The organism is Elioraea rosea, assembly GCF_007644105.1.
In the GTDB taxonomy this organism is placed as follows: domain Bacteria; phylum Pseudomonadota; class Alphaproteobacteria; order Acetobacterales; family Acetobacteraceae; genus Elioraea_A; species Elioraea_A rosea.
Genome location: NZ_VFAC01000016.1, coordinates 1 through 56,294, shown reverse-complemented (window position 1 = coordinate 56,294; position 56,294 = coordinate 1). Strand labels below are relative to the sequence as shown.

52 protein-coding genes (1 of these 52 running past the window's edge) are annotated in these 56,294 nt (G+C 71.0%); 18 read left to right on the top strand and 34 right to left on the bottom strand.

Annotated elements, in window-relative coordinates:
- The 11 genes from FIF60_RS11705 to FIF60_RS11660 form a co-directional block, all read left to right on the top strand.
- Positions 1-1,308, top strand: the 3' portion of a protein-coding gene (locus FIF60_RS11705) for a hypothetical protein (protein ID WP_144186264.1). 225 nt of this gene lie to the left of the window's left edge; the window shows 1,308 of its 1,533 coding nt (coding positions 226-1,533); the start codon falls outside the window, past its left edge; the stop codon is at positions 1,306-1,308.
- A 12-nt stretch (positions 1,309-1,320) separates the two neighbouring features.
- The gene (locus tag FIF60_RS11700) at positions 1,321-2,880 is read left to right on the top strand and encodes a hypothetical protein (RefSeq protein WP_144186263.1); all 1,560 of its coding nucleotides are present in this window, start codon (positions 1,321-1,323) and stop codon (positions 2,878-2,880) included.
- A 69-nt stretch (positions 2,881-2,949) separates the two neighbouring features.
- On the top strand, positions 2,950-3,834 hold the full coding sequence (locus FIF60_RS11695; protein WP_144186262.1) for an ion transporter: 885 nt from the start codon (positions 2,950-2,952) through the stop codon (positions 3,832-3,834).
- A 97-nt stretch (positions 3,835-3,931) separates the two neighbouring features.
- On the top strand, positions 3,932-4,105 hold the full coding sequence (locus tag FIF60_RS21585) for a hypothetical protein (protein WP_158639182.1): 174 nt from the start codon (positions 3,932-3,934) through the stop codon (positions 4,103-4,105).
- A 9-nt stretch (positions 4,106-4,114) separates the two neighbouring features.
- Positions 4,115-4,546 (top strand): type II toxin-antitoxin system VapC family toxin, encoded by a 432-nt coding sequence (locus FIF60_RS11690; protein WP_144186261.1) that lies wholly within the window; start codon positions 4,115-4,117, stop codon positions 4,544-4,546.
- Between the two features lie 58 nt (positions 4,547-4,604).
- Complete coding sequence (gene gpmI, locus FIF60_RS11685) at positions 4,605-6,188, top strand: 2,3-bisphosphoglycerate-independent phosphoglycerate mutase (RefSeq protein WP_239451599.1); 1,584 nt, start codon at positions 4,605-4,607, stop codon at positions 6,186-6,188.
- Positions 6,189-6,325: 137 nt separating this feature from the next.
- On the top strand, positions 6,326-7,738 hold the full coding sequence (locus FIF60_RS11680; protein ID WP_144186260.1) for a S41 family peptidase: 1,413 nt from the start codon (positions 6,326-6,328) through the stop codon (positions 7,736-7,738).
- Between the two features lie 26 nt (positions 7,739-7,764).
- Entirely contained in the window at positions 7,765-8,838 is a 1,074-nt protein-coding gene (locus FIF60_RS11675; RefSeq protein ID WP_144186259.1) for a divergent polysaccharide deacetylase family protein, read from the top strand.
- The gene (locus tag FIF60_RS11670; protein WP_239451598.1) at positions 8,835-9,338 is read left to right on the top strand and encodes an RNA pyrophosphohydrolase; all 504 of its coding nucleotides are present in this window, start codon (positions 8,835-8,837) and stop codon (positions 9,336-9,338) included. Before FIF60_RS11675 ends, FIF60_RS11670 begins: the two co-directional genes overlap by 4 nt.
- Before the next feature lie 73 nt (positions 9,339-9,411).
- On the top strand, positions 9,412-11,457 hold the full coding sequence (locus tag FIF60_RS11665) for a putative bifunctional diguanylate cyclase/phosphodiesterase (protein ID WP_204251174.1): 2,046 nt from the start codon (positions 9,412-9,414) through the stop codon (positions 11,455-11,457).
- Positions 11,458-11,528: 71 nt separating this feature from the next.
- Positions 11,529-11,951 (top strand): carboxymuconolactone decarboxylase family protein, encoded by a 423-nt coding sequence (locus FIF60_RS11660; RefSeq protein ID WP_144186257.1) that lies wholly within the window; start codon positions 11,529-11,531, stop codon positions 11,949-11,951.
- 70 nt (positions 11,952-12,021) lie between these two features.
- Here FIF60_RS11660 and FIF60_RS21580 read toward each other — a convergent pair whose 3' ends face one another.
- The 7 genes from FIF60_RS21580 to FIF60_RS11630 form a co-directional block, all read right to left on the bottom strand.
- Positions 12,022-12,180, bottom strand: a complete 159-nt coding sequence (locus FIF60_RS21580; RefSeq protein ID WP_158639181.1) for a hypothetical protein — start codon at positions 12,178-12,180, stop codon at positions 12,022-12,024.
- Positions 12,181-12,365: 185 nt separating this feature from the next.
- Positions 12,366-13,229: a ferritin-like domain-containing protein gene (locus tag FIF60_RS11655; protein WP_144186256.1), complete on the bottom strand. Its 864-nt coding sequence runs from the start codon at positions 13,227-13,229 to the stop codon at positions 12,366-12,368.
- 273 nt (positions 13,230-13,502) lie between these two features.
- Positions 13,503-13,913, bottom strand: a complete 411-nt coding sequence (gene atpC / locus FIF60_RS11650; RefSeq protein ID WP_144186255.1) for an ATP synthase F1 subunit epsilon — start codon at positions 13,911-13,913, stop codon at positions 13,503-13,505.
- A 22-nt stretch (positions 13,914-13,935) separates the two neighbouring features.
- Complete coding sequence (gene atpD, locus FIF60_RS11645; RefSeq protein WP_144186254.1) at positions 13,936-15,360, bottom strand: F0F1 ATP synthase subunit beta; 1,425 nt, start codon at positions 15,358-15,360, stop codon at positions 13,936-13,938.
- A 43-nt stretch (positions 15,361-15,403) separates the two neighbouring features.
- Complete coding sequence (locus tag FIF60_RS11640; protein WP_144186253.1) at positions 15,404-16,291, bottom strand: F0F1 ATP synthase subunit gamma; 888 nt, start codon at positions 16,289-16,291, stop codon at positions 15,404-15,406.
- 29 nt (positions 16,292-16,320) lie between these two features.
- Positions 16,321-17,853, bottom strand: a complete 1,533-nt coding sequence (gene atpA / locus FIF60_RS11635; protein ID WP_144186252.1) for a F0F1 ATP synthase subunit alpha — start codon at positions 17,851-17,853, stop codon at positions 16,321-16,323.
- A gap of 1 nt (position 17,854) precedes the next feature.
- Positions 17,855-18,487: a F0F1 ATP synthase subunit delta gene (locus FIF60_RS11630; RefSeq protein ID WP_144186251.1), complete on the bottom strand. Its 633-nt coding sequence runs from the start codon at positions 18,485-18,487 to the stop codon at positions 17,855-17,857.
- A 216-nt stretch (positions 18,488-18,703) separates the two neighbouring features.
- Here FIF60_RS11630 and FIF60_RS11625 point away from each other — a divergent pair, with 216 nt between their 5' ends.
- The gene (locus FIF60_RS11625; RefSeq protein ID WP_144186250.1) at positions 18,704-20,155 is read left to right on the top strand and encodes an amidase; all 1,452 of its coding nucleotides are present in this window, start codon (positions 18,704-18,706) and stop codon (positions 20,153-20,155) included.
- A 6-nt stretch (positions 20,156-20,161) separates the two neighbouring features.
- Here FIF60_RS11625 and FIF60_RS11620 read toward each other — a convergent pair whose 3' ends face one another.
- The 4 genes from FIF60_RS11620 to FIF60_RS11605 all read right to left on the bottom strand — a co-directional run bounded on the left by FIF60_RS11620 (position 20,162) and on the right by FIF60_RS11605 (position 25,882).
- On the bottom strand, positions 20,162-21,082 hold the full coding sequence (locus FIF60_RS11620; RefSeq protein ID WP_144186249.1) for a hypothetical protein: 921 nt from the start codon (positions 21,080-21,082) through the stop codon (positions 20,162-20,164).
- A complete protein-coding gene (locus FIF60_RS11615) occupies positions 21,079-22,623 on the bottom strand; it encodes a hypothetical protein (RefSeq protein ID WP_144186248.1) in 1,545 nt (514 codons plus the stop codon). The genes FIF60_RS11620 and FIF60_RS11615 overlap by 4 nt, the downstream gene beginning before the upstream one ends.
- An 81-nt stretch (positions 22,624-22,704) precedes the next feature.
- Positions 22,705-23,577, bottom strand: a complete 873-nt coding sequence (locus FIF60_RS11610) for an arginase family protein (RefSeq protein ID WP_158639180.1) — start codon at positions 23,575-23,577, stop codon at positions 22,705-22,707.
- Between the two features lie 31 nt (positions 23,578-23,608).
- On the bottom strand, positions 23,609-25,882 hold the full coding sequence (locus FIF60_RS11605; protein WP_239451597.1) for a primosomal protein N': 2,274 nt from the start codon (positions 25,880-25,882) through the stop codon (positions 23,609-23,611).
- On the opposite strand from FIF60_RS11605, the gene fsa reads away from it, so the two are divergent.
- Genes fsa through FIF60_RS11590 form a run of 3 tightly spaced genes read left to right on the top strand, consistent with a single transcriptional unit; the run spans position 25,881 to position 28,145 of the window.
- A complete protein-coding gene (gene fsa / locus FIF60_RS11600) occupies positions 25,881-26,537 on the top strand; it encodes a fructose-6-phosphate aldolase (RefSeq protein ID WP_144186246.1) in 657 nt (218 codons plus the stop codon). The genes FIF60_RS11605 and fsa overlap by 2 nt on opposite strands.
- Positions 26,534-27,232, top strand: coding sequence for a DUF484 family protein (locus FIF60_RS11595; RefSeq protein WP_158639179.1), 699 nt, complete (start codon positions 26,534-26,536; stop codon positions 27,230-27,232). Before fsa ends, FIF60_RS11595 begins: the two co-directional genes overlap by 4 nt.
- Before the next feature lies 1 nt (position 27,233).
- Positions 27,234-28,145 (top strand): tyrosine recombinase XerC, encoded by a 912-nt coding sequence (locus FIF60_RS11590; RefSeq protein WP_144186244.1) that lies wholly within the window; start codon positions 27,234-27,236, stop codon positions 28,143-28,145.
- 184 nt (positions 28,146-28,329) lie between these two features.
- Here FIF60_RS11590 and FIF60_RS11585 read toward each other — a convergent pair whose 3' ends face one another.
- Together FIF60_RS11585 and FIF60_RS11580 are read right to left on the bottom strand one after the other, a co-directional pair.
- Positions 28,330-29,115, bottom strand: coding sequence for a hypothetical protein (locus FIF60_RS11585; RefSeq protein ID WP_144186243.1), 786 nt, complete (start codon positions 29,113-29,115; stop codon positions 28,330-28,332).
- Positions 29,116-29,117: 2 nt separating this feature from the next.
- The gene (locus FIF60_RS11580) at positions 29,118-29,420 is read right to left on the bottom strand and encodes a PGPGW domain-containing protein (RefSeq protein ID WP_158639178.1); all 303 of its coding nucleotides are present in this window, start codon (positions 29,418-29,420) and stop codon (positions 29,118-29,120) included.
- A gap of 116 nt (positions 29,421-29,536) precedes the next feature.
- Here FIF60_RS11580 and FIF60_RS11575 point away from each other — a divergent pair, with 116 nt between their 5' ends.
- Positions 29,537-30,730 carry an MFS transporter gene (locus FIF60_RS11575; protein WP_144186241.1) on the top strand — a complete coding sequence of 398 codons (1,194 nt, stop codon included), beginning with the start codon at positions 29,537-29,539 and terminating at the stop codon, positions 30,728-30,730.
- A gap of 2 nt (positions 30,731-30,732) precedes the next feature.
- Here the strand turns inward: FIF60_RS11575 and FIF60_RS11570 are convergent, their stop codons facing one another.
- From FIF60_RS11570 to FIF60_RS11480, 19 genes are all read right to left on the bottom strand, one after another.
- Positions 30,733-31,548: a bestrophin-like domain gene (locus tag FIF60_RS11570; RefSeq protein WP_144186240.1), complete on the bottom strand. Its 816-nt coding sequence runs from the start codon at positions 31,546-31,548 to the stop codon at positions 30,733-30,735.
- A 31-nt stretch (positions 31,549-31,579) separates the two neighbouring features.
- Positions 31,580-32,974 carry a dihydrolipoyl dehydrogenase gene (gene lpdA, locus FIF60_RS11565; RefSeq protein ID WP_144186239.1) on the bottom strand — a complete coding sequence of 465 codons (1,395 nt, stop codon included), beginning with the start codon at positions 32,972-32,974 and terminating at the stop codon, positions 31,580-31,582.
- A gap of 11 nt (positions 32,975-32,985) precedes the next feature.
- On the bottom strand, positions 32,986-33,708 hold the full coding sequence (locus tag FIF60_RS11560) for an HAD-IA family hydrolase (RefSeq protein WP_144186238.1): 723 nt from the start codon (positions 33,706-33,708) through the stop codon (positions 32,986-32,988).
- A 2-nt stretch (positions 33,709-33,710) separates the two neighbouring features.
- Complete coding sequence (locus tag FIF60_RS11555) at positions 33,711-35,060, bottom strand: TldD/PmbA family protein (protein WP_144186237.1); 1,350 nt, start codon at positions 35,058-35,060, stop codon at positions 33,711-33,713.
- Complete coding sequence (locus FIF60_RS11550) at positions 35,057-36,322, bottom strand: M16 family metallopeptidase (protein WP_144186236.1); 1,266 nt, start codon at positions 36,320-36,322, stop codon at positions 35,057-35,059. Before FIF60_RS11550 ends, FIF60_RS11555 begins: the two co-directional genes overlap by 4 nt.
- On the bottom strand, positions 36,319-37,734 hold the full coding sequence (gene thrC / locus FIF60_RS11545; RefSeq protein WP_144186235.1) for a threonine synthase: 1,416 nt from the start codon (positions 37,732-37,734) through the stop codon (positions 36,319-36,321). Before thrC ends, FIF60_RS11550 begins: the two co-directional genes overlap by 4 nt.
- A 374-nt stretch (positions 37,735-38,108) precedes the next feature.
- Positions 38,109-39,623, bottom strand: a complete 1,515-nt coding sequence (locus FIF60_RS11540) for a carboxypeptidase M32 (protein WP_204251173.1) — start codon at positions 39,621-39,623, stop codon at positions 38,109-38,111.
- A complete protein-coding gene (locus tag FIF60_RS11535) occupies positions 39,620-40,348 on the bottom strand; it encodes an SURF1 family protein (RefSeq protein ID WP_144186234.1) in 729 nt (242 codons plus the stop codon). Before FIF60_RS11535 ends, FIF60_RS11540 begins: the two co-directional genes overlap by 4 nt.
- A 105-nt stretch (positions 40,349-40,453) precedes the next feature.
- Positions 40,454-41,305 carry a cytochrome c oxidase subunit 3 gene (locus FIF60_RS11530; protein WP_144186233.1) on the bottom strand — a complete coding sequence of 284 codons (852 nt, stop codon included), beginning with the start codon at positions 41,303-41,305 and terminating at the stop codon, positions 40,454-40,456.
- A gap of 113 nt (positions 41,306-41,418) precedes the next feature.
- Entirely contained in the window at positions 41,419-41,964 is a 546-nt protein-coding gene (locus tag FIF60_RS11525; protein ID WP_158639177.1) for a GNAT family N-acetyltransferase, read from the bottom strand.
- A gap of 206 nt (positions 41,965-42,170) precedes the next feature.
- Positions 42,171-42,656 carry a DUF6644 family protein gene (locus FIF60_RS11520; protein WP_144186231.1) on the bottom strand — a complete coding sequence of 162 codons (486 nt, stop codon included), beginning with the start codon at positions 42,654-42,656 and terminating at the stop codon, positions 42,171-42,173.
- A 10-nt stretch (positions 42,657-42,666) separates the two neighbouring features.
- Positions 42,667-43,032: a DUF6152 family protein gene (locus FIF60_RS11515; protein ID WP_144186230.1), complete on the bottom strand. Its 366-nt coding sequence runs from the start codon at positions 43,030-43,032 to the stop codon at positions 42,667-42,669.
- Positions 43,033-43,138: 106 nt separating this feature from the next.
- Positions 43,139-44,023 carry a TrmH family RNA methyltransferase gene (locus FIF60_RS11510; protein ID WP_144186229.1) on the bottom strand — a complete coding sequence of 295 codons (885 nt, stop codon included), beginning with the start codon at positions 44,021-44,023 and terminating at the stop codon, positions 43,139-43,141.
- Positions 44,024-44,081: 58 nt separating this feature from the next.
- A complete protein-coding gene (locus tag FIF60_RS11505) occupies positions 44,082-46,928 on the bottom strand; it encodes a hypothetical protein (RefSeq protein WP_144186228.1) in 2,847 nt (948 codons plus the stop codon).
- Complete coding sequence (gene grrM, locus FIF60_RS11500) at positions 46,912-48,051, bottom strand: cyclophane-forming radical SAM/SPASM peptide maturase GrrM/OscB (RefSeq protein WP_144186227.1); 1,140 nt, start codon at positions 48,049-48,051, stop codon at positions 46,912-46,914. Before grrM ends, FIF60_RS11505 begins: the two co-directional genes overlap by 17 nt.
- A gap of 5 nt (positions 48,052-48,056) precedes the next feature.
- Positions 48,057-48,389: a hypothetical protein gene (locus FIF60_RS11495; protein ID WP_144186226.1), complete on the bottom strand. Its 333-nt coding sequence runs from the start codon at positions 48,387-48,389 to the stop codon at positions 48,057-48,059.
- Between the two features lie 91 nt (positions 48,390-48,480).
- Positions 48,481-49,308 carry an exodeoxyribonuclease III gene (locus FIF60_RS11490; RefSeq protein WP_144186225.1) on the bottom strand — a complete coding sequence of 276 codons (828 nt, stop codon included), beginning with the start codon at positions 49,306-49,308 and terminating at the stop codon, positions 48,481-48,483.
- Positions 49,309-49,739: 431 nt separating this feature from the next.
- Positions 49,740-50,528: a gamma-glutamyl-gamma-aminobutyrate hydrolase family protein gene (locus tag FIF60_RS11485; RefSeq protein WP_144186224.1), complete on the bottom strand. Its 789-nt coding sequence runs from the start codon at positions 50,526-50,528 to the stop codon at positions 49,740-49,742.
- A gap of 145 nt (positions 50,529-50,673) precedes the next feature.
- Positions 50,674-51,339: a LolA family protein gene (locus FIF60_RS11480; protein WP_158639176.1), complete on the bottom strand. Its 666-nt coding sequence runs from the start codon at positions 51,337-51,339 to the stop codon at positions 50,674-50,676.
- A 213-nt stretch (positions 51,340-51,552) separates the two neighbouring features.
- On the opposite strand from FIF60_RS11480, the gene FIF60_RS11475 reads away from it, so the two are divergent.
- Entirely contained in the window at positions 51,553-53,049 is a 1,497-nt protein-coding gene (locus FIF60_RS11475) for a hypothetical protein (protein WP_144186222.1), read from the top strand.
- Here FIF60_RS11475 and FIF60_RS11470 read toward each other — a convergent pair.
- Positions 53,034-54,260 carry a multidrug effflux MFS transporter gene (locus FIF60_RS11470; protein WP_239451596.1) on the bottom strand — a complete coding sequence of 409 codons (1,227 nt, stop codon included), beginning with the start codon at positions 54,258-54,260 and terminating at the stop codon, positions 53,034-53,036. The two genes, FIF60_RS11475 and FIF60_RS11470, sit on opposite strands and share 16 nt — an antisense overlap.
- A 142-nt stretch (positions 54,261-54,402) precedes the next feature.
- Here FIF60_RS11470 and FIF60_RS11465 point away from each other — a divergent pair, with 142 nt between their 5' ends.
- Complete coding sequence (locus FIF60_RS11465) at positions 54,403-54,609, top strand: hypothetical protein (RefSeq protein WP_144186221.1); 207 nt, start codon at positions 54,403-54,405, stop codon at positions 54,607-54,609.
- A gap of 24 nt (positions 54,610-54,633) precedes the next feature.
- Here the strand turns inward: FIF60_RS11465 and FIF60_RS11460 are convergent.
- Positions 54,634-56,294: DNA translocase FtsK (locus FIF60_RS11460; RefSeq protein WP_408869866.1), on the bottom strand; the 1,661-nt coding region annotated here is incomplete at its 5' end.

Here is a 56,294-nt window from a genome sequence, read left to right as displayed (position 1 = left end):
ACGGCGCCCGATGCACCTCTGACCGGCGCGATCGACGCCTCTGCCGTCACGTCGGACGGCCGCGTCTTCGCCGGACCAGCCGGGCCGCGGAACCCCGACGGGGCGTTCGATACCGACCCGGCCGGCGGGGTCTCCATCGTGCTCGCCGACCGCGACTGGAACGGCATCAAGAATGTCGAGGTCGTGCTGACCAACGCCGAGCTCGGCGGCAGCGGATCGGTGCCGGACGTGTTCATCCGCAACATCGTGGACGTACGCGTAAAGCTCGGCGACAGCCTGGCGACGCAAGGCGGCCCGCCGCCTTCCGCCACGCTCGTGATCGAGAACGCCAAGCGCGGCGAGATCGACGCCTCGGAACTCGGTCAGTTGTGGGCGACGGTGTCGTTGGCCTCCAACGAAGAAGGCTGGGGCAACACCTTCGTCATCAAGGCGAACTGGAGCAGCATCACGCTTCTCCCGGGAGACTGGGCCGGCGGCCCCACCGCGCTTGACGGGTTCGGCAGCCTCGTGAACGACGGCAGCCTCACGCACGTCGTCGTCACGATGAGCGGCGATGCCCTGTTCGACGCACGCGCGGTCAACGCGACGACCGATGTCAGGGCGGGGCCCGATGCGGGCTTCCTGTACGAGAACTGGCAACACGTCGGCTACCAGCTGGACGCGGCGGCCAGCGCGCTGTTCGTGCGCTTCGACGCACCCGCGGCGATGGTCGATCTCGGTCTCCGCTTCGCCGTGACGGGGCCACTGCCGCCGATAGGGGCGGTCACGCTCTGGCGCGACGGCGTGGCGATCGAGACCGTCGCCGACGCGTTCAGTACGCTCAGGCCCGAGAGGGATCCTGTGACGGGCGAGCGGTTCGCCACGCTCTCCATCGGCTGGTTGGCGACGCGCAGCTTCGATACGCTGACGGTCGAAGGCCTCGGCGCGCTTGGGGCGCCGATCGCGCAGTCCGGCACCGGCTACCGACCCGGTTGGACGACGTACACGACCGGCATTCCCGACGCATTCGGCGGCGTCGAGCATCATGGCACCGGAAGCCTGCTGGTCGCCGGCGGCGGCAGGGATGTTTTCCGCTACGCCCCTGGCGACAACGTCGACTCCATCTGGCTGTTCGCGAAAGGGCAGGACGTTCTCGCCCTCGAGACACCGGACGCGCGCATCTTCGACTCCGATGCCGGCACCACCGTGATGTTCGGAGGCCAGGACGCCGAACCTTGGGGATGGGTCCCGATCATCGACGAGCGCAGCGGCATCACGCTCGTCGGCGTGCGCGACCTCGCCGTCGGCACCGACATCGTCTTCGTGTGAGGGAGGCCGGCCGTGGCGTCGTCATCGAGCTACATGCTGTTCAGCCAGACCTCGCTGCCTTTCGGCACGCGCGATCTCTGGAGACCCGCGGAGTTGCCTGGCGGCACTGCCGGCACGGTGCCGGGGCTCATCGAAGGCGCCATCGCCGACTTCCCCCTCTCCGCCTTCGACGGCTTCGCCGGAACCGAGTTCGTCCGAACCGACTGGGCGTTGCTCGATTTCGTCGCCGGCGGCCAGACGGCGCCCGACGCGCCGCTCACCGGCGCGATCGACGCCGCGGCCGTGCTGGCCGACGGCCATGCCTTCGCCGGACCGCCAGGCCCGCGGAACCCGGCCATCGACGCCTTCTCGCCCGGCGCGGCCGTGTCCGTCGTACTCGCCGACCGGGACTGGAACGGCATCAAGAACCTCGAGGTGCTACTGACGACCAGAGACCTCATCGCGGCGCCGGCCGGCCCCGCCCCGAACGTGTTCGTGCGCAACGTCGTCGATGTGCGGCTGAAGCTCGGCGACACGCTGTTCTCGGAAGGCGGCGCGCCGGCCGCGGCGGCTGTCGTGATCGAGAACGCCAAGCGCGGGGAGATCGACGCGGTAGAGCTCGGCTTCCTGGACGCATCCGTTTCCTTCGCCTCGAACGGCGCGGCTTGGGGCAACACCTTCGCGATCCAGGGTGCGACGGGGCAGAACCGGATCATCCTCCGCGACGGCGACTGGGCGGGCGGGCCGACGGCGCTCGACGGGTTCCCGGACCTCGTGACCGATGGCGGCCTCACGCGCCTCGTCGCGACCCTCGGCGGCGACGACCTGTTCGATGCAAGCCGCGTCATGGCCGCGATCGACCTTCGCCCCGGCGAGGACGCGGGCGAGATCACCGCGCCATGGGAGGGCGTGCCCTACGAGGTCTTCGACTTTCCTGGCGAGTTCGCCGGCCGGTTCGACGCGCCGACCGCGCTGCTCGACATCGGCGTGTGGTTCGCCGCCCCCACGACGACGCCGGTTGCCGGCGCGGCGACGCTCTGGCGCGATGGCGTGGCGCTCGGGACAATCGATCCCGGCGCAATCGAGGTCTCGCGCTTCGAGGACAACGGGACCGAGATGCTGCTTGTCGCCGTGCGCTGGCTCGCGACGGAGAGCTTCGACACGGTGACGATCGAGGGGCTTGGCGGCCTCGGCGATCCGCTCCGGCAGGTCGGCGGCGGCCACCGGCCGGGCTGGACGGGCTTCGGCGGAACCGACGAGCCGCCTCCCGCCTCGGGCGACGGCACGGGCGACCTGATCGTGGCGAGCGGCGGGGCGGATCTCTTCCGCTACGCCATCGGCACCGCGTCCGCGCAGGGCGGGGTGGCCGGAGATGGGCATGACACGATCTGGGGGTTCGAGAGGGGAACCGACCGCATCGTCATCGAGAACCCAGACGACGTCGCGGTGCGCGTGTTCGACAGCGCCGACGGCACGGTGGTGATGTTCGGCGACGTGGTCGACCCAGGCAGCGGCACGCCCGTCCAGCGGAACGCGATCAGCCTCGTCGGCGCACGCGACCTCGCACTGGGCACCGACATCGTCATCGCCTGACGTCGCCGCCTTCCTTTCGCCCTCCCGCGCCCCCATCTGCCGCGCCGCAGCACGGATGGGAGCCAGGGGATGCAGGAAGTTCTGACGGCGGCAGACGCGCATGGGGAAGACCTGCGCGCAAGGGTGGCTCGGTTCATTCTCCACCCCTGGGCGCAAAGGACGATCATCGCGCTCATCCTCGCCAACGCCGTCACGCTCGGGCTCGAGACCTCGGCCTCGATCATGGCGCGGTTCGGGAGCCTGCTCACCACGCTCGATGCGCTGTTCCTCTGGATCTTCACCGCGGAGATCGCGCTGCGGATCTACGCCCTCCGCGGCCGCTTCTTCCGCGACCCCTGGGGGCTGTTCGACCTCGCGGTGGTGGGGATCGCCTGGGCGCCGGCGACGGGGCCGCTGTCGGTGCTTCGCGCTCTGCGCGTGCTGCGCGTGCTCAGGCTGATCTCGATGATGCCGCGCCTGCGCATCGTGGTCGAAGCGATGCTGCATGCCATTCCCGGCATCGGCGCCGTGGGGCTCCTGCTCGTCATCGTCTATTATGTGTGCGCGGTGATCGCGACGAAGCTGTTCGGGCCGAGCCACCCCGAGTTCTTCGGCACGATCGGCGAGAGCATGTACTCGCTGTTCCAGATCATGACGCTCGAGAGCTGGTCGATGGGCATCGTGCGGCCGGTGATGGAGGCCTCACCCTATGCCTGGGCGTTCTTCGTTCCGTTCATCCTGCTCACCACCTTTGTTGTGCTGAACCTGTTCATCGGCATCGTCGTCGAGAGCATCCAGACGATGCGCAAGGCCTACGATGCGGAGGAGGAGGCGAACGTGACGGCCGAGCTTGCCGCCGAGACCTCCGCCGCGCGGGCCGAGAGCCACCACGACGCGCAGGCGGTGCTGCGGGAGCTGCGCGCGCTGAGGGAGGAGGTGTCGGGGCTGAGGGCGACTTTGGCCAGGGGCGGGTAGAGTCCGAGACGTCTGCCGATCGCAGGATTCCGTCGCAAATCGTCGGTCGTGCGATTACCTTATATGTATGAAGAATGCTTCCTCCTCATCGGTCGTCGTGAAGGACACCAAGACCGGTCGGTTCGTGACCGTGAAGGGCGTCGGCGCACTTGCTGGCAGCGGCTTCAAGGTGCGCTCCGGCGTTGATCTGACCAAGCCCATCGCAAAGCAGGCGTTCAAGGACCCTGCACCGAGGAGCACGGTCGGTCGCGGCACGCCGAAGCGGGCCTGACGCCGGTCAGTGCCGGGGCTACTTCTCGATTCCCACGCTCTGTATTGGCTTGTCAGCGGTGAAGGCACGCTCTCCGAGGGAGCGCTCGTCGCGATCGGCGAGAGCCAGGAAGCCGGCAGGCTGTTCGTCTCGCCGATCACGGCATGGGAATTGACGATCGCTTCCAGGAAGCCCACGCACCGCAATCCACCCCAGCTGGGCGAGGGAACGCCAGAGGCATGGTTCCGGGCGGCCATGAAGGCGACGGGGGCGAGGATTATCGCCGTTCATCACCGGATCGCCTGTGAGGCGGCAGCGGTCGCGCACGAGACCGGGCACAGGGATCCGGGCGACTGCTACCTGATCGCCACGGCAAGGATCCGCAGGATCCCGATCCTGTCGCGCGACCCCGTCATGCATGAGCTTGCTGCGGCGGGCTTCCTGCACGTGATCGGCTGTTGAGCAGCCGCTTCCCACCCCACCCCCCACCACGCTAAAGCCTCCGGCGAGGAGAACCCCCATGGCCCCGAACACCCCCTCGCGCCCCAGACCCGTGATGCTCGTGGTGCTCGATGGCTGGGGCTGGCGCGACGCCTCCGCAGACAACGCCGTCGCGGCCGCGGCCACGCCCGCCTTCGATGCCCTCTGGGCAACCTGCCCCCACGCCTTCCTGCACACCGCGGGGCGTGACGTCGGCCTGCCAGAGGGGCAGATGGGCAATTCCGAGGTCGGGCACCTGAACCTCGGCGCCGGCCGCGTCGTAATGCAGGATCTGCCGCGCATCGATGCCGCGATCGAGGACGGCTCGCTCGCCACCATGCCCCCGCTCGTCGCCTTCGTCGCGGCGATGAAACGGTCGGGCGGCACGTGCCACCTGATGGGGCTTCTCTCGGAGGGGGGCGTGCACAGCCACCAGGCCCATGCGGTGGCGCTCGCCCGCGTTCTCACGGAAGTGGGAATTCCCGTCGCCATCCATGCCTGGACCGATGGGCGCGACACCGCCCCACGCTCCGCCCCCGCGTACCTGCGCCGCTTCGAGGCCGCGCTGCCCGCGGGCGCGCGCATCGCCACCGTCTCCGGCCGCTACTTCGCGATGGACCGTGACCACCGCTGGGAACGCGTGGAGAAGGCCTGGCGCGCCATGGTGCTCGGCGAGGGTGACCGCGCCGCGAGCCCCGAGGCCGCAATCGTCGCCGCGCACGCGAAGGACATCACGGACGAGTTCGTCCCCCCGGCCGCGATCGGCGCCTATGCCGGAATGCGGGACGGCGACGGCATCCTCTCCTTCAACTTCCGGGCAGACAGGGTGCGCCAGATCCTCGCCGCCCTGCTCGACCCCGCCTTCGCGGGCTTCGTCCGCCCGCGCACGCCGCGCATCGCCGCCGCGCTGGGGATGACGGAATACTCCCAGGCGCTGAACAAGCTGATGGGCACGCTGTTCCCGCCGCAGTCGATGGAAGACATCCTCGGCGCCGTCGTCTCGCGTGCGGGGTTGCGCCAGCTTCGGATGGCCGAGACGGAGAAGTACCCGCACGTCACCTACTTCCTGAACGGGGGGCAGGAGACGCCCTATCCGGGCGAGGAGCGGGTGATGATCCCCTCGCCCAGGGTCCCGACCTACGACCTCCAGCCGGAAATGAGCGCGCCGGAGTTGACGGAGAAGGCCGTCGCCGCGATCCGCTTCGGGGCGTTCGACCTGATCGTGCTGAACTTCGCCAATGCGGACATGGTGGGACATACCGGCTCGCTCGCCGCCGCCACGAAGGCGGTCGAGGCGGTGGACCGTGGCCTGGGCGCGATCGCGTCCGCCATCCGCGAGGTGGGCGGCGCGCTGCTCGTCACGGCCGATCACGGCAATGCCGAGATGATGCGCGACCCCGTGACGGGCGGGCCGCACACCGCGCACACGCTGAACCCGGTTCCCGTCCTGCTTCTCGGCGGCCCCGATCGCATGCAGTTGCGTGGTGGGCGGCTCGCCGACGTGGCGCCGACCCTGCTTTCGCTTCTCGGCCTGCCCAAGCCCGCGGCGATGACGGGCGAAACCTTGCTGATCGGTGAGGGTTCTGGCGTGCTCGTGTCCGCCCCGGCCGCGTCCGCTCCTTGATCCTGCGTACCGCGACACTCTAAGGTTCCGGTTCGCTTGACCACGGGAAGCCTGGGCTGGGCGGGGCGGGTGCGATGGCCGTGGGGGCCGCGCCGCGCCGGGCTGGCGGACGACACCGCACAACAACGGAACAGAGCATGAAGGTCTCGCTTCGATCGGCTCTTCTCGGTGCAGGCCTCGCCTTCGCCGTCGGCGCGGTGGCGACAGGGCCGCTCGAGCGGGTGCTCGATCGTCATCTCGGCCTCGCAGCCTTCGCGCAGGAGGGAAGCCGGGCGGAGACCTACCGGCTCCTGTCCCTGTTCGGCGACGTGTTCGAGCGGATCCGCGCCGAGTATGTCGAGCCGGTGGTCGACCGCGACGTGATCGAGGCCGCGATCAACGGCATGCTCACGAGCCTCGACCCGCATTCTGGCTACATGAACCCGCGCACCTTCCGCGACATGCAGGTGCAGACGCGTGGCGAGTTCGGGGGCCTCGGCATCGAGGTCACGCAGGAAGGCGGCTACATCAAGGTCATCTCGCCGATCGACGACACGCCCGCGGCCCGCGCCGGCGTCCGCGCAGGCGACCTGATCACGCACATCGACGGCCAGTCCACCCAGGGCCTGACGCTGAACGAGGCGGTGGAGAAGATGCGCGGGCCGCCGCGCACCGAGATCAAGCTCGGCATCCGCCGCGAGGGCGCGCCGCGCCCGCTCGAGCTCGCCATCACCCGCGACGTCATCCGCATCCAGTCGGTGCGCTCGCGCCTGGAGGGCGACGTCGCCTATATCCGCATCACCAGCTTCAACGAGCAGACCGATGCCGGGCTCCGCCGGGCGATGCAGCAGCTTCGGCAGCAGGCGGGCGGCAACCTCAAGGGCGTGCTGCTCGACCTGCGCAACAATCCGGGCGGGCTGCTCGACCAGGCCGTCGCGGTGTCGGACGATTTCCTCGACCAGGGGGAGATCGTCTCCACCCGCGCACGGCGCACCGAGGACGCCCAGCGCTACAACGCCAAGGCGGGCGACATCGCAGGCGGCCTCCCGGTCGTGGTGCTGATCAATGGCGGCTCGGCCTCCGCGTCCGAGATCGTCGCCGGCGCGATCCAGGACCATCGCCGCGGCGTGGTCATCGGCACGCGCAGCTTCGGCAAGGGCTCCGTGCAGACCGTCATGCCGCTTCCCGGCAACGGCGCCATCCGGCTGACGACGGCGCGCTACTACACGCCGTCCGGCCGCTCGATCCAGGCCACCGGCATCGAGCCCGACGTGGTGGTCGAGGCCCTGAAGGGTGAAGCGCGGGCCGAGGCGCGCGACCGCGAGGCGCAGCTCAACCGTGCGCTGCGCAACGATGGCGGCAACGGCTCGGCCGCCCGCGCGGCCGTGCCCTCCGCCCCGCCGCCACAACTTCCGCCCGGCTTCGCCGAAGGCATCGCGCCCCCCGACGCACCCGCGGCGGACGCACAGGGCCCCGCCGTGGTGTTCGGCGACGTGGCGAAGGACTACCAGATGCGCAAGGGCCTCGAGCTCGTGCGTGGCCTCGCGACGATGCGGCGCGCCTCGAACTGACGGCGCGCTGCGCCGGGACTGAGGGAATGTACCGTCCGCCGCCGCGCGTCTCGGCTGGGATGAAGGCGCTCGCCGTCTTCTGGGCGGTGCTGCTTCTGCTCGGCAGCGCCGGTGCGGCCTGGCTGCAACTTCTTGGCCCTCCGGGCGAACGGGTCGCGGCGGCGCCTGAGCCCGAGCCCGCCCCTCCCCCGCCCGTCGCCTCGCCCGAACCGCCGCGCCTGCCGCCGATGCCCTCCGTCGTCTCGCGCGAAGCCCCGCCCGGCCCCGCCCAGCCGACGCCCGAGACGCCGCTCGCCGTCGCCGAGCCCGACCCGGCGCTGATCGAACGCCTGCGCGAGGGTTCGCTTCCCCGCGTCGCCGATGACGGCCGCGCCGCCTGGCGCACCTATGCACGGCCCTTCGACCAGGCCGACCGGCGGCCGAGGATCGGGCTTCTCGTCGCAGGCCTCGGCATCAGCCAGTCCGCCACCGAGCAGGCGATCGAGCGGCTGCCCGGTGCGGTGACGCTCGCCTTCTCGCCCTATGGGCTTCGCCTTGCCGAGTTCGCGGCCCAGGCGCGGGCGGACGGGCATGAGGTTCTCGTCGGCATCCCGATGGAGCCCGTCGGCTTCCCGCTGAACGACCCCGGGCCCTACGCGCTTCTCACCGGCCTGCCCTGGGGCGAGAACAACCAGCGCCTTCTCTGGGTGCTGTCGCGCTTCCCCGGCTATGTCGGGGCGACCAACGTGCTCGGGCCGACGCTGCGCGGCGAGCGTTTCTCCGCGAGCCCAGAGGCGATGCGCCCGATGCTCGAGGTGCTCGCCACACGCGGGCTGCTCTTCGTCGAGGCGCGGCCCGGCGAGGCGCCGCCGCAGGGGATTCCGGGGCGGGCGGTGGACGTCCTCGTCGACGAACGGCCCGTGCGGGCAGAGATCGAACAGCGGCTGGCCGATCTCGAAAAGCTCGCGCGCGAGCGCGGCGCCGCCCTCGGCCTCTCCGGCTCCAGCCCGCTCGCGCTTGACCGCATCAGCGCATGGGCATCGGGGGTGGAGGCGAGGGGCTTCGTTCTAGCCCCCGTCTCTGCGCTCGCGGGCGAGGGCGGGAGGCAGGCGCAGCGGTGAGCACGCGCCTGGAGCCGCATCTCCTGCCCTACCGGCGCAACGTCGGCGCGGTGCTGTTCAGCCCCGCCGGCCTTGTTCTCGTCTGCCGCCGGGCAGACCTGCCGAACGCGGAGGGTGCGCCCGGCGGCTGGCAGCTTCCCCAGGGCGGCATCGACGAGGAGGAGGACCCCGCACGCGCCGTGCTGCGCGAGCTCGCCGAGGAGATCGGCACCGACAGGGCCGAGGTGATCGAGGAGCACCCCGAGTGGCTGTCCTACGACCTTCCGCCCGAGCTTCTCGGCAGGGCCCTGGGCGGCCGGTACCGGGGGCAGACGCAGAAATGGTTCGCGCTCCGCTTCACAGGCGAGGACCGCGACATCCGCCTCGACGCCGACCCGCACCCCGAGTTCGATGCTTGGCGCTGGACGAGGCTCGCCGAGCTTCCGGGTCTCGCCGTGGGCTTCAAGCGGGCGATCTACGACCGGCTCGCCGCCGACTTCGCGCATCTCGCCAGGCCCTGACCGCAGGCTTCAGACCGCATTAACCGCCGGGCCCCATCCTCGCTCCTTGCCCCATGGGCCGGGATGGTTCCTGATGATCGACGCCGTGACGTGTCTGGCCGCCTCGCACAACCCGGGGCTGGTGCTGCTCGCCGGGCTGATGTGCGTGCTCGGCGCCTTCTCGACCATCCAGCTGCATGCGCGCGGCCTCATCTCGGCGGGGGTGAGCCGCTTCGGGTGGCAGCTCCTCGGCGCCGTCACGCTCGGGGCAACCGTCTGGTGCACGCATTTCATCGCGATCCTCGCCTATGAGCCCGGCGTGGGGGTGAGCTTCGATCCCGTGCTGACCATCGTGTCGCTTCTCGTGCCGATCCTCGGCGCCCTTCCCGGCCTCGCGGTTGCCGGCGCGCGCGGCGCGGACGGGCCGATCATCCTTCCGGCCGTCGGTGGCGGCATCGTCGGGGGCGCGATCGCGGCGATGCACTTCACCGGCATGGTCGCCTACCGGGCCGAAGGCATCGCGACGTGGTGGACGCCCGGCATCGTGCTTGCCACCCTCTCCGCCATGCTGCTTGGCGCCGTCGCCTTCGCGCTCGCCGCGCAGCGGGGGGACGGCAAGCCGAGCCTCCGTGCCGTGGCGGTGTTCGTGCTCGCCGTGCTGTCGCTCCACTTCACCGGCATGGCCGCGCTGACGATCACGCCGCTGCCGCTCTCCGAAGGCAGGATGGGGCACGACACCTTCGTGGCGATGGCCATCGCGATCGCGATCGCCGGGCTGCTCGTCCTCGCCTCCGGCCTCTTCGCCCACCTAATCGACGACCGGGCGCGGCAGGAATCGGTCGAGCGGCTGACCCAGATGGCTTTGACCGACCTGCTCACCGGCCTGCCGAACCGCGCCGCCGCGGGTGAAGCAATGCATGCGGCGATCGACGCGGCCAGGCGCCACGGCACGCGGCTTGCCGTCATCGCGATCGACCTCGACCGCTTCAAGGACGTCAACGACACGCACGGCCACGCCGCGGGAGACGAGGCGATGCGCGTGCTCGCGCGCCGCTTCGCCGTCGCGGCCGGCGAGCACGCGACGCTCGCGCGTATCGGCGGAGACGAGTTCTGCGCGGTGCTGCCCTTCTCCACGCGCGGCGAGCTCGACCGCGCGATAACGCGGCTCGAGGATGCCGCCCGCGAGCCGGTGCCCTGGCAGGAGATCGCCCTCGGCCTCGGCGCGCGCTTCGGCATCGCCTGCTTCCCCGAGGACGGGACGACCGTCGACCAGCTCGCGAGCAACTCCGACCTCGCGCTCTACCGGGCGAAGGCGCAGCCGCTCGTGACGCACTGCTTCTTCGATGCCTCTATGGATGCGGCCGCGCGCGAGCGCCGCGCGCTCGCCTCCGCCCTGCGCGAGGCGCTCGGACAGAATGCGCTCACGCTCCACTACCAGATGCAGGCCTCGGTGCGTGACGGCGAGATCACCGGCTACGAGGCGCTGCTGCGCTGGACACACCCCGAGATCGGCCCCGTTTCTCCGGCCGTGTTCATCCCGATCGCGGAGGAGACGGGGCTGATCCCGCAGCTCGGCGCGTGGGTGCTTCGGCGCGCCTGCTCCGAGGCGGCGGCGTGGAACCACCCCTGGCGCGTGGCGGTGAACATCTCGCCGCTGCAGCTCGCCGACCCGAACCTTCCGGCGATGATCCGCAATGCGCTCGCCGAGAGCGGCCTCGCGCCCGAGCGGCTCGAGATCGAGCTGACGGAAACCGCCATCGTCGAGGACCAGGAGCGCGCGCTCGCCATCCTCCGCGCCATCAAGGCGCTCGGCGTCGGCGTCGCGCTCGACGATTTCGGCACCGGCTACTCCTCGCTGAAGACGCTCAGGAGCTTCCCCTTCGACAAGATCAAGCTCGACCGCTTCTTCGTCTCGGAGATCGAGAGCTCCGCCGAGGCGAAGGCGGTGGTGCGCTCGGTCGTCGCGCTCGGCAAGAGCCTCGACATCGCCGTGCTCGCCGAAGGGGTGGAGCGTCCGGCCCAGCTTGCCATCCTCGTGCAGGAAGGCTGCGACGAGGCACAGGGCTTCCTGCTCGGCCGCCCCTCGCCGCACGTCGCCGAGCCGCCGCGCGACGGCGCGAGCGCCTCGCGAGCCGCCTGACCCTGCCCGTGGCGCGCCACGCCGCGGCGTGATCTGCTCCCCGCTCCGATGCAGAGGCGAGGGAGCGGGCGATGGAGCGGGACGAGGCGGCGGCGCTGGTCGAGGCGGCGGTCGCCGCGGGGAAGGCGAGCTTCCTCGCAACAAGCGGGCGGATCTCGCCGAACATCGGCCTTCTCGCCGAGACGGCGCCGGCGACGTTCGGCGGCTACGGGCTGATGCGCGCCGCAGTGATGCGGGACAAGGCCGAGGGCGCCGCGCTCGATCTCCGCACCAAGGAGCTGATCTTCGTCCTGCTCGACGTGCTCGTGCTGAACGAGGGCGGCGCGGTGGCGCATCTCGAGAACGCGATGCGGCTCGGGCTCACGGTGGAGGAGCTGTCGGAGGGGCTGACGCAGGTGCTGATGGTGGGGGGGATCACGACATGGAACCGCGCCGGCGCTGCGGTGATGCGCCGCGCGGTGGAGATCGCCGCGTCGAAGCCGGCCGCCCCGTGACCGGGCCGGCCGTAACCGGCGGCCTTGCCCCGATCGCCTGAACCGGCCATCGGGCGAACCCTCAGCCGTGTCAGCCGCGCGTGTTCGCGTTCAGCTTGGCTTCCACGGGCGCGGCATTGTCCTGCCGTTCCGCGCGCTGGTCGTTCACATGCCCAACGGCGAGGGCGAGGCCGAGGGCGACGAGACCGAAGACGAGACTGATCGACCTTCTCTGATCGAAAGTGTCCATACAACCATCCTCCCCGCATCATCTGAGCACAGGAAAGGAACCATGGCGCGCATTAATTGCGCATGAATGTGCGCCATGCGGTCATATGAGATCTGCGCGCCAGCGCACAGACGGCGCACGCCGGCGCACGCGAGAGCGTGCCCGGGGCGGGCGGCCCGGGGAGGAAGACGGGAGAGGAAAGCCGGTCAGGCGGCCTGCGCGGTGACGCCGGACGGGGCGGTTCCCCACTCGCGCGCCGCGATCGCCGCGTTGCGCTTCTGCTTGTACTGCACGAAGCGGTAGGCGGCGCGGGCGGAGATGTCCGACAGCCGCCCGCGCGGTGGCAGGCCGACGGCCTTGAAGATCATGCCGACGCCGCGGTCGAAATGCTTCTGGCGGTAGTAGCCCATCGCCTTCGCCATGTAGGCGGCGATGGCGGCGCGCCGGTCATAGGGCGCGCCCTCGGGCTTGTTGGCGCAGTGGAAGGCGAGCGCGAGCTCGTCGTCCTCCGTCTCGCCGATGCGGCCGAGGCCGATCTTCAGCCGCTCGATCACCGAGAGCTTCTCGCGCGCGAGGTAGCGCCGCATGTGGTCATAGAACAGCTTGAAGTGGCGATACTCGTCGGCAGCGATCAGCCGGCAGATCTCGACGAGCACCGGCTCGGTGCTGCCCTCGCCGAGCGCCGTGTAGTAGCTCGACGTACCGGTCTCGACCATGCAGCGGGCGATCAGCTCGCCCGTGCGCGAGCCGCGGACGGAACGGTCCACCTCCGTCTCGATCTTGAAGTCCTTGCGGAAGCGCGCGAAGGCCGCCTGGTAGTCCCAGCCCGGGTCGGCGAGCGTGGCCCAGCGGCCGAGCGCCTCGCCGTGCTGCACCTCCTCGACGGCCCAGTAGCGCGCGGCCCGGCTGAAATCGGGGTCATCGTGGAAGACGTTGCAGAGGTAGTCGGCATAGTCGTCGCCGTTGCGCTCGACCATCGCGGCCGCCTTCACCAGCGGGACGATTTCGGGGTCCACCTTCGAGGGGTCGAACCGGTCCCAGGCGACCTCGTCGATATGCCAGTGCTTCATCTCAGGCCTCCGGCGCGGGCGGTGACGGGGAAGGCCGGAAGAGACGCGCGGATCTTGGCCTCGACATGGCGGTTGCACTTCCCCGGGTACGATGGCCGACGCGGCACGAACCACGGCCGGCCCCGCCGGCCTTGCACCGGCGGACTGCAGTCTCCCCTATGCAATGGGGATTGCGAAAGCCGCGAACAACCCCCCGTGGCAGGAAGGGAACAGCACCGAATCAATCGCTTGCCGGAGCGGGCGGCGCCGCGGAGTGGCGCGGCCGGGAAGCTGTCAGGCCGAGGCCGCCTCGAGCCGCGCGCGGGCGGCGAGCAGCCGCGCCATCGCCGCCTCGCGTGCCTCGACGCTCTCGCCCTTCGCCGCCTCGGCGTAGGCCGCCTCGGCCTCCGCGATGCGCGTGGCCGCGGAGTCGCGCGAGAGGTCGGCAACGGGAACCGCCTCCTCGGCGAGGACGGTGCAGCGCTCGGCGGTGATCTCCGCGAAACCGCCGGCGACGAAGAGCCGGTGCGTGATCGCCCCGCCCTTGTGGATGCGAATCACGCCGCCCTTGAGCGCGACGATCATCGGTGCGTGGCCCGGCAGCACGCCGATATAGCCCTCGGCGGCCGGAATCTCCGCCATCTCCACCTCGTCGGAGAACAGGAGCTGCTCCGGCGAGACGAGCTCGAGCGTGAAGGTCGCCATGGCGTTCTCCCCCTCTCCTGGCTCAGGCCGCCTCGGCCGCGAGCTTCTCGGCCTTGGCCACCGCCTCCTCGATCGTGCCGACCATGTAGAAGGCGCTCTCGGGCAGGTGGTCATACTCGCCGGCACAGATCGCCTTGAAGCTGCGGATCGTGTCCTGGATCTCGACGAAGGCGCCGGGCTGGCCGGTGAACACCTCGGCGACGAAGAAGGGCTGGGAGAGGAAGCGCTGGATCTTGCGCGCGCGCGCGACGATCAGCTTGTCCTCTTCCGAGAGCTCGTCCATTCCAAGGATGGCGATGATGTCCTGCAGCGACTTGTAGCTCTGCAGGATGCGCTGCACCTCGCGCGCGGTGTTGTAGTGATCCTCGCCGACGATCCGCGGGTCGAGCGCGCGCGACGTCGAGTCGAGCGGGTCGACCGCCGGATAGATGCCGATCTCGGTCAGCGCACGCGAGAGCACCGTCGTAGCGTCAAGGTGGGCGAAGCTGGTGGCGGGCGCGGGGTCGGTCAGATCGTCGGCGGGCACGTAGATCGCCTGCACCGAGGTGATCGAGCCCTTCTTGGTCGAGGTGATGCGCTCCTGCAGCGCGCCCATGTCGGTCGAAAGCGTCGGCTGGTAGCCCACCGCGGAGGGGATGCGCCCGAGCAGCGCCGACACCTCGGAGCCCGCCTGGGTGAAGCGGAAGATGTTGTCGACAAAGAAGAGAACGTCCTGGCCCTCCTCGTCGCGGAAGTACTCGGCGATGGTCAGCCCCGAGAGCGCGACGCGGGCGCGCGCGCCGGGCGGCTCGTTCATCTGGCCGTACACCAGCGCCACCTTGGAGCCCGGGCCGTCGAGCTTGATGATCCCGCTGTCGACCATCTCGTGATAGAGGTCGTTGCCCTCGCGGGTGCGCTCGCCGACGCCGGCGAACACCGAGTAGCCACCGTGCTTCTTGGCGACGTTGTTGATGAGCTCCTGGATGGTCACCGTCTTGCCCACGCCGGCGCCGCCGAACAGGCCGATCTTGCCGCCCTTGAGGTAGGGAGCGAGAAGGTCGATCACCTTGATGCCGGTGACGAGGATCTGCGCCTCGGTCGCCTGGTCGACGAACTTCGGCGCCTCGCGGTGGATCGGCAGGGTCTTCGTCGCGTTCACCGGCCCGCGCTCGTCGATCGGCTCGCCGATCACGTTGAGGATGCGCCCGAGCGTCTCGGGGCCGACCGGCATCTCGATCGGGCGGCCGCTGTCGGTCACCTCCGAGCCGCGGACCACGCCGTCGGTGCTGTCCATCGCGATGGCGCGCACGGTGCTCTCGCCGAGGTGCTGGGCGCACTCGAGCACGAGCGTGCGGTCACCTACCTGCGTCGACATGGCGTTGAGGATGTTCGGAAGCTCGCCGGGGAACTGCACGTCCACCACCGCACCCAGCACCTGGGTGATCTTGCCGACGTTGTTGCTTGCCATCGTTCCGCTCTCCACTCGTTCCGCAGCCGGGTGCAGCCTGGGCTCAGACCGCCTCGGCGCCCGAGATGATCTCGATCAGTTCCTTGGTGATGTTCGCCTGCCGCTGACGGTTGTAGTTCAGCGTCAGCCTCGCGATCATGTCGCCGGCGTTGCGCGTGGCGTTGTCCATCGCCGTCATGCGCGCGCCCTGCTCGCCCGCCGCGCTCTCGAGCATGGCGCGGTAGATCTGGATGGCGAGGTTCTGCGGCAGGAGGTTCGCGAGGATCTCCTCCTCCGCCGGCTCGAACTCGTAGAGCGCCTTCGGCCCCACATCCGCCGCCACCTCGCCCGTCTCGGGGATCGAGGCCGGGATCAGCGGCTGTTCGGACGGCACCTGGCTGATCACCGACTTGAAGCGGTTGTACAGCAGGGTGCAGACATCGAACTCGCCGGCGTTCAGCATCGCGGTGATGCGCTGGGCGATCTCGGCGGCGTCGGTGAAGTCGATCCGCTTCTTGCCGACGAAGTTCACCTCGCCGACGATCTGGCGCGCGAACTCTCGGCGCAGGTAGTCGCGCGACTTGCGCCCGACGGTGAGGATCTTCACCGTCTTGCCCTGCTCCTCGAGCGCGCGGATGCGGTTGCGCGCGAAGCGCGAGATCGTCGAGTTGAAGCCGCCGCAGAGGCCGCGATCGGCCGACACGACGACGAGCAGGTGAACGTCCTGCCTGCCGGTGCCGACGAGAAGCTTCGGCGCCTCGGGGCTGCCGGCCACGGCGGTGGCGAGCGCGCCGAGCATGCGCTCCATCCTCTCCGCGTAGGGGCGCGCCGCCTCGGCCTGGCTCTGCGCGCGCTTCAGCTTCGAGGCGGCGACCATCTTCATCGCCTGCGTGATCTTGCGCGTCGACTTCACGCTGTTGATGCGCGTGCGAAGCGTCTTCAGGCTCGGCATCGGTCAGGCTCTCCCGGCTGCCGGTGCGCTCAGGCGAAGTTGCGCGAGAACGCGTCGAGGAACGCCTTCAGCTTCTCCTCGGTCGCGGGCTTGATCTCGCGGTCGTTGCGGATCGCCTCGAGCACGCCGGTATCGGAGGCCCGGAGCTCCGACAGCATCTGCCGCTCGAACCGGCCGACGTCGTTGACCTTCACGCTGTCGAGGTAGCCGCGCGTTCCCGCGAAGATCGACACCACCTGCTCCTCGACCGGGATCGGCGCGAACTGCGGCTGCTTGAGCAGCTCCGTCAGGCGCGAACCGCGGGCGAGCAGCCGCTGCGTCGAGGCGTCGAGGTCGGAGGCGAACTGCGCGAAGGCGGCCATCTCGCGATACTGGGCGAGCTCGAGCTTGATGCGCCCGGCCACCTGCTTCATCGCCTTGATCTGCGCCGCCGAGCCGACGCGGCTGACCGAGATGCCGACGTTCACCGCAGGCCGGATGCCCCTGTAGAAGAGCTCGGTCTCGAGGAAGATCTGCCCGTCGGTGATCGAGATCACGTTCGTCGGGATGTAGGCCGAGACGTCGCCCGCCTGCGTCTCGATGACCGGGAGCGCGGTGAGGCTGCCCGAGCCGTTCTCGGCATTGAGCTTCGCCGCGCGCTCGAGCAGGCGCGAGTGCAGGTAGAACACGTCGCCCGGATAGGCCTCGCGGCCCGGCGGGCGGCGGAGCAGGAGCGACATCTGGCGGTAGGCGACGGCCTGCTTGGAGAGGTCGTCATACGCGATCACGGCATGCATGCCGTTGTCGCGGAAATACTCGCCCATCGCGCAGCCCGAGTACGGCGCGAGATACTGCAGCGGCGCGGGCTCCGACGCGGTGGAGGCGACGACGATGGAGTACTCCATCGCGCCGTATTCCTCGAGCGTCTTGACCAGCTGCGCGACCGTCGAGCGCTTCTGCCCGATCGCGACGTAGATGCAGTAGAGCCTGCGGCTCTCGTCGTCGGTCGCGTTGACCGTCTTCTGGTTCAGGATGGTGTCGATGATGACCGCCGTCTTGCCGGTCTGGCGGTCGCCGATGACGAGCTCGCGCTGGCCGCGGCCGATCGGGATCAGCGAGTCGATCGCCTTGATGCCGGTCTGCATCGGCTCGTGCACGCCCTTGCGGGGGATGATCCCCGGGGCCTTCACGTCGACGCGGCGGCGCTCGGTCGCCTCGATCGGGCCCTTGCCGTCGATCGGGTTGCCGAGCGGGTCGACGACGCGGCCGAGCAGGCCCTTGCCGACGGGAACGTCCACGATCGCGCCGGTGCGCTTCACGAGGTCGCCCTCGCGCACGCCGCGGTCGTCACCGAAGATCACGACGCCGACATTGTCGCTCTCGAGGTTCAGCGCCATGCCGCGCAGGCCGGCGCCGGGGAACTCGACCATCTCGCCGGCCATCACCGAGGCGAGGCCGTAGACGCGGGCGATGCCGTCGCCCACCGAGAGCACCTGGCCGACATCGGCGACGTCGGCTCCCGTGTCGAAGCTCGCGATCTGGCTCTTGAGGATCGCGCTGATCTCTGCCGGACGGATCTCCATGTCAGGCTGCCCCCTTCATGGCCTGTGAAAGCCGCTGCAGGCGGCTACGGATGGAACTGTCGTAAAGGCGCGAGCCGATCTTCACGATCAGCCCGCCGAGGATGGAGGGATCGACGCGCTGGGCGATGCGCACGCGCGCATGGCCCGCGCGGATCAGCGACGCCTCGACCGCGCGCGCCTGCTGGTCGGACAGCGGCACGGCGCTGACGACCTCGGCCGTCTCCTCGCCGCGGCGTGCGGCCAGCAGGGCGCGGAAGGCACCGAGGATGCGCGGCAGCATCGACAGCCGCCGGTTGTTCACGATCACGCCTAGGAAGTTGCGCACCATCGGGTCGAGCCCGGCGCTGTCGGCGATCGAAAGCGCCGCCTTCATCTGCGCCTCGCGCGGGATGCGCGGGTCATCGACCAGGGTGCGGAACTCCGCGCTCTCGCCATACAGCTGCTCAAGACCGTCGAGCGAGGCGGCGAGACGGTCGTACACGCCCTCGTCGCCCTTCTGGCGATACTCGTCCGCCAGCGCGAGAAGCCCGCCCGCATAGCGCGCCGGTACTTCGTCGACCGCCGCGCGCGCATCGCGCGCGAGCTTCATGGCATCGACGATCTCGGCAATACGGGGATTGTCGGAAGGCGGCACGACGGAAGCCTCGACCCGGTTCGCGTTGACGGCCAGGCACGTGGGGGCGCCAAGGCCGCAGGAAATGGCCCTCCGGAGGCAGCCCCCCGAAGGCGCGGGGGAGGTAACACAGGGGATGTGGCGGTGCAACAGGCCGGGGAAGCCGTTTCGCACCCCGCCTTGTCACGGCGCCGGGCCGGGTCGATCCTTCGCCCGCCCCCCAGGAGAGGAAGCCCCATGACCGACATCGCCTTCGCCCCCGCCACGAAGCTCGCCCGGCTGGTCCGCACTGGAAAGGTCGGCGCGAAGGAGCTGCTCGACCACTACCTGGCGCGGGTGGAGAAGCATGACGGGGCGATCAACGCGGTCGTCGTTCGCGACATCGAGAAGGCGAGGAAGCACGCCCGCGCGGTCGACCGTGCCCGCGCCAGGGGAGAGGCGCTGCCTCCGCTCGCCGGCGTGCCGATGACGGTGAAGGAGAGCTTCAACATCGCCGGCCACCCCACCACCTGGGGCGACCCGGCCTTCAAGGACAACATCGCCGCCTGCGACGCGCTCGCCGTGACACGCTTCCGCGAGGCAGGCGCGGTGATCTTCGGCAAGACCAACGTGCCGCTGATGCTGGCCGACTGGCAGAGCTACAACGCCGTGTACGGCACGACCAACAACCCCTGGGACATGACGCGCACGCCGGGCGGCTCCTCCGGCGGCTCGGCCGCTGCGCTCGCCGCCGGCATGACGGGGCTCGAGATCGGCTCCGACATCGGCGCCTCGATCCGCAACCCCGCGCATTACTGCGGCGTGTTCGGCCACAAGCCGACCTGGGGCATCTGCTCGTCGAAGGGCCACACGCTTGGCGCCGTCGCGCAGTCCGACATCTCGGCCATTGGTCCGCTCGCCCGCTCGGCCTCCGACCTCGCGCTCGCGCTCGAGGTGATGGCGGGGCCGGACGAGATCGACGGCGCGGGCTGGGTGCTCGACCTGCCGAAGCCGCGCACCAAGGGGCTGAAGGGACTGCGCGTGGCGGTCATGCCGTCCGACCCGAACGCGGAGGTCGACACACGCTACTCGGCCCTGCTCGAGGATCTCGGAAAGGCGCTCAAGCGCGAAGGCGCAAAGGTGTCGCTCACCGCGAGGCCGGAGTTCGACACGACCGAGATGGCGAAGACGTACATCCTGATGCTCCGGGCGGCGACCTCGGCGCGGATCCCCGACGCGGCGGTGGAGCGCTGGGCGGCGGAAGCGGCGCGGCGCGGCGAGGGCGATGCGAGCTATGTCGCGCTGATGGCGCGCGGCAACACGCTGTCGCACCGCAACTGGCTCAGGCTGAACGAGCAGCGGCACCGCATGCGCCTTGCCTGGGCGGCGTTCTTCCGCGACTGGGACGTGCTGCTCTGCCCCACCGCCGCCGGTGCTGCCTTCCCGCACGACCAGGAGGGCGAGCGGCATGACCGTATGATCGAGGTGAACGGCAGGAAGCAGCCGACGACCGACCAGCTCTTCTGGGCCGGCTATCCGGGCCTGTTCTTCCTGCCAGGAACGGTCGCCCCGCTCGGGCTGATCGACGGGCTTCCGGTCGGCGTGCAGATCGTCGGCGCACAGTACGACGACCGCACCACCATCGCGGTCGCCGGCATGATCGAGAAGGCCTGGCGCGGGTTCGAACCGCCGCCCGGGTACGACGGCTGACGGTGCTCAGCGCGCCGGGAGGCCCAGCATCGGCCCGAGCTGGTCGATCAGCGTCCTGAGCGCGCCGAGCTGGCCGGCGAGCGCCGCGCCACCGAGCGGCGGGCCCGCGACCGGCGGGCCCGGAGGCGCGGCGGGGCCGGCGATGCCCGGAACGGGCACTCGGTCCTGCAGGAGCTCGGCCATCGAGAGCCCGCCCGAGCCGTCATAGTCGTAGCTGAGGATCAGCGCCTGCGCCGCGAAGAGGCCACCGAGCGCGCCGGCGCCGATCGCGGCGGCAAGCTCCTCGAGCTCGGTGCCGGTCGCGAGCATGGCCATGTAGGTGGCCGCGCGCGTCAGCCGTGCGATCTCGGCCGGCGCGAGCACGCCGTCGCGCGTCACGTCGGCCCAGGCAAAGATCGCGCCGACGCAGGGCTCGGTGCCGCCCGAGGCGCAGGCGGACTCGAACCCGTCGAGTGCGCCGACGAAGGAGAGCCCCTCGCCGTGCAGCAAGGCGAGATGGGCGGGAAGGCCCGGGCAGCGCGCCCATTGCGTCGCCGGCGCGTCACCCGGCAGGGCATCGTCTGGCTGCTTCGGGCCGGGCGTACCTGTCTCGAGCGCGGTGCCGGAGGGGCGGAGGATCAGCCGCGTCTGGTCCGGGTCGTCGGCGACGGCAAGCGTGTAGCCGCCGTTCTCCACGGTCCGGGCGACGCGCCACATCTCCTGCGCCCCCGCCTGCGGCAGCAGCGCCCAGTAGCGGCCGGTGAGGAAGAGAAGCGCGCCGGGGTCGGAGCATTGGCCGTTCGCCCAGAGGCCCTGTGCGGCCGCCGGGACGGCGCCCCCCTGGGCTCCCCCCTGGGCTCCCCCCTGGGCTCCCCCCTGGGCCAGCGCCGGGGCGGCGGTGAAGGCGAGCGGCAGGGCGAGCAGGGCGGCGGCGAGGTGATGGGTCATGGCGCGATCCTAATCTCGACGCCGGAGCAGAGATCGGCCCCGGCGATGCGGGCCGTGCGGCGGTCCCGGAACACGGCGGTGATGTCGTAGGTGCAGCTTCCTGCATCGGGCGGAGCAAGCACGAACGCCTGGCCGACACCGATCACCTGGTCGCCCAACCGGTCGGGGCCGCGCGGCGTGCCGGGCGCGTCTGCATGGAGCGCGATGATCGGCGCCGGCCCGCCATTGACGATGCTCGCGAAATGCGGCGGCCGGGCCTCCGTCCAGCCCGCCTCGATCACGACCTCGGAGAGGGCGCAGAAATCGAGGCCCGTTCGCTCCTCGCGGTCGCCGTTGTCGTAGGTGATGCGCACGGTCGTCGCGCAGTTCGGCGCACGCGCGGCCGGAACGCGCACCGAGCCGCCCTCGCGCATGACATCCGCGCCGAGACGATCCGGCCCCTCCTCCGCGGCGCCGTCGGGGTAGGAATAGAGCTCGAACACCACCCGGCCGGAGCGGTTCACGATGCCCACCGTGCCGGGTGACGAGGCGGCCGGCCCGCCCTGCTGCCCGCCCCCCTGCGCCTGGCCCTGCGCCTGGCCCTGCGCGGGGTCCGCCCCGGTCCAGCCTGGCGCGATCACGATCTCGGTCGTGGCGCAGAGGTCGATGCCCTCGCGCTGCTCGCGCGTGCCGTCGTCATAGGTGATGGCGAGCGTGCTCGCGCAATCGGGCGGGGCGGCGGCGGGAATGCGCACCGTCGCGCCGTCGGCCATCGTGTCGGTGCCGAGCCGATCGGGCCCGCGGCTTGCTGCGCCATCGGGGAAGGAGAACATCTCGAAGACGGTGCGGCCGGATCGGTTCACCACCGAGACCTGCCCCGCCGCTGCGGCAGGCCCCTGGCCTGCGCCGCCGCGGGGGAGCGTGTCGGCCGTCGTCCAGCCCGGCACGATCACGAGCGTGGCCGTTTCGCAGAGGTCGAGGTTCCGCCGCTCCTCCGCCCCGCCATTGTCGAACACGACGCGCACGTCATAGGCGCAGCCATGGTCGGGCACCTGGGCGGTGAAGCTTCCCCCCGGCTGGACCGTCTCGGAGCCGAGCCTGTCCTCCCCCCATTCCGTCTCGCGCGTGCCGGAGACGAAGAGCTGGTTGATGCTGCGCGGCGAGCGGTTCTCGATGACGACCGCGCGGTCGGATCCCGCGGCCGGCAACGCGCGGGCGAAGCTCACCTCGCGATTGCGGCAGACATCGACGCGCTCGCGCACCTCCTCCTCGCCATCCTCGAAGACGATGCGGATATCGACCAAGCAGCCGAAGCCGGATGGCAGGCGCACGCGGAACGTTCCGCCTGCCGGCACGACGTCGCTCCCGAAACGGTCGGGCCCCCAGTTGCGCGCTCCCTGGCCGCCGCGGGCGACGTAGAGCTCCTGGAGCTGCACCTCGCCCTCGTTCTTCAGCGTGAACTGGGGCGCGGGCTGTTGCTGCTGTGGCCTCTGCTGCTGCTGCGCGAAGGCGGGAAACGCCACCAGCACGGCGAGGAGCGCGGCGGCGAGACGCATGAACATGGGTGTTCCCCCTGAACGGTGGGGAAAGGCTCGCACGGGATGTTGCGGCCCGGCAACCGTGCGATGGGCGGGAGGCGGCGCTCAGGCCGCGTCGCCGCCGAGCGCCGCCAGCGCCATGTCGATTGCAAGCCGCGCGCCGCGGCCGGAGGGGTCTCCGGAGGGGTCGTAGGCGGCAAGCCCGAGGCAGGCGAGCGGCACGGCCTTCGCCGCCGCCGCGATCGAGGCGATCAGGTCCCCGCGCGCGGGCCAGAGCGGCGCCGGCGTGAGCGCGCCCGGGACGTTGTCGGGGCCCGCGACGTCGAGGTCGATATGCATGTACCAGCCTGGCGCCTCCGCCGCGCGGGGGGCGAGAAGTGCTTCGGTGCGCTCGGCAGCGTCGCTTCCCATCTCGGCCGCGTCGAGCCTGGCGATCGGGTTCGCGGCAAGCGCCGCTTCCTCCTCGGGGTCGAGGTCGGAGGCGCCGAGAAGTGCTGCGGCCTCTGCGCGCACGGGGCGCGAGAGGCCGGCAGCCTCGCGCCAGTCGTCGAACTCCCAGCCCAGGCAGACGGCGTAGGGCATGCCGCCGAGCAGGCCGGTGCCCGTCGTGGCGAGTGAGTGCATGTCGCCATGCGCGTCGTACCAGACGATGCCGCAGCCGCCCTTCGCGCGCGCCACGCCGCCGGCAGGCCCGACCGCGCCGGTGCAGTTGCCCTCGAGCACCAGCGGAAAACGGCCTTCGCCGATCGCCGCCGCCACCGCGTCCGACACCTGCGCGGCGAGGCGGCCGATATTGGTGACCTGGTCGCGCACGCGGGTGCCGCGGGCAAGCCCGGCCACCACGGGCTCGGCCAGGGTGTGGCCGGCCTCCGCGAGCGCCAGGGCGATGCCGGCCTCCATGATCGCGCCCGGCCCCTTCGCCGCACCCCAGCGCCCGACATCGCCGGCAAAGGGAAGCAGGATGGGCTGGATCAGCATGGCGTCGCCTCCACGAGTCGCGGGCGGCACACTACAGGAAACTGACGGGATCGACGTCCACATCCACGCGCGCTGCGCGTGGCACCTCGGTTCGCGACAACCAGTCCTCGAGCAGCGCCTGGACGTCGACGCTTCGTGCCGCCTTCAGCAGGAGCCTGCGCCTGTGCTGCCCGCGCAGGATGGCGAGCGGCGCAGGCGCGGGGCCGAGGATGCGGAACGCCTCTCCCTCGGGCGCGGTGCGCCGCAGCGCCGCCGCCGCCTCGTCCGCCACCGGCATCTCCGGGGCGGACACGATGATGGCGGCGAGCCTGCCGAAAGGCGGCCAGCCTCCCGCCCGGCGCTCGCCCATCTCCTCCGCCACGAAGCGCTCAATGTCTCCAGAGACGAGCGCCCGCATCACCGGGTGCTCGGGCGCCCAGGTCTGCAGCAGCACGCGGCCGGGATGCTCGGCGCGGCCGGCACGGCCTCCCACCTGGTGCAGCACCTGGAAGCTCCTCTCCGCCGCGCGCAGGTCGCCCCCCGCGAGGCCGAGATCGGCATCGACGACGCCGACGAGCGTCAGGTGCGGGAAGTGCCAGCCCTTGGCGACGAGCTGCGTGCCGATGATCAGATCGACCTCCCTCTCCTCGATCATCCGCGCGTAATGCGCCGCCCCTTGGGCGCCGTGGATCGTGTCGGAGGACATCTCGGCGATGCGCACGCCCCCTTCACGATGATCGGCGAAGCGCTCGCGACACTCCGCCGCGACGCGCTCGACGCCTGGGCCGACGGGGGTGAGCGTTCCCTCCTTGCCGCATTCGGGGCAGGCCTCGGGCACCGGCTCGGCATGACCGCAATGGTGGCATTCGAGGCGCTTCACGTAGCGGTGCTCGACCAGCCAGGCGGTGCAGTTGGGGCACTGGAAGCGGTGGCCGCAGGACCGGCAGAGGGTCAGCGGCGCATAGCCGCGGCGGTTCAGGAACAGGAGCACCTGCTCGCCCTTGCCCAGCGTCTCGGTCACCGCCTCGGCAAGCGGAGGGCTCAGGAACTGTCCGCGCCCAGGCGGCGTGGCGCGTAGATCGACCGCCTCGACATGCGGCATCCCCGCGCTGCCGTGCCGCTCGGGCAGGTGCAGCCGCGCATGCCGCCCCCGCTCGACATTGGCGAGCGTCTCGAGCGAGGGCGTCGCGGAGACGAGGATTGCCGGGATGTCGGTCAGGTGCGCGCGGACGAGCGCCATGTCGCGTGCGTGGTAGGCGACGCCGTCCTCCTGCTTGAAGGCCGTCTCGTGCTCCTCGTCGACGACGATCAGGCCGAGCGCGGGGAAGGGCAGGAACAGGGCCGAGCGCGCGCCGACGACGATGGGCGCACGCCCCTCCGCAACAGCTCGCCAAGTGTCGCGGCGCCTCGCACCGCCGACCTCGGAATGCCACACCGCGGGGGCGGCGCCGAAGCGCGCGCGGAACCGCTCGATCACCTGCGCAGACAGCGCGATCTCGGGCAGAAGCACCAGCGCCTGCCTGCCCCTCGCCACGGCCTCGGCCACCGCCTCGAGATAGACCTCCGTCTTGCCAGAGCCCGTCACGCCGTCGAGCAGCGTCGCGCCGGAGCCGCCTCTCGCCACCGCAGCGCGCAGCGTCGCCGCCGCCTCTGCCTGGGCGGGGGAGAGAACGGGAGGAGGTCCCGGCTCGGCCTCGAAGGAGGTGCCGCGGTCGGGCAGCGCGACGGAGAGGAGCAGCCCCGCCTCGCGCATCGCCTTGATCACGCCCGCGCCGACGCCGGCCGCGCGCGCGAGATCGCCCGGCGCCCAGGGGACCGGCGCCTCGGCCAACACCTCGGCCACCTTCGCCCGCGCCTTCGGCAGCGTCGCGGGGTCGAGGCCCGGGGCGGCGACGACGCCTGCGCGGATGCGCGGCTCGGCAAGGGCTGCGGGAACAGAGAGCGCCATGCGCAGGACGGCGCCAGGCGGCGACAGCGTCCAGTGCGCCACCCAGTCCACCAGCCGCATCAGCGGCTCGGTCATCGGCGGCGCGGGAAGCAGCGCGGCGAGAGGGCGGAGCTTCGCGTCCGGTACCGACCCCTCCGCCTCGCCGTGCCACACCGCGCCGGCGAGCATCCGCCCGCCGAGCGGGGCGGCGACGAGGGTGCCGGGCCGCACCTCCCAGCCTTCCGGCACGGCATAGTCGTAGGGCCCGGCGAGCGGCAGAGGCAGCAGCACCGGCACGCGGCGCGTCGCACCACCCTGTCGCTTTGCCTTCGCCCCTTGGGCGTCTATGGTCGGGTCGCCATCCATCGGCGCCACTTTCACCTGGGAACCGCCTCGCATGAAGTTCTTCGTCGACACCGCCGACGTCGCTGAGATCCGCGCGCTCGCCGCGCTCGGCATGGTCGACGGGGTGACGACCAACCCCTCGCTGATCGCGAAGTCGGGGCGGAAGATCGCCGACGTGATCGCCGAGATCTGCGCCGCCGTCCCAGGCCCCGTCTCCGCCGAGGTCACCGCCACCGAGTTCGACGGCATGATGAAGGAGGGGCGGTACCTCAAGGCGATCGCGCCCAACGTCGCGGTGAAGGTGCCGCTGACGGTCGATGGCCTGCGCGCCTGCAAGGCGCTCGTCGGCGAGGGCGCGATGGTCAACGTCACGCTCTGCTTCTCGGCCGCGCAGGCGATCCTTGCAGCCAAGGCGGGCGCGACCTTCGTGTCGCCCTTCGTCGGCCGGCTCGACGACGTCGGCCAGGACGGCATGGTGCTGATTGCCGAGATCGTCGAGATCTACGGCAACTACCCCGCGATCGGGACCGAGATCCTCGTCGCCTCCATCCGCCACCCGATCCATCTCGTCGAGGCCGCGAAGCTCGGCGCGCATGTCGCGACCCTGCCTCCTTCGGTGCTGCGGGCGCTGTTCAACCACCCGCTCACCGACAAGGGGCTCGCTGCCTTCCTGGCGGACTGGGCGAAGACGGGACAGAGCATCCTTTGACCGGCGACCGGCCCCGCAAGAGCAAGGGTGGTCCGGCCGCGCCGCCGGAGCCAGAGGACGCGGCGCTGGTCGAGACCTTCCTGCGGGCCAACCCCTCCTTTCTCGCCGACAATCCCGCCCTCTACCGGGCGCTGAGCCCGCCGAAGCGCGTGCACGGCGAGCGGATGGCCGACCATATGGCCGCGATGCTGGAGGCCGAGCGCGCCCGCACGGCGGAGCTTCGCGCCACGCTCGAGGACCTCGTCGGGCATGGCCGGACGAACCAGGCAAACCAGGCCCGCGCGCACAAGGCCGTGCTCGCGCTGATGGCCGCGCGCACGCCGGCAGAGGCGCTCGACATCATCGTGCAGGAGTGGCCCGACCTGCTCGGGCTCGACGTCGTCACCGTCTGCGCCGAGGGGCGCGCGGTGGTCGGCGCACGGCCGCTCGCACGCGGCACGGTGGCGCGGCTCCTTCCCGGCTCGGCCTCCATCGTGCTCCGCCCGCACGCCTCCGACACCGAGATCCTCTACGGCGAGGCGGCGGCACTCGTTGCCTCAGACGCGCTCGCCAGGCTCTCCCTCGCCTCGGGGGGCGAGGCGCTGCTTGCCTGCGGCTCGCGCGACACGGGGCATTTCGAACCGAGGCAGGGAACGGAGATCGTCTCCTTCCTCGCCGCCGCGGCGGCGATCACGCTCGGCCGCGCAGACGGGTGACGTGACCGAGAAGCCGCTGATCGGCGCCTATCTCGCCTGGCTCGCGGGCCAGAAGCGGGCGGCCGAGGCGACGGTGGTGAACTACGGGCGCGATGTCGCCGGGCTGCTCGGCTTCCTCACCGCCCATCTCGGCGCCGAGCCGGACCGTGCCGCCCTCGGCCGGGTCACCCAGGCCGATCTGCGTGCCTGGCTCGCCCATCTCGCCGCGTCGGGCCTCGCGCCGCCCTCGCGCGCGCGGGCGCTTTCAGCCGTGCGCGGCTTCTTCCGCTTCCTCGCCCGCACCGGGGGGCCGGAAAACCCCGCCGCCGCGGCGCTCGGCACGCCGAAGCGCCGCCCACCCATCCCCCGCGCGCTCGCCGAGGACGATGCCCGGGCGGTGACGGAGGAGATCTCTGCCGAGGCCGAGCCGTGGGTCGCCGCGCGCGATGCCGCGATCGCCGCCCTTCTCTATGGCGCGGGGCTGCGCATCGCCGAGACGCTGTCGCTGACCCGCGCGGAGGCACCGCTTCCGGGGTCGGAGGCCGGCCTGCGCGTGCGCGGCAAGGGCAACAAGGAGCGCGTGGTTCCCGTGCTTCCCGCCGTGCGCGGGGCCGTCGCGGCCTACCTCGCGCTCTGCCCGCACGCGCTCGGCGGCAGCGACCCGCTGTTCGTCGGCGTGCGCGGCGGCGTGCTCAACCAGCGCCAGGTGCGCGGCGCGATGATCGCGCTTCGTCGCCGCCTCGGCCTTCCCGAGCACGCCACGCCGCACGCGCTGCGCCACAGCTTCGCGACCCACCTGCTCGAGGGCGGCGCGGACCTCCGTGCCATCCAGGACCTTCTCGGCCATGCGAGCCTGTCGACCACGCAGCGCTATACGGCGGTGGACGAAGCCCGCCTGATGGCGGTGTGGAAGAAGGCGCACCCGCGGGCGTGAGCGGCGGTTTCATTGCCCGCGCCGCCGCTTTCCCTTATCTTTGCCGGCAGCGGTGACCATATGCTTCGCGAAGGAGGTGCCCATGATCAACCGGAAGTGGCCGCCCGTCTGAAGCGACGCGTCCAGCCTGCAGGTTCGGGGCGGCCATCGGCCGCCCTCGCCGTTTCTGCTGCCCCATGAGACCTCAGGCGGGGTCGATCTCGTCGAGAAAGCCAGGAAGGTCGGGGCTTTCGCCGATCGCGACCGCAAGCTCCTCCAGGGCCCTGCGCGCCACTGGAAGGTACTCGCCACGCATACGCTCCGTGATGTGGGCATAGAGCTGGTTCTGCCGCTCACGAGGCAGGTCGTGAAATCCCTCCGTGCCCAGCACATTGTAGGCTTGCGTCATGAATTCGTCGGTCTCGTAGAAGCTGACGACAAACCGTACGGCCGCAGGCGGCAGCAGCCCGAGCGTGTCCTGGTTCCCGACATAGACCGGGTATTGCGGCGGCACCGGCACCACGAAGGGGCTGAATTCGGCAGGCTTGGCAGCCAGCGTCGCCATCACGTCCGGCGAGAGCCCGAGCCAGGTCGCCTCGGCATTGACGCGGATCTCGGCCGCGAGCGCGACGGCGACGGCGCGGCGCCGCTCCTCGAGCCTGCGCCGGTACTCAACCAGTGAGCCTGTCGCGGTGATGATGCCGACGAGCAGGATCGCCTCGGCGTCGGACACCGGCAGCGCGGCGAGCAGCACAAGCAGAAGCCCCGCCGTCGCCACGGCCAGGACCACCATCGCCCCACCATCGAGCCACCCCGAGCGGTGGGCCAGAAGCGACACGACGGCGACGGCAGCGAGGATGAGCAGGGCAGTCGCCGCCTCCTGCGCAGGCCCGGCAGGCAGCATCGCGAGGATCAGGAACGCCAGCCCGCCGATCGTGCCGAGCACGACCGCGTCGGCCGGAAGCTCGCCTCCTCCCTTCCCGGCCGCCACGCTCAGCGCCTGACCTGGTACACCGTCCGCCGCACCTTGCGCCGCCAGCGCAGGAGCCACTCCGCGGCGCGGTCACGGCCCTGGTCCATCTGCGCTGTGTATTTCGGGAACTTCCGCCGCATCCAGTCGATCGTGCGCTGCGCCCAGGCATACTCGTCGCGCAGGATGTAGAGGCCGACGGCGAGGAACAGGAAGCCCTGCAGGAATGGCAGGAAGATCCCCGCCACGCCGAGCAGCAGGAACCCCCAGCCGGACATGATCTTGCCCCGCCGCGCCCAGCGGCTCGGCGGCTTCGGCGGGAGCATGCGGGGGATCGTGAGGTATTCGCGGCGGCGTGCCATGGCGCCCGGGGTATGGCCCCTCGCGCCGCCCCGTTCAACCCCACTTGCAGCCGCTCACGCCCGGCGTGATCGTGTCGGGCATGACATCGCCGCGCGCCCCCGTATCGCGCCCGCTGCTGCTCGCGGGGCTCGGGGCGGCGCAGATCATGGGCTGGGGATCGACCTTCTACCTGCCCTCCGTGCTCGGCCCACCGATGGGCGCGGAACTTGGCCTCGGCCAGGACGTGATCTTCGTCGGCGTGACGGTGATGTACCTCACCGGCGCGGTGATCGCCCCGCCGATCGGCCGGGCGGTGGACCGCCTCGGCGCGCGCGCGACCATGGCCGCCGGCACGCTCGTCGCGGCCGCAGCGCTGGTGTTGCTCGCCCTCGCCGAAGGCCTCGCGGGCTACATCACGGCCTGGGTGGCACTCGGGCTGATGCTGCCGATGACGCTCGGCCAGACCGGGTTCGCAGCGATCGCCCAGGCCGTGCCAGGCCCCGCGGCACGGCGGGCGATGACGCTGCTGACGCTCACCACCGGCTTCACCGCCACCGTCACCTGGCCGGCGACCGCGGCGCTCGAGGCCGAACTCGGCTGGCGCGGCACCTGCCTTGCCTTCGCGGCAATGCATCTCGCTATCGCCCTGCCGCTCTACCTCCTGGTCCTGCCGCGCGGCGGAGCGGCGCGGGCGGACGCGGCAAGGGATGCACCACCTCCCGCCGCGATCCCACGCGGGCGATTCGTGCTGCTGGTGCTTGCGCTCGGCGTGCCGAACGCGATCGGCGCGGGCGTGTCGCTCTCGGTCATCGCCATGCTCGCCGCCTTCGGCCACGCCCCGGCCGGGGCGATCGCGATCGCTGCGCTGCACGGTCCGGCGCAGGTGGGCGCTAGGATCATCGACCTCTCCCTCGGGGCGAGGACGACGGCGATGGGAACCGGCCTCTTCTCTGCCGTGATGCTTCCCCTCTCCTTCCTGCCGCTCGCCTTCGGCGGGACGACGACGGGCGCCTCGGCCTTCGCGGTGACGTTCGGCATCGCCAACGGGCTGATGACGGTGGTGCGCGCCCAGCTGCCGCTGGAGCTCGCCGGGGCTTCCGGCTACGGCACGCTGACGGGCCGCCTCGCCCTGCCGGGCAACGTGATGATGGCGCTCGCCCCGCCCCTCTTCGCAGCCATCCTGGAGCGCGGCGGCATCGGCGCCTTCGTGGCGCTTGCCTTCGCCCTCTCCCTCGTCGCGCTCGGGGCGCTGGCCGCGCTGGCGCTGGCCCGGGCGCGGGAACCGCGAGGCTGAGCTCAGCGGCGCGGCCCGAAGCTCTCGAGCGTCCACACGATCGGGTCGTGGCTGATCGTCACGGTTCCCTGGCGCGGGCGGTTGATGTCGACGATCAGGACGAGCGCCGACGCCCAGAGAACCAGCAGGAGCGTGGACATCACGAGCTGGCGGAATCCCGTGCTGCCGAAATGATACCCCATCGCACCGACGGCGATGATCGATGTCCAGAGCAGCAATCGCAGGATGTGCAGCGGCACGCGCTCGGTGAAGAACCGCTTCTGCGTCGTCGCCAGGTCGAACATCTCGTTCAGCGACGAGAGCATGAGTCCGGAGACGGCATTGGGGTTCGCGCGCGCGACGTCCGTGGCGATCTGCCACAGCGCGCCCTGAAGCCGCGCCGTCTCGGCATCGAGCCTGTCGCCATCATCGCGGGTGCGGATGTCCCGATAGACGCGCACGCGCACCTCGCCGTACTCGGCGATTAGCGACTGCATCCGTGCGCCCTCGTCCCCGCCGATCACCCCGGCCCGCAGCCAGGCCGTGCCGATGGCATTGGCCTCGTTGAGCACGACGCCGCGCCGCTCGTTGTGGCGGCTGTCGGCGAGCGAGAGCGAGATGCCGAGCAGGAAGGCGAGCAGGCCGAGGATGCCGCCGACGATGAAGCCGATTCCGGAGCGGGCGGTCTCGTCCGCCGTGCGGCTGTTGAAGGCGCGCCGGCCGATCCGGTAGCCGATCTCGGCCACGGCCATGTAGATCGCGAGCAGCGCGAGGAAGAGCAGGAACAGGCTCTGGTCCGCCACGAAGCCGAGCGTTTCGAGCAGGGGCCCCTGGCTCATGCGCCCTCCGTCGTGACGCGATCGTTATGGCCTAAATATGAATGGGTCGCCCCGCCACGGCAAGGGCTGCCTCCTTCACCGCCTCGTTCAGCGAGGGGTGGGCGTGGCTCGTGCGCGCGACGTCCTCGGCAGAGGCGGAGAACTCCACCGCCAGCGCGAGCTCGGCGATCAGCGTTCCGGCATCGGGGCCGATGATGTGGGCGCCGAGGATGCGGTCGGTCGCCGCGTCTGCGAGGATCTTCACGAACCCGTCCGTCTCGCCCATCGCGCGGGCGCGGCCATTCGCGGTGAAGGGGAACTTGCCCGAGCGATACGCCACGCCGGCGGTCTTGAGCTGCTCCTCCGTCGCGCCGACCGAGGCCACCTCCGGCCACGTGTACACGACGCCGGGGATCGCATCGTAGTTGATGTGCGGGTGCTCGCCCGCGATCTGCTCGGCGAGCGCCACACCCTCCTCCTCGGCCTTGTGCGCCAGCATCGGCCCCACGATCACGTCGCCGATCGCCCAAATGCCGGGAACGGATGTGGCGAAGCCCTCAGTGCGGATGCGCCCGCGCTCGTCGAGCGCAACGCCGACGGCGTCGAGGTTGAGCCCGGCCGTGTGCGGCTTCCGCCCGATCGCGACCAGCACGACATCGGCCGTGATCTCCTCCGCCGCGCCGCCCTTGGCGGGCTCGAGGCTCAGCACCACACCCTCGTTCGTGGTGCGCGCCCCCGTCACCTTCGTGCCGAGGCGGAACGTCACGCCCTGCTTGCCTAGGATGCGCTGGAAGTGCTTGGCGACCTCTCCGTCCATCGTCGGAACGATCCGGTCGAGGAACTCGACGACCGTCACCTTCGCGCCGAGCCGCCGCCATACCGAGCCGAGCTCGAGCCCGATATAGCCGCCGCCGATCACCACGAGATGGCCCGGCACCTGGTCGAGCTCGAGCCCGCCGGTCGACGTCACGATGCGCTTCTCGTCCACCTTCACGCCGGGAAGGTCGACGCTGTCCGAGCCGGTCGCGATCACGATGTGCTTGGTGCGATGCGCGGTGCCGTCCACCTCGACGACACCCGGCGCGGCGATCCGGCCGGTGCCCTTGAGCCAGGTCACCTTGTTCTTCTTGAACAGGAACTCGATGCCCTGGACGTTCGCCTTCACCACCTCGCCCTTGCGCGCGAGCATGCGCCCGAGGTCGAGCTCCACATCGCCCTTCACCACGACGCCGTGGTCGGCCAGCGCATGGCGCGCCTCCTCGTACTTCTCCGAGGATTGCAGCAGCGCCTTGGACGGGATGCAGCCGATGTTCAGGCAGGTGCCGCCGAGGGTCGCGCGCTTCTCGACGCAGGCCACCTTCATGCCGAGCTGGGCTGCGCGGATCGCGCAGACATAGCCGCCAGGGCCCCCGCCGATCACGATCACGTCGAACTCGGTTTCAGCCATCGGTTTTCCCCTCAGCGTCCATGGAACTCGGTGCGCGCGATCGCCGCGATCTCCGCGAGCGAGGTCACCGACCAGTCTGGCACGACCGCGACGTCCGGCGTCGCGCCCGTCCCGGTGCGCCGCGCACGGCGGTTGACCCACACGCAAGGGAGGCCGAGCGCGCGGGCGGGCTGGATGTCGTGGAACTTCGACTGCGCGACGTGCAGCACCTCGTCCTTGGCAATGCCTTGTGCGGCGAGGATGCCGAGCGCGCGCTCGAAATGCGCATGGTGCGGCTTGTAGTGCCCGACATCCTGCGCCGTGACGGTGAAGTGCGGCGTGGTGCCGATCGCCGCGATCGAGCCCGAGAGGCTGGCGCGGTCGACATTGGAGAGGATGCCGAGGGTGAACCGCCCGGCCAGCTCGGCGAAGGCCGCAGGCGTGTCGGGGAACGGCGGCCATGAGGGAACCGAGGCGCCGAAGGCACGCGCCGTGTCGGTGTCGCGCGGCAGGCCGAGGCGGGTGGCGAGGTCGAGCCAGGCACGCGCCAGGATCTCGGGATAGAGCGCCGCGGGGTCGGCCTCCTGGTGGCGGTGCTCGATGTCGCCGAAGGTCTCGAGGATCGCGTCATCCGACACGTCCAGCTCCTGGGCGTCGCGCAGCGGGGAGACGAAGCCGAGGATCCCCTTCTCCCAGTCGATCAGCGTGCCGTAGCAGTCGAAGGTCAGTGCCTTGAAGCGGCGGAGGTCGAGCATGGTCAGGCGCCCGCCACCGTCAGCCCGTCGATGCGAATGGTCGGCGCATCGGTGCCGCGGCGGAACACGAGGTCGTTTGCGGGGATCAGCCGCGCGAACATCTCCTTCAGGTTCCCTGCAACCGTGATCTCCGCCACGGGTTCCGCGAGCGCGCCGTCGCGGATCATGAACCCCGCCGCGCCGCGGCTGTAGTCGCCGGTCACCGGGTTGATGCCCATGCCGATCAGCTCCGTCACGAACAGGCCTTCGCGGATGTCGCCCATCAGCTCCTCCGGGCTCGACGTGCCGGCGGCGAGCCAGAGATTGGTCGTCGCCGGCGATGGCGGGCCGGCAACGCCGCGCGCGGCATGGCCCGTCGTCGCAAGCCCGAGCATCCGCGCGGTGCGGCAATCGAGGATCCAGCTCGCGAGAACGCCGTCCTCGACGACGGCGCGCTTTCGCGTCGCCATGCCTTCCGCGTCGAAGGGGCGCGAGCGCAGGCCGCGCGGGCGCGTCGGGTCGTCATGGATCGCGATGCCGGGGGCGAACACGCGCTGGCCGAGGCTCTCCTTCAGGAACGATGTGCCGCGCGCGACGGAGGCGCCGTTGACCGCGGAGGCGAGGTGCGAGACGAGGCTGGTCGCCACGCGCGGGTGATAGACCACGGGCATCGTCGCCGTCGCCGGCCGGCGCGGGTTGAGCCGCGCGATCGCCTGCTCGCCGGCGCGGCGGCCGAGCGTGGCGGCATCCTCGAGCCCGGCGAGATGCGTCGCGGTCGCATAGTCGTAGTCGCGCTCCATCGCCGTGCCCTCGCCGGCGACGGCCGTGACGGACACGGAATGGCTCGTCCGCGCATAGGCGCCGGCGAAGCCGTTCGAGGCGACGATGGCGACGGCGGAACGGCCGAAGCCCGCCTCCGCCCCTTCCGTGTTGGTCACGCCCGCGATGGCGAGTGCTGCATCCTCCGCCGCCGCCGCGCGGGCGGAGAGGGCAGCGACGTCCGGCTCGGCATCGTCCACGAGGTCGAGCGCCGCGAGGCGTGCGGCGAGATCGCCGGCACCGTCCGGCGCCTCGGCGAGGCCGGCATGCGGGTCCTCCGGCACGGCGCGGGCCATCGCCACCGCACGCTCTGCAAGCCGGGCGAAGGCGGCGGGGTTGGTGTCGGTGGTCGCGACCATCGCCTGGCGTGTGCCGACGAACACGCGAAGCCCGATGTCGCGGCTCTCCGCCCGCTCGACATGCTCGGTCTGGCCGAGGCGGCGCTGCACCGAGAGCGAGGCGCCCTCGGCGTAGAGCGCATCGGCCGCATCGGCGCCGGCTCGCTTCGCCGCGGCGACGAGGTCGGCCAGCAGGCCGAGCTTCTCCCCGCTCATACGGCGAGCTTCTCTGCGATCATCGGCAGGCGCGGCAGCTTCGATACGGGGCCGACGGCGGCGAGCGTCGGCGCTGCGCGGAACATCCGCCGCGCCGAGGCGGCCACGTCCTCCGCCGTCACGGCGGCGAGCTTCGCGAGCGTCTCCTCCATCGGGATCACCCGGCCCCAGGTGTGGATGTGGTGCGCAATCTGCTCGCAGCGCGACGAGGTGCTCTCGAGCGACATCAGCAGCGAGGCCTTCACCTGCGCCTTGGCGCGGGCAAGCTCCTCCTCCGTCACGCGCTGCTGCACGGCGGCAAGCTCGCCGAGCACCACCGGAACGAGCTCGGCCGCCTCGGCCTCGCCCGTTCCGGCATAGATGCCGAACGTTCCGCCATCGAGATAGGGCGAGAGGAAGGAGGAGATGGCGTAGACGAGGCCGCGCTTCTCGCGCACCTCCTGGAACAGCCGGCTCGACATGCCGCCCCCGAGAAGCGTCGAGAGTAGCAGGCCTGCGTGGTACTGCGGATCCGCATAGGCCATCGCGGGGAAGCCGAGCACGAGGTGGACCTGGTCGAGCTCCTGGCTGTCGCGGAACTCGCCGCCTTCGTAGCGTGCCTCCGGCGCCGGCGCGGCGGTGGCCACCGGAAGGGCGGAGAAGTGCTCGGCGGCGAGCTCGAGCAGCGCCTCGTGGGTGATCGCCCCGGCGGCCGCCACAACCACGCGGTCGGGCGTGTAGTGGGTGCGCATGTAGCCGACGAGCGCCTCGCGCGGCATGGCCTTGATCACCGCCTCGGTGCCGAGCGTGGGCAGGCCCATTGGCTGGCCCGGATAGGCCGTCGCCTGGAAATGGTCGAACACGATGTCGTCGGGCGTGTCGTTCGCCTGACCGATCTCCTGCAGGATCACGCCCCGCTCGCGCTCGAGTTCCTCGGGGTCGAACACCGAGTGCTGCAGGATGTCGCCGATGATGTCTGCCGCGAGCGCGGCGTCCTCCTTCAGTACCTTGGCGTAGTAGGCGGTGCGCTCGCGCGCCGTGTAGGCGTTCAGGTGCCCACCGACATCCTCGATCTCCTCGGCGATCTTCGCGGCCGAGCGGCGCGTCGTTCCCTTGAACGCCATGTGCTCGAGGAAATGGCTCGCGCCGTTCTCCTCCTCCCGCTCGTGGCGCGTGCCGGCGGCGACGTACGCGCCGAGGCTCACCGTGCCGACATGCGGCATGGTTTCCGACACCACCGTGAGGCCCGAAGGAAGGCGCGTGGTGCGGATCGTGTCTGTCATGCGATTTCCCTGGGGGCGTTCCTGAGAGCGTGGCGTCTGACGAAGGCCTCGATGGAGGCCAGGTCGTTGGGAAGCTCGGCGCAGCGTTCGGGCCGCGTCTCGAGATCGGCAAGCCGGGCGGGGAGCGCGGGGCGGCGGCCCGTGGCCTGCGCGACGGCGTCGGGGAACTTCGCGGGATGGGCGGTGGCCGCGACGACGACGGGGATGTCGGGGTCGGGCGGCATGTGCGCGCGCGCCGCGGCGACGCCGATCGCGGTGTGCGGGTCGGCGAGATAGCCGGCGCGGTCGAGCCGGGTGATCTCGGCGAGGGTCGCTGCGTCGTCGCAGGCCGAGGCGCGGAACAGCGCCGTCGCGCGCCGCCAGGTGGCATCGGGCACCGGCATGCGCCCCTCCGCGCGGAACGCCGCCATCGCCTTGGCGGTCGCGCCCGCGTCACGGTCCATCAGCTCGAACAGCAGCCGCTCGAAATTGCTGCTCACCTGGATGTCCATCGAGGGCGAGAGGCTCGGCTCGACGGTGCGGATCGACATATCGTTGGCGGCGATGAAGCGGGCGAGGATGTCGTTGCGGTTGGCGCCGAGGGTCAGCGAGTGCACGGAGAGGCCCATGCGCCGTGCGGCCGAGGCGGCGAGCACGTTGCCGAAATTCCCCGTCGGCACCGCGAAGGCGACCTGCCGTTCCGGCGCGCCGAGAGCCAGCGCTGCGTAGGCGTAGTAGGCGATCTGCGCCGCCACCCGCGCCCAGTTGATCGAGTTCACGGCGGAGAGCCGCATCTCGTCGCGGAAGGGCGCGTCGGCGAACATCGCCTTCACCAGGTCCTGGCAGTCGTCGAACGTGCCCTCGACGGCGACGTTGGCGACATTCGGGGCGAGCACGGTCGTCATCTGGCGGCGCTGGATCGCGCTCGTCCGCCCCTTCGGGTGGAGGATGACGATGTCGATGTTCGCCCGGTCGCGGCACGCCTCGATGGCGGCGGAGCCCGTGTCGCCCGAGGTGGCGCCGACGATGGTGATGCGCGAGCCGCGCCGGGCGAGCACATGGTCGAACAGCCGGCCGAGAAGCTGCAGCGCGAAATCCTTGAAGGCGAGCGTGGGCCCGTGGAACAGCTCGAGCGCGAAGAGGCGATGGTCGAGCTGCACGAGCGGGGCGACGGCGGGGTGGCCGAAGCCGGCATAGGCCTCGCGGCAGAGGCGCGTCAGTGTCGCGGGGTCGATCGCGTCATCGACGAAGGGCGCGAGGATGCGGGCGGTGAGCTCGGGATACGAGAGCCCCCGGAGCGCCCGCCACTGGTCCTTCGTCAGGGAAGGCCACGCCTCTGGCACGTAGAGCCCGCCATCGGCGGCGAGGCCGGCAAGAAGCGTGTCCTCGAAGCCAAGAACAGGGGCAAGGCCGCGGGTCGAGATATAGCGCATGGCGGCCGGACATTAGGGGGCGGGGCGCGCCAAAGGAAGGGCATGGCCGGGTCGCGCGCCCGGTGTGTCCTGAGCGCGGCGTGGGCCGGGAAAAGGCCCGGCTGCGCCAGCCGCCAGGGAGGGGGGCCTGTCGGGCGGCGGCGCGGCCGGAAGGGCGCGGGGAGGGATGGGGCGAGCCCCGCACCCCTTTTGGGGCGTTTCTTCCATGAAGGTCTGGTGTCGCCGATGCGTCCGAGGCTCCGCGGGGAGAGGGGGCATGCCCCGTCGTTCCCCGGACGCATCGTTGCGACGGGCCCAGGAAACCGCAGAGGCGTTTCAGCGCGATGTGCCGCGCGGTTACGTCTGTTTCAGCGGTTCACGAGGGCGGTGCTGGCTCACGCGCCAAGATAGCGCGCGCGGAGGTGCCTCTCGAACGCCGCGGGATCGAGGGCGCGCCCCGTCGCTGCCTCGAGCAGCGCGTCGAAGCCGTGCCGCGCGCCGTGCGCGTGCACCCGCTCGGCAAGCCAGGAAACCAACGGTGCGAAGCTTCCCTCGGCGAGGGCGGGGACGATCTCCGGCCGCTCCGCCACCGCAGCCTGGAAGAGCTGCGCCGCCCCCATCGCGCCGAGCGTGTACGAGGGGAAATAGCCGAATGCGCCATCGTACCAGTGGATGTCCTGCAGGCAGCCGCGCCGGTCGTCCGGCACGTCGAGGCCGAGCAGGGTCTTGATCCCCTCGTTCCAGGCGCCAGGCAGGTCAGCCACCGCGAGATCGCCGGAGACGAGCGCACGCTCGAGCCGCCAGCGCAGGATGACGTGCGCCGGATAGGTCACCTCGTCGGCCTCGACTCGGATGAAGCCAGGCGCGACGCGGCGCCACAGCCGCGCGAGATTCTCCGGCGCGTAGGGCGCGGGGTCGCCCCCGGAGTCTTTGGCGAAGGCCTCTGCCATACGGGGCCCGAGCCAGGAGAGGAACGCATCCGACCGGGAGGCCTGCATCTCGATGATCAGGCTCTGGCTCTCATGCGCCGCCATGCCCGCCGCCTCGCCGAGCGGGGAGCGCGCGTAGGGCTTGGGCAGATGCGCCTCGTAGAGCGCGTGGCCGCATTCATGCAGCACGCCGAGGATCGCCTGGGTGGGATCGCTCTCGTCGTAGCGGGTGGTGATGCGGATGTCGGTTGGCGTGCCGCCGCAGAACGGGTGGGTGCTCTCGTCGAGCCTGGCGGCGGCGAAGTCCAGGCCCGCGCGTTCGGCGAGCGAGCGGCAGAGGGCGCGCTGCGCCGCGACGGGAAAGGGGCCGGTGAGGGGGATCGGCGAGGGCATGGCGGCCTGGCGCGCAAGCACCTCGGGGAGCATCCCGGCGAGCATCGTCTCGAGCGGGCCGAACACGGCAGCGACCCGCGCATCGCTGAGGCCGGGCTGGAACCCGTCCATCAGCGCGTCGTAGGGGGCGAGGCCCGTCGCGGCGGAGAGGGCCGCGGCCTGCTCCCGCACGAGGCCCACCACCTCTGCCAGGAGCGGCGCGACGGCAGGAAAGTCGGAGCTGCGGCGCGCCTCGCGCCACGCCGCCTCGCAAGCCGAACAGGCGCGCGCCATGGCCTCGACGAGCACGGGCGGAAGGGCGGTGGCGCGGCGATGCTTGCGGCGCATCAGTGCGAGGTTGGCGCGGTCAGCCTCGCCGAGACGGGCGGACGCGGCCTCTGCGGCGGCGAGCTCATCGGCCGCAGCCGCGTCGGTCAGCGTGCCGTGGGCAACCGCGGCGAGCGCGGCCATCTGCTCGCCGCGTGCCGGCGCAGAGGCGCGCGGCATCATCACAGAGGTGTCCCAGTGCAGGATGGCGGAGGCTTCCTCGAGCGCGGCGAGGCGTGCGAAGCGGGCGCGCAGGCGCTCGTAGGGAGACATCGCGGTCATGGCTGCTCCTCACGCGCGCGGGCGAGCAGGCTCCGCGCCCAGAACCCGAAGAACACGGCAAGCGCCGCGGCGAGGCCGTACCAGGTGATGGCGTAGCCGAGATGGTCGTTGCGCGGCATCGGCGGGCGGCGCTGCGGAACCGGCGGCTCGGCGGCCGTGCCGAGCGCGGCGATGGCGAAGGGCGCGGGCGCGGGCGCGGGGAGGCCGACCGCCTCGGCCATCAGCGCAGGCTGCATCGCCCAGAAGCGGCGCTCCTCTGGCCTGTCGTCGGGCGTGAACCAGCCGCGCCGCTCGGGCAGCATCAGGAAGCCGGTGACCGTCACCTCCCCTTCGGCCTCGGGCACGGAGGGGAAGGGCGGATAGGGAACCCATCCGCGCACGATCCAGAGGGGTGCGGCGCCGTCGCGCAGCATCGGTGTCGCGAGGAAGGCGCCGATGCTGCGGTTGCGCTCGGCGATGCCGACGACGACCGACTTGGCATGATCGAGCCGGCCGGTGACGGTGAAGCGGCGGAACACGAGGGAGGCAGGGTCATCGACCCGGGTGGGGAGTGCCTCCGGGGGTGTCGCCTCGCCGGCGCGGAGCTGCTCGATCCAGGCGTTCTTCCAGGCAAGCCTCTGTGCCTGCCAGGTGCCGAGGGAGAGGAGGATCGCGAGCGTGATCGCGGTTGCGAGGCCCGGCCAGAAAAGCACGCGCCACGCGGGAACAGGGGTGTGGGAGGACATGGGGGAGAGATAGTGCGGCCTCGCCGCCCCGCACGCCAGACCCGCCCGGCAGAGCTCAGGGCGGATCGACGCGGCGGGGGTCGGGCCGAGGATTGGGGCGGGGGCTCAGTGGTGGGCGATCTCGCCCGCGCCCCAGATGTAGATGCAGACGAACAGGAACAGCCACACCACGTCCACGAAGTGCCAGTACCACGCGGCGGCCTCGAAGCCGAAATGCCGCTCTGCCGTGAAATGCCCCTTCATCGCGCGGAACAGGCAGACGGCGAGGAAGATCGTGCCGACGATGACGTGGAAGCCGTGGAAGCCGGTGGCGAGGAAGAAGGTGGAGGGATAGACCCCGCCGTTGATGAACTTGAACGGCGCGACCGAGTACTCGTAGGCCTGCACCGCGGTGAAGGTGAGGCCGAGGCCGACGGTGATCGCGAGCCCGAGCACGAGGCCCTTCCGGTCGCCGTGGATCAGCGAGTGGTGCGCCCAGGTCACCGTGCAGCCGGAGAGCAGCAGGATCATCGTGTTGAGCAGCGGCAGGTGCCAGGGGTCGAACGTCAGCACGCCAGGCGGCGGCCAGGTCGCGGCCGAGTACACCCCTTCGGCAAGATGCGTCGGGAACAGGGCGTAGTGGAAATAGGCCCAGAAGAACGCAACGAAGAACATCACCTCGGAGGCGATGAACAGCATCATGCCGTAACGCAGGCCGAGCCGGACGATGGGCGTGTGCAGCCCGGGCGTGCGGCTTTCCTTCAGCACGTCGCGCCACCACAGGAACATGGTCAGCAGGACCGCGCCGAAGCCGGCGGACAGCAGGAAATAGGTGCTGTTGTGCATCGCCTCGATGGCGCCGAAGGCGAGCAGGCCGGCAGCCGCTGCGCCGACGATCGGCCACGGCGAAGGGTCGACGAGATGGTAGGGCTGCTTGATGCCCGAAGGTTCGACCGTGCTGCCGAGGCTGTCTGCCATCGCCCTCAATCCTGTTGCAAAGCGGGGCTGTTGCACCGCGAGACATCGTGCGGCGCATCAATCCCCGAAATCGGCGGGACGATCAAGCGCCCGCGAACCGGCGGGCGGCGCGCTCAACGGGGCATCGACCGCCGGTCTCCGCGCGGATCGGCGTGGCCGGTGGCGGCGAGCCGGACGAGGCCCTGCGCGCCCACGCGGTAGGTCACCCGGTCGCCCTCCGCCACGCCCATGGCCTTGTAGGCGGCCCGAGCCCCGGCATTGCCCCGGTCGGTGACCCATTCGAGGCGTTCGCAGCCGGCATCGATGGTCGCGCGCGCGACGCCTGCCAGGAGTGCCCGCGCCACGCCCTCGCCCCGCGCCTCGGGGCGGACGAACAGTTCCTTGAGGAACATCACGTCGCGGAACCGCGCGCCGGGAAACACGGGGGCGAACAGCGCGATGCCAAGGAACCGCCCCGCCTCGCCGACCCCGCCGAGCGAAACGGCGACAAGGCAGCGCGCCGGGGCATGGCCGCCGAGCAGCCGCGCGCAGGCCGAGGCCGCCTCGTCATCGGTCACCGCCGCGTCGTAGTGCCGCTCCATCGCCGCGAGGACCGAGGCGAGCTCTGCCCCTTCCGTCGCGCCTGGAGGGCGAATGCTGAAGCGGTCGTCGATCGACATGACCTCCCGTGCCGCCGCGCCGCGCCGAAAGCAAGGCGCAAATCCATCGAAAGCGACGAATTCACTCGAAACTGACCTGCTATCGCTCGCTGCGACGATGTCATGCGCCATGGCAATCGCTCCCTCCGCTGCTGGGCGTCCCGTAGCATTACGCAGGAGCATGGCCGTCGGATGCAGGCCGGCAAAAAATTATACGTCCAATCTTGTCAGAAATACGCAATGGCGCGGCCCGAAGCCGCCACAGTCAGCCACAGCGCGAGGGAACAGGCTGCCGACGTCCGGGCGAGGCCGCCGATCGGCGCCTCGAGGCTCGGCAGGGCGATGACGTGGAACAGCAGGATGTTCGCCCCGGCCAACATCACCGCCACCGCCTTGACCAGGAAGGCCGGGTTCGAGGCGACGTGCGTCGCATCCGCCGCCAGCATCACCGCACCCGAGGCCAGTGCGACGACGAAGGCCGCCCGGGCGAGCGGCAGGATCAACCCGCCGGCGGCGGAGAGAGGAATGCGCGAGGCGAACCCGAGGACGCGGAGATCGAACACCAGGATTCCACCGACGAGCACCGCGACGGCAAGCACGTGCGCGACCGACACCAGCGGGTACAGCCACAGACTGTCCCGCGCGGCGTGACCGAGCGCGCTCGCCTCCAACCAGGCGGCCCACGCGACGGGCGCGACGGCGTGCTCGTCCATGCCTGCCGCCTCAGCGAAGCTGCGTCACCTGCGTGCCGACGCGGATCCACTCCGCCCGCAGCTCGATATCCCGGTTCCGGTGCGGATAGCCCATCACCTCGACCTCCGACCCGGCCGTCAGCGCCGAGCCGGGGAGCTGGCGGTTGGTCATGCGGAAGGGAGGAGCGAGCACGACCTCCCAGGTCTTGTCCGGCGTCTTCAGCCAGATCGTGGCGTGCGGGTTGCTGAACTCGACGCGTTCGATCGTGCCCTTCAGGGTCTGGGCATTCTGCGGGTCGTAGCTGCCCCAGCCGTGATGGGCGAGCGCGGTGGCCGGCAGCCCTGCGAGCAGGGCAGCAAGAACGGCGCGGCGGGGCGAGGGGGCGATGCGCGTCATCGGAGCGTCTCCTGGGTTCGCTCCGGAAGATGGCGCATCGGGCTCCGGCGTGGAACACACGCACACCGATGCGTGAAGAGCGCGCAGGGGCCCTGCGCCGTGGGCCTCAGCGCCTCAGCGCGTGCATCAGGATGCCTGCCGCAACCGAGACGTTCAGGCTGTCGAGCGCGCCGCCGCCAGCGATTGTCGCCTTCGCCTCGCAAGCGTCCACCGTGGCGGGCGAAAGCCCGGTCTCCTCGTTGCCGAGGACGAGGGCGACGGGCCTGTCGCGCGGCAGCTTCGCCGGGTCGGTGCCGCCCGAAGCGACGGCCGCGACCGTCCGGTAGGCTGGACGGATGGCGGCGAGCGCGGCCGGAAGCTCCGCGGCGCGGGCGATGAGCAGGTGCTCGAGCCCGCCCTCGGAGACGCGATAAGCCGCGTCGGTCGGCGCCGCCTGGCGCGGGTCGGACGAGATCACCAGCCTGTCGAGGCCGAGGAAGGCGGCGGTGCGCGCGATGGCGCCGAGGTTGTTGGCATTGCCGATGCCGTCGAGCACGAGCAGCAGCCGGCATTTCGGCGCCTGCGCGATGGCGGCGGCCGGGTCGAAGGCCGGCACCGCCTTCGGGCGTGCGACGGCCACGATGCCGCCATGCAGCTTTGAGCCGGCGACCCGGTCCATCTCCTCGCGGGGCAGCATGCGGTAGGGCTTGCGCGCCGCGGCGAGCAGCTTGCACCAGGGCCCGACGCTCTCGCGGTGACGCTCCTCGTAGAACAGCCGCTCGACCCGCTGGGGAGAGCGCGCCATCAGCGCGGCGACCGCCGGAAGCCCGGCGATGCGCAGCAGGTCACGGTCTGACGGTTCCTCGCGCGGGGCGGCGCGCAGGACGAGCGGCGCGGGCCGGCTCTCGCGCCATTCGCGGCGACCGCCTTCGCGCGGCGGCCTCGGTCCGGCGTGAGGGCTTGCAGTCTGTGTCGGCCCGCGCGGCGGGCGGGCGGGGGGTCGCGCGCTCATGGCGGCGGACGCTAGCAGAGCCGGCGCGGATGGGAAGGGAGGAGCCGGGGGCCGACGATCAGGGTGCGCGCACCGCCGTCGTCTCTGCCTGCGTCGCGTAGCAGGGGCGCGCGATGCCCGCCTTCTCGTCTGGCGTGAAGCGCCGCACCAGCACGCCGCCGGGGATCTCGTCCTTGCCCTCGCTCGTCCAGAGCTGCACCGGCGCCATCACGTCTCCCTCATGCGGCGGGGGGAAGATGGAGAACCGCTCGGTCGTGTTCGGCAGGCGCGCCAGAAGGGGCGGCTCGAGACACTCGAACTCGGCGATGATTCCCTGCATGTCCGGCAGCACGCTGATGCGGTTCGCCCGCTGGGAGCCGATCGTGACGATCGTGTTCCGCCACAGCCTGCCGCCCTCGATGACGAGCCGCGCGCGCCGGCCAGCCTGAAGGATGTGCCGCGGCTCCCGCTCGGCCTGGCCGGGCGGCTTGCCGAAGATGTGCGGCTGCTTCTCGACGGCGATGCCGAGGCGGGCGGAGATGTCGACGACCTTGCCCGGCAGGGTGAGGCTTGCCGGACGCACGCGGCACCCCTCGACGCCGGCCCCTTCGGCGACGGCGCGCCAGAGATCGGCCGCATGCGGCGCACCGCCGCGGCGCACCGCGTCGAAAGCGGTGCCGAGGCGTTCGGGCCGCACCCAGCATGTCACCTCCTCGAGGGCGACGATGCGCCACCATGAGGGAACCGAGATGGTCGCCTGGAGCTTCAGGTGGTCGCTTCCCTGGCCATCGCCGCCGCCCGCCACCTCTGCCGCGCTGCGCGGGCGAACGAGCCAGCCGAACACCACGGCGTTCTCGTCCCTCATCGCGCCCGGGCGGGTGGTGCGCCTCGCCGTCGGCGCCGCAGCCCCGCCGCGCAGGCGGCTCGGCGTGCCGAACCCGAGCACGAGCAGGCGCCCTTCCTGGCGCGCGAGGCTCTCGCTTCGTGTCTCGTCGAGCGACAGCCCGGCAAGCAGCCGCCCGACACCGCTGTCGCCTGCGACGGAGAGCGCATCCGAGGCACCGGTGCGGATGCTCACCCGCTCGCGCAGGCTTCGCGGCACGAGCGCATAGGAGAACACGTCGAGGTCGCGGTTCAGCGCGTTCCACAGTGCCGCCGCGGCGCGGTTCTCGTGCCCCGGCGTAACCGGCTCGGCGACGAGGCGACACCAGGGGGAGGCCGGCAGGTCGATCTCGTGCAGTGCGACGATCGGCCGCGTGCCCTCCTCGTCCTCGCTCACGATCGAGGGCACGCGCCGCATCACCGGGGCGAGCCGCTCCTGCTGGAAGGCGGTCGCCGAACAGGCATCGGTGCGGACATGGTACGTGCGCTGGAGCGGAATCCCCGGAAGGCCGACGCAATCCGCCGAGCGATCGCCATTCGTCTGCCCCGCCATCGCTTTGCGCAGGCATGCGAGGCCGAGCTCCTTCGCGCGGGCGAAGCCATCGAGGTCGTTCTCTGCCGCTGCCGCGAGTCCGTCGCGCACCGTCTCGCGCGCCCGCCGGTTGGCGAGCAGCCACGCGCGCAGCCCGAGTGCGGCGGCGGCACTGACCTGCAGGTCGTTCGGCGGACACGGGAACGAGGGAACCTCGAAGCGCGGGCGGGCGGAGAGGCCGGGCTCGCCGCGCAGATCGTCGGAGGCGCCGTTATGCGCTTCGATCTGCGCGAGCTCGACGACGGTGACGGGCTCGTAAGGCTCCTGCGGCCGGATCGAGCAGGAGTGCATCAACCCCGCGATCCATTCCAATCGGTCGACCGGGCCCCTGGCGTTGCGCTCAACCGCGAAGCCGACGCGCGCCATCGCCACGAGCGCATCGTCCCGCCGCGCCATGAGTGCTCGCTTCACGCTATCGTCGACGAGGCGCTGGGCCTCGGCGAGCATCGCGCCGTACCAGTACTGGACCATCGCCGCCCCGCTTACAGCGAGCGGAGCCTGTGCACCCTCCTCCGACGCGGCGGACGGATCGCCCATGCGCCAGGCGAGCGCCCGGCAGGCGGGCCAGCGCGCATCGGGGCCGAGCGCGCGACACACGCTCAGCGCAAGTGTCCGCCCGAGCAGCGCCTCCTCCGCCGGCTGCAGCTGGCGCGTCGAGATGGCCCCGGCCGTGGCGGCGACGACCTGGTCGATGGCCGACCCGAACTGTTCGATCCACTGCGCGTACACACGGGCGAAATCCTCCGCGGCGAGATCGACGAGTGTGTTCGCCGCAGGCCGACGCCGCGCCTCCCACCCGCCGATCGCCGTGGGGCTCGCGATCCGAAGCATGATGAAGCCGAGCCTGTCCTCGCCGCGCGCACGCACCACGGTGGTGTCGAACGACAGGAGGTAGAGCGTGTTGCCCTCTGCGTCGTGCCGGTCATCGAGCAGGAGTTGCGTGCGCTCCGCGCGCAGGGCCTCGCGATACTCGTTCATCGCCTCGAACACGGCGAGCGTCGTCGGCTCGGCGGCGGCAAGTGTCTGGCGGTCGGGCGTTCCCTGCGCGCCGATGCGGCGCAGCACCTCCGCCGTCTGCAGCGCATCGACGCTGCGGAACTTGCCCGCGAAATCGTCCTGCATCATCTGGAGGAGCTGCTTGTCGAGCCAGGCGGCATGGTCGAGCCGGTCGTTCAGCAGCCGCTCGCGCGTGTACACTTCCGGGCTTTCGACGGAGATGAACCCGCCGGTGGGCCGGGTGTGGCGGTCGACGACGCGCGTGACGCGCTCGATCCCGACATCCAGCACGACGAGCGCGGCGAGCAGGGCGACGAGCAGAACCGCGAGCCCGCCGGCGATGCGGGCCGATCGCCAGACGCGGATACCCGTGCGCCTCAGCCAACGGCCGGAGCGCCGGACGAGGCCCGGCTTGGCCGGCGCACCGGCCGGGTCGGGGTCAGCCGGCAAGGCCAAGGCTCACCTCCATGTCCTCGAGAACGCAGTCGATCAGTGTCTTGCGCATCAGCCGGCAATAGGCCGTCTCGGTCGCGTCGAAAGAGCCGTGCTCGGCCCACTTGTTGCCTGGCGCTCCGCCCCCGCAGAAGCGGAAGTAGGCGCAGCGGTCGCGGCAGGCCGCGACGCCCGCGGCGATCTCGGCGGCAAGGCGCGACCGTTCGGTGCGGACACGGATCGTTTCGAGGTCCTCGCGCATGAGGTCGCCGAGGATGAAGTCGCCATGCGCGGCGCTCTGGGTGCCGAGGAGTTCGGGCGAGAACGAGGCCATGCGCCCGTCGCGCGTGACGGAGACGATGCGGAACGGTTCAGCCTCCTGATTGTAGCCTTCGGGCAACCCGTTCGCGATCGCAGGCGTCGCCCAGACCTGCTCACGCAGGCTGATCGCACCCGGCGCGCCGCGCATCCGCTCGAGGAAGCGTCGGAAGAAGCCGCGCAACGCCGCCCCGGCGCCCGGACCCGCATGCGATGAGACGGGGGCGACGCCGTCCGTCTCGTCGATGTTGAACGCGACCTCCCTCACCCCATGCTCGACATAGAAGTCGAACAGCGCATCCGCGTGGTCGAGGCTCTCGCTGCGCAACACGGTGATGACGTGGAATGGCACGCGGTGTCGCTGGAGCAACGCGACGCCGCGCATAACGCGCGCATGCGTTCCCTCGCCGCTTCGCGTCCGGCGGGCCGCGTCATGCAGGAAGGCCGGCCCGTCGAGGCTGAGGCCGAGGCGGATGCCGTGCTCGCGCAGGAAGCCGCACCAGGCCTCGTCGATCAGCAGGCCGTTCGTCTGGATGTTGTGCGTCAGGCGAAGGCCGGGCGGTGCGAGGGATGCGGCAAGAGCGATCGCGCGCGCATAGAAGCTGCGCGGCAGGACGAGCGGCTCTCCCGCATGCCAGCAGATCGTCAGCGCATCGGCGACGAAGCGGCTCCGCAGCACCTTGGCGAGCACCGTGCGCAGCGTCTCGTCCGACATGCGCCGCGGGTCGGTGCGGCCCGGCAGGTAGCAGTAGCTGCAGTCGATGTTGCAGAAGCCCGTGCCCTGGAGGACGAGGAGCTCGATCGCTTCCGGGATCGCGGGCGGAGGCATCGCCGCTACCGGTTCGGGAAGTTCGGAAAGTTGGGGAAATTGGGAAAGTTCGGGAAGTTGGGGAAATTCGGGAAGTTGGGGAAGTTGGGGAAGTTGAACCACTGCGCATAGGTCGCGCAGCACGGCCCTGGCGCGGGAAGGGTGCTGCGCGCGGCGGCGCGGGCACCTGCGAGCGCCTCGCGCACCCGCGCGACGCGCTGCTCGAGCGTCAGCGCCTCGCGTGCCTGCTCGCCGGCTGTGTGCGTGTGGGCGGGTTGGGACAGCACCGGCCCTGGCGCGACGGCCGCGATCCAGCCGAACGCCAGAAGCGTGATGCCGCGGGCGCTGCGACCCGGCATGCAGCGGACCTCCTGTCCCTCCCGCGGGCGCGATGGCGCACCGGCGCGGAAGGGCGATCCCTAGCCTAACGGAGCGCCCTGCGTCCTTGCGCTAGATCAGAAGCGTTGCCATCACCGGAACATGGTCGGAGGCCTGGGGCCAGTCGCGCGCGTCCTTCAGGATGGTCGTGTCCTTCAGGGCGCCGCGCAGATCGGGCGTCAGCCACACATGGTCGAGCCGGCGGCCGCGGTCGGACAGCCGCCAGTCGCGGTTTCGGTAGGACCACCAAGTGTAGAGCTTCTGCGGCACCGGGACCGTCACCCGAGGGGCATCCACCCAGCCCCCGGCGGTGGCGAGCCAGCGCGTGAGCCCCTCCGTCTCGACCGGCGTGTGGGAGACGACGTCGAGAAGCTGGCGATGGCTCCATACATCGTCGGGCAGCGGGGCGATGTTGAGGTCGCCCACCAGCACCGTCCGCCCGCCATCGGCCGCGCCGGCCTGGAAGAAGCGGGTTGCCTCCTCGACGAACTCGAGCTTGTGGCGGAACTTCGGGTTCGCCTCGGGGTCGGGGATGTCGCCGCCCGCAGGGACGTAGAAATTGTGGATCCGCACCGGCCCGCCGGGGAGGTCGATGTCGGCGGCGATGTGGCGGCAATCGCCCTTGGTGCACCAGTCCGGCATTCCCTCGACCGGTGCGAGCGGCAGGCGCGAGAGGATCGCCACGCCGTTGTAGCCCTTCATCCCGCGCATCAGCACGTGGCGGAAGCCAAGCCGCTTCACCTCGGCGAGCGGGAAGTGCTCGTCGGGCGATTTCGTCTCCTGCAGGCAGAGGATGTCCGGCTCGAGGGCCGCGGCGAGGTCGCCGAGCCGCGCGGAGCGCAGGCGGACCGAGTTGATGTTCCAGGTGGCGATGCGAAGCGGGCGGGGGCGTCTGGCCATCAACGCTGAATAGAGCACCTCATGCAGGGAGGAAATCCGGCGCCGCGTCGAACTGCCTGGACCATGTGGAAAAACCGTGACACGCACACTCGCGCCAGACGATGGCACAGTCCCGCCATGTCCAAAATTGAGACTTGTCTCTCATTTACGTGACGGGTGTGTGAGAGTAAAAAGACAACAAGAAAGCGCCCGGTTAGGGGGGTAACCGGGCGCCGCTTGTTCCGTACGGAACCCGCAAGGTTCGGCAGGGGAAACCGGTCCTCGCGGTAACTCGACGCTTAATCGCGCCGATGCATTGATTAGATACTTGAACGCCAAGCAGTGCAACCCGGAAATGGTGACACCGCGCGCGCCTGCACGCAATCGAGCGCCGCCCTCCTGAGCATCGCCTCAGGCGTCATCAACGAGATGGATTTTCTATTCCTGCGCGATCACTCGGCGGCGATGCGACTGGCCCCATCGCGGCCCCGCGCGCCGGTGTAGCGGGCCACTGCATCGGCAAACGCCATGAAGATCGCCCGCGAGGCGCTGTCCGTTTCGAAGTCGTATTCGGGGTGCCACTGGACGCCGAGCGCGAAGCCGCGTGCGCCGGACACACGCACCGCCTCGATCGTGCCATCCGGCGCCGTCGCCTCGACGACAAGGCCCGGCGCGAGCCGTGCGATGCCCTGGTTGTGCAGGCTGTTCACCGAGAGCCTGTCGCCGCCGACGATGGCCGCGAGCCTGGCGCCCGCGGCAAGCCGCACCTCGTGCGCCTTTGCGGTGCGCACCGGGCCGAAGGCCTGCTCGGTCGGCGTCGAATGGTCCATCCTGCCGGGAAGGTCCTGGATCCTCTGGTCGAGCGTGCCGCCGAGCGCGACGTTCAGCTCCTGCATGCCGCGGCAAATCGCGAGCATCGGCACGCCGAGGCCGATCGCGGCGCGGATCAGCGGCAGCGTCACGGCATCGCGCGCGGGGTCCTCTGGCACGCCGTCGGGGTGCGGCGGTCCACCATAGAGAGAGGGAAGCACGTTCGAGGGGCTGCCGGTGAGGATCAGCCCGTCGATGCGGCCGAGGAAGCTCTCCACATCCGCGCGCTCGCCCATCGCCGGGATCAGGCAGGGCAGGCCGCCGATCACGAGGTCGACCGCGCGCACGTAGGTGTCGGACACCGCATGGTTCGGGCGGCCGTAGCTGCCGAACAGCTTCACGCAGCAGGAAATGCCGATCAGGGGCTTCATCGTTCCGTCGTCACCGCCTCCGCCAGGGCCACCCCCCCGGGGGTCGCGCCGCGCCGCGGGCGCTGTCCGCCCCAGCCGTCGCGAAACGACAGTATCGCTGTTCGATTGCGGCGGCGTAAAGGCCGGGCCATGGCACGCCGCGTTCCTACCTGGGCTGCGGCACGCCGAGATCGGGCGAGACGAAGCGGAACAGCGCGGGGTCGATGCGCACCCCCGTCTCGATCTCGTACAGCGTCACGCGCACCTCGCGGCCCTGCGTGTCGATCACCGTCCACTGGCGGAGCTCGAGCGGCGTGTCGGCGAAGGTGAGCGTCAGGCTTCCCTCTGCCGGGCTCGCGCGCTTGACCACGGTGATCTGCACGAGGCCCTCGCGCTGCTGCACGGCGGCGACGCGCGCATCGCCCTCGTCGAGGCGCACCCGCTCGGCGAGGAGCGTGCCCAAGGGCGTGGAGCCGAGCGGCACCGCGCTCGTCTGGTTCACCGCGCTGTCGAAGAAGGTCACGATCGTGCCGTCGGAGACGACGAGGATCGTGGAGGGAGGGTCGTAGGCGAATCGGGCGCGGCCTGGCCGCTGCATCCACACGGTTCCCTGCGCCGTGCCGCCGCGGGCATCGGCCTGGAGGAAACGCGCCTTCAGGGTTCGGATGCCGGCGAGCGCGGCCTCTGCACGCCCGATCGCCGCCCTATCCGAGGACGTCAGCGGTTGCGCGCGCGGCGCGGCGGAGGACTGCGCGAGGGCCTTGGAACGGAACGGGCCGGGCGGCAGCGCCGCAAGCGCGCCCGCGCCGGTGAGGAGGGAACGTCGATGCATGCGGCCGATCCTAGCGCCGCGGCGCCGGAGCAGCGAGTAACGGCTGGCACAGCGTCTCAGCCGCGCGCCAAACCCGTCGCAAGCACACGCCATGTGAGATGAAGCATAGTTAATTTACGCAAAAGTTGCAGATGGTGCCGTTAACTCGCTTGAGGGACGCATGCCGGTGCATGTAGGTTCCCTCGCGAGTTCGTGAGCGCAGAAGGCGAGACAATGGCAAGCTATGTGACGTTTTCCCGGTCCTCCACTTTCAATGGGACGCGCAACGCCTGGGACGTCGCCGGTGTCGGCGGGTTCGGGACATCGGCCTTCGGTGGCGGGCCCGAAGGCTTCGTCAACAACAGTGGCAGCCTGTTCGACCTTTCCGGCGGCCCTTCCGCGGCGCTCACCTCGGCGATGGGCTCGGGCAAGGTGCTGACCGCCAATTCCGGCGCGAGCTTCTCGGCCGGCCCGGCGCTCGAGACCTTCTCGATCACCGAGGACGCGATCGAGCTCGGCCTCAAGTCCTCCGACTGGAACGCCATCAAGAACCTCGAGCTGGTGCTGACCACCGACGACCTCGTCGAGAAGGTGGTGATCGAGAACTTCGTCGATGTGCGGCTGAAGCTCGGCGACGGCATCAAGGCGCCGACGGGCGAGACCTACGAGGTCGAGATCCTCAACGCCAAGCGCGGCGAGGTGGACGCCTCCGGCCTCGAAGGCGGGCTCGACCTGCTGATCACGACGTCGTCGAACGACAACACCTGGGTGAACGCCTTCACCGTCACCGGCTCGGACTTCGACGACACGATGAGCTACGCGCCAGGCGAGAGCTTCACCGGGGCGGGCGCGCTCAACGTGGTCGGCGGTGCCTTCGTCACGATCACGACCGACATGGGCGGCGACCAGGGAAGCTTCGCCTTCTCGCTCGCCTACGGCTACGACAACATGGCGACGACCGAGGCCCTCATCGCCGACTGGCAGGCTGATGGCGCGATCATCGAGGCCAATGGCCGCATCACCTCCAGCCGCTCCGTACCCTCCTCCTTCCTCCCCGAAGGCGTTGTCGGCCTCGGAATCCGCGGCACCGATGACCGCAGCTTCGAGATCGACGGGCCGGACGTGTTCTCGGTCACCATCGGCGGGGCCTACGAGGGACAGAAGGCCTCGAAGGTCACGATCGACCTGACGGTGTTCTACCAGAACGAGCTCGGCCCGAACGTGTTCGAGGGCGTGGTGATCTCGCTGTACGACGGCGAGACGCTCGTCTTCTCCGACACCTACCAGTCCTTCAGCGGCGACAGCTACGGCAAGACGCGGCCGGGCAACTCGCAGATCGTCATCGACAGCGAGGGCGCGTTCGCGTTCGACACGGTGAAGATCTCGGCGGTCGACGACCCTGCACGCTCGGACCCGCACGACTTCCTGGTCCGTGGCCTGACCTTCGAGGAGCTGTTCTCCTCGGGCGGCGACGTGCTGAACCTCGGGCCTGGCGCCGACATCGTCGTCTATGACGCGACGGATGCCGACACCAAGCTCGACACGCTGGTCGGCTTCGACACCGTGCTCGACCTGCTCCGCATCGACACCGCATCGGGCACCGACGCGGGCGTCACCGTCGCCGAGATCGGCGGCGACACGGTGTTCACCTTCGCAGACGATGCCGGCAAGGCGATCATCGTCGAGGGCGTAACCGGCCTGGTTGCCGGGAACGACTACGTCTTCTTCTGACGCTTCTTCGCGAGCCGTCGGCGCCAGAGATCGGCGCCGACGGCCACCGCAGACCAGAACGCCACGGCCAGCGCCATCGGCCGCGCAGTGCCGTCCGCCGCCAGCGCGACCACGGCTGCGCTCGCCGCTCCGAACACGAAGGTCATCGTTCCCGAAAGCGCCGAGGCGCTGCCCGCGCGGTGGCCCTGCCGCGCGAGCGCGAGCGCGGTGCCGTTCGGCCCGATGAAGCCGAGCGCCGCCATCGCTGCCGCGACCGGCGCGGCAATGGCGAGGGGATGCGCGATCCTGGCAAGCGCGACGGCAAGCAGCGCCGCCGCGGAAACGCCGAGCGCGGTCACGCCCCAGCCGATCAGCCGCGCCGGGCTCGCGCGGCCGAGCGCCCAGGCATTGACCTGCGCGAAGGCGATGAAGAACGCGGCGTTCAGCCCGAACAGCGCGGCGAAGCTGCTCTCCGACAGCCCGCCGAGCTTCATGAACGCATCCGACGCGCCGGCGATATAGGCGAACAGCCCGCCGAACCCCGCGCAGGCAGACAGCGCGGGCGCGAGGTAGGACGGGTCCTTCAGGATCGCGACATAGGTGACGACGATGCCGGCGGGGCTGTCATGCCGCCGCCGCGCCGGCTCCAGCGTCTCGGGCAGGGCCCGCCAGACGAGCAGGATGCAGACGACGCCGTAGAGAGCGAGCACCCAGAAGATCAGCCGCCAGTTGCCGAAGGCGAGCGCCAGCCCGCCGAGTGACGGGGCGAGGATCGGCGCCGCGCCCATCACGAGAACCAGCCGGCTCATCATCCGCGCCGCCGCCGTGCCCTCGGCGATGTCGCGCACGACGGCGCGCGGGATCACCATGCCTGCCGAACCGCCGAACGCCGCGAGCACCCGGAAGGCGGAGAAGCTCGTCGCATCCGGCGCGACCGCGCAGCCGATGGTGGCGAGCGTGTAGAGCAGGCTTCCCGCAAGCAGCGGCTTTCGCCTGCCGAACCGGTCCGCCAGCGGCCCCTGCACGAGCTGGCCGATCGAGATGCCGATGAAAAAGGCAGCGAGCGTCGCCTGCGCGGTGCCTGGCCTTCCGCCGAACTCGGCCTCCATGGCCGGGAAGGCGGGCAGGTACATGTCGATCGAGAGCGCGCCGACGGCGGTGAGCGTGCCGAGGATCAGCACGAGCCGCGTGAAGGAGGGAAGCGGCTGCGCGGGGTTCAGAGGGATGGCCATCCGCCCAGTCTTGCGCGCCGGCCGGCGCGTGGCGAGTGCGCCGGCGGCATGGCCGGGAACGATTGCTCCGTCACGACCGCGTTAACCGCCCGGCAAGGAACGGCGCGCAGCATGTGCGAGGAACGGACTGGAGAGACCGGCCATGCCGAATGAGATGCCCGCCTTCGAGGCCGAGCCGCCGGCCACGCTCGATTTCGCGACCGCATCGGGTGTCGCGGGAGAGAAGGTGATCCTGCGCGCGCGCGAGTGGGGCGACATGCGCAGCGGGCCGCTCTCCGGCGCAGAGCGTGCGGCCTTCTTCGCCGCGCTTCGCCGCAAGGCCGATGCGCGGTTGGCCCAGTTCCGCTGAGGCTCTGACGGGCCCGCGAAGCAGCTAGTCCTCGTTCGTCCGCCTGACGAGGATCTCCCGCTTGCCGACATGGTTCGGCGGGCCGACCACACCTTCCTTCTCCATGCGCTCGATCAGCCTGGCGGCACGGTTGTAGCCGATCTGCAGGTGCCGCTGGATGAAGCTCGTCGAGGCCTTGCCCTCGCGCGCGACAAGCGCCACCGCCTGGTCGTAGAGCGAGGTCTCGTCGCTCTCGTCCCCGATGGGGCCGTCGAGGCCGAGTGTCGGCGCACCGGCGCCCGCCTCGGCCACCGTCGCATCCGCCTCCGTCACCTCGTCGACATAGTCGGGCTCGCCGAGGCTGCGGAGATAGGAGACGACGCGCTCCACCTCGCTGTCCGACACGAAGGGTCCGTGCACGCGCACGATGCGACCGCCATCGCCCATGCGCAGCATGTCGCCCTGGCCCAGAAGCTGCTCGGCCCCCTGCTCGTTCAGGATGGTGCGGCTGTCCACCTTCGACACCACGCGGAACGAGATGCGTGTCGGGAAGTTCGCCTTGATCACGCCGGTGATGACATCGACGGAGGGGCGCTGCGTCGCCATCAGGATGTGGATGCCGGCAGCGCGCGCCATCTGCGCCAGCCGCTGCACCGTCGCCTCGATCTCCTTGCCAGCGACGAGCATCAGGTCTGCCATCTCGTCGACGACGATGACGATGAAGGGAAGCGGATCGAGCGCGAGCGGCTGGTCCTCGTAGGTCGGCTTGCCCGTTTCGGGATCGAAACCCGTCTGCACGCGGCGGCTGATCGTCTCGCCCTTCGCGCGGGCCTCGGCCACGCGCGCGTTGTAGCCGCCCACGTTGCGCACGCCGAGCTGGCTCATCAGCCGGTAGCGCCGCTCCATCTCGCGCACCGCCCATTTGAGCGCGCCGACCGCCTTCGCAGGCTCGGTGACGACGGGCGCGAGAAGATGCGGGATGCGGTCATACACCGAGAGCTCGAGCATCTTCGGGTCGATCATGATGAGCCGGCACTCCTCGGGGGAGAGACGCATCACGAGCGAGAGGATCATGGTGTTGATCGCGACCGACTTGCCCGAGCCAGTGGTGCCGGCGATGAGCAGGTGCGGCATGGCGGCGAGGTCGACGATCTCCGGCGCACCGCCGATGTCCTTGCCGAGCGCGAGGTTCAGCCGCCCGCGCGCCCGCACCCAGGCCTCGGAGGAGAACAGCTCCGACAGCCACACCGTCTCGCGCCGCGAGTTCGGCATCTCGATGCCGATGGCGTTGCGCCCCGGCACGACGGCGACGCGCACCGAGAGAACGCTCATCGACCGCGCGATGTCGTCGGCCAGCCCGATGACGCGGGAGGATTTCGTTCCGGGTGCGGGCTCGAGCTCGTAGAGCGTGACGACGGGGCCAGGGCGGATCGCGGTGATCTTCCCCTGCACGCCGAAATCGGCGAGCACGCCTTCGAGCAGCCGCGCATTCGCCTCGAGGCTTTCCTCGCTCGGCCGGCCCGGGCGATTCGCCGGCGGTTCAGCGAGAAGCGTCAGGGGTGGCGGAACCCAGCCGCCGGCGAGAGGCAGCGCTCCCTGCCCCGCCCCTGCCGCACGCCGCGCCTCGGGAAGGGAGGCGACGCGCGCGCGCGGCTCGGGCGCCGAGGCTGCGGGCGCGGCGACGGGTGGGGCAGGCATCGCCGCCG

Bases quoted from the DNA above. Each gene is read 5' to 3' on its own strand.
- FIF60_RS11695 (WP_144186262.1), top strand. From the start codon at position 2,950: ATGCAGGAAGTTCTGACGGCGGCAGACGCGCATGGGGAAGACCTGCGC.
- gpmI (WP_239451599.1), top strand. From the start codon at position 4,605: ATGGCCCCGAACACCCCCTCGCGCCCCAGACCCGTGATGCTCGTGGTG.
- FIF60_RS11680 (WP_144186260.1), top strand. From the start codon at position 6,326: ATGAAGGTCTCGCTTCGATCGGCTCTTCTCGGTGCAGGCCTCGCCTTC.
- FIF60_RS11675 (WP_144186259.1), top strand. From the start codon at position 7,765: ATGTACCGTCCGCCGCCGCGCGTCTCGGCTGGGATGAAGGCGCTCGCC.
- FIF60_RS11665 (WP_204251174.1), top strand. From the start codon at position 9,412: ATGATCGACGCCGTGACGTGTCTGGCCGCCTCGCACAACCCGGGGCTG.
- FIF60_RS11660 (WP_144186257.1), top strand. From the start codon at position 11,529: ATGGAGCGGGACGAGGCGGCGGCGCTGGTCGAGGCGGCGGTCGCCGCG.
- FIF60_RS21580 (WP_158639181.1), bottom strand. From the start codon at position 12,180: ATGGACACTTTCGATCAGAGAAGGTCGATCAGTCTCGTCTTCGGTCTC.
- FIF60_RS11655 (WP_144186256.1), bottom strand. From the start codon at position 13,229: ATGAAGCACTGGCATATCGACGAGGTCGCCTGGGACCGGTTCGACCCC.
- atpC (WP_144186255.1), bottom strand. From the start codon at position 13,913: ATGGCGACCTTCACGCTCGAGCTCGTCTCGCCGGAGCAGCTCCTGTTC.
- atpD (WP_144186254.1), bottom strand. From the start codon at position 15,360: ATGGCAAGCAACAACGTCGGCAAGATCACCCAGGTGCTGGGTGCGGTG.
- FIF60_RS11640 (WP_144186253.1), bottom strand. From the start codon at position 16,291: ATGCCGAGCCTGAAGACGCTTCGCACGCGCATCAACAGCGTGAAGTCG.
- atpA (WP_144186252.1), bottom strand. From the start codon at position 17,853: ATGGAGATCCGTCCGGCAGAGATCAGCGCGATCCTCAAGAGCCAGATC.
- FIF60_RS11625 (WP_144186250.1), top strand. From the start codon at position 18,704: ATGACCGACATCGCCTTCGCCCCCGCCACGAAGCTCGCCCGGCTGGTC.
- FIF60_RS11620 (WP_144186249.1), bottom strand. From the start codon at position 21,082: ATGACCCATCACCTCGCCGCCGCCCTGCTCGCCCTGCCGCTCGCCTTC.
- FIF60_RS11615 (WP_144186248.1), bottom strand. From the start codon at position 22,623: ATGTTCATGCGTCTCGCCGCCGCGCTCCTCGCCGTGCTGGTGGCGTTT.
- FIF60_RS11610 (WP_158639180.1), bottom strand. From the start codon at position 23,577: ATGCTGATCCAGCCCATCCTGCTTCCCTTTGCCGGCGATGTCGGGCGC.
- fsa (WP_144186246.1), top strand. From the start codon at position 25,881: ATGAAGTTCTTCGTCGACACCGCCGACGTCGCTGAGATCCGCGCGCTC.
- FIF60_RS11605 (WP_239451597.1), bottom strand. From the start codon at position 25,882: ATGCGAGGCGGTTCCCAGGTGAAAGTGGCGCCGATGGATGGCGACCCG.
- FIF60_RS11580 (WP_158639178.1), bottom strand. From the start codon at position 29,420: ATGCTCCCGCCGAAGCCGCCGAGCCGCTGGGCGCGGCGGGGCAAGATC.
- FIF60_RS11575 (WP_144186241.1), top strand. From the start codon at position 29,537: ATGACATCGCCGCGCGCCCCCGTATCGCGCCCGCTGCTGCTCGCGGGG.
- FIF60_RS11570 (WP_144186240.1), bottom strand. From the start codon at position 31,548: ATGAGCCAGGGGCCCCTGCTCGAAACGCTCGGCTTCGTGGCGGACCAG.
- lpdA (WP_144186239.1), bottom strand. From the start codon at position 32,974: ATGGCTGAAACCGAGTTCGACGTGATCGTGATCGGCGGGGGCCCTGGC.
- FIF60_RS11560 (WP_144186238.1), bottom strand. From the start codon at position 33,708: ATGCTCGACCTCCGCCGCTTCAAGGCACTGACCTTCGACTGCTACGGC.
- FIF60_RS11555 (WP_144186237.1), bottom strand. From the start codon at position 35,060: ATGAGCGGGGAGAAGCTCGGCCTGCTGGCCGACCTCGTCGCCGCGGCG.
- FIF60_RS11550 (WP_144186236.1), bottom strand. From the start codon at position 36,322: ATGACAGACACGATCCGCACCACGCGCCTTCCTTCGGGCCTCACGGTG.
- thrC (WP_144186235.1), bottom strand. From the start codon at position 37,734: ATGCGCTATATCTCGACCCGCGGCCTTGCCCCTGTTCTTGGCTTCGAG.
- FIF60_RS11540 (WP_204251173.1), bottom strand. From the start codon at position 39,623: ATGACCGCGATGTCTCCCTACGAGCGCCTGCGCGCCCGCTTCGCACGC.
- FIF60_RS11535 (WP_144186234.1), bottom strand. From the start codon at position 40,348: ATGTCCTCCCACACCCCTGTTCCCGCGTGGCGCGTGCTTTTCTGGCCG.
- FIF60_RS11530 (WP_144186233.1), bottom strand. From the start codon at position 41,305: ATGGCAGACAGCCTCGGCAGCACGGTCGAACCTTCGGGCATCAAGCAG.
- FIF60_RS11525 (WP_158639177.1), bottom strand. From the start codon at position 41,964: ATGTCGATCGACGACCGCTTCAGCATTCGCCCTCCAGGCGCGACGGAA.
- FIF60_RS11520 (WP_144186231.1), bottom strand. From the start codon at position 42,656: ATGGACGAGCACGCCGTCGCGCCCGTCGCGTGGGCCGCCTGGTTGGAG.
- FIF60_RS11515 (WP_144186230.1), bottom strand. From the start codon at position 43,032: ATGACGCGCATCGCCCCCTCGCCCCGCCGCGCCGTTCTTGCTGCCCTG.
- FIF60_RS11510 (WP_144186229.1), bottom strand. From the start codon at position 44,023: ATGAGCGCGCGACCCCCCGCCCGCCCGCCGCGCGGGCCGACACAGACT.
- grrM (WP_144186227.1), bottom strand. From the start codon at position 48,051: ATGCCTCCGCCCGCGATCCCGGAAGCGATCGAGCTCCTCGTCCTCCAG.
- FIF60_RS11495 (WP_144186226.1), bottom strand. From the start codon at position 48,389: ATGCCGGGTCGCAGCGCCCGCGGCATCACGCTTCTGGCGTTCGGCTGG.
- FIF60_RS11490 (WP_144186225.1), bottom strand. From the start codon at position 49,308: ATGGCCAGACGCCCCCGCCCGCTTCGCATCGCCACCTGGAACATCAAC.
- FIF60_RS11485 (WP_144186224.1), bottom strand. From the start codon at position 50,528: ATGAAGCCCCTGATCGGCATTTCCTGCTGCGTGAAGCTGTTCGGCAGC.
- FIF60_RS11480 (WP_158639176.1), bottom strand. From the start codon at position 51,339: ATGCATCGACGTTCCCTCCTCACCGGCGCGGGCGCGCTTGCGGCGCTG.
- FIF60_RS11475 (WP_144186222.1), top strand. From the start codon at position 51,553: ATGGCAAGCTATGTGACGTTTTCCCGGTCCTCCACTTTCAATGGGACG.
- FIF60_RS11470 (WP_239451596.1), bottom strand. From the start codon at position 54,260: ATGGCCATCCCTCTGAACCCCGCGCAGCCGCTTCCCTCCTTCACGCGG.
- FIF60_RS11465 (WP_144186221.1), top strand. From the start codon at position 54,403: ATGCCGAATGAGATGCCCGCCTTCGAGGCCGAGCCGCCGGCCACGCTC.